Annotated in this window: 43 protein-coding genes (1 of these 43 only partly in view); 19 read left to right on the top strand and 24 right to left on the bottom strand. The window is 51.1% G+C overall.

Translation table 11 applies throughout. The features are described from left to right. Positions 1-722: 722 nt before the first annotated feature. The 5 genes from H8L47_RS22435 to H8L47_RS22415 form a co-directional block, all read right to left on the bottom strand. Positions 723-923 (bottom strand): hypothetical protein, encoded by a 201-nt coding sequence (locus H8L47_RS22435; protein ID WP_186955829.1) that lies wholly within the window; start codon positions 921-923, stop codon positions 723-725. Positions 924-1037: 114 nt separating this feature from the next. After that, positions 1038-5798 carry an NAD-glutamate dehydrogenase gene (locus H8L47_RS22430; protein WP_186955828.1) on the bottom strand — a complete coding sequence of 1587 codons (4761 nt, stop codon included), beginning with the start codon at positions 5796-5798 and terminating at the stop codon, positions 1038-1040. Between the two features lie 328 nt (positions 5799-6126). Then, positions 6127-6867 (bottom strand): hypothetical protein, encoded by a 741-nt coding sequence (locus H8L47_RS22425; RefSeq protein ID WP_186955827.1) that lies wholly within the window; start codon positions 6865-6867, stop codon positions 6127-6129. 24 nt (positions 6868-6891) lie between these two features. Then, positions 6892-7446: a hypothetical protein gene (locus H8L47_RS22420; protein WP_186955826.1), complete on the bottom strand. Its 555-nt coding sequence runs from the start codon at positions 7444-7446 to the stop codon at positions 6892-6894. Between the two features lie 114 nt (positions 7447-7560). Beyond that, positions 7561-9222: a M20/M25/M40 family metallo-hydrolase gene (locus tag H8L47_RS22415; RefSeq protein WP_222616649.1), complete on the bottom strand. Its 1662-nt coding sequence runs from the start codon at positions 9220-9222 to the stop codon at positions 7561-7563. 268 nt (positions 9223-9490) lie between these two features. Between H8L47_RS22415 and H8L47_RS22410 the strand changes: the two genes are divergently transcribed. The 7 genes from H8L47_RS22410 to H8L47_RS22380 all read left to right on the top strand — a co-directional run bounded on the left by H8L47_RS22410 (position 9491) and on the right by H8L47_RS22380 (position 16976). Further along, positions 9491-9820: an ArsR/SmtB family transcription factor gene (locus H8L47_RS22410; protein ID WP_305260475.1), complete on the top strand. Its 330-nt coding sequence runs from the start codon at positions 9491-9493 to the stop codon at positions 9818-9820. Further along, the gene (locus H8L47_RS22405; protein WP_186955824.1) at positions 9813-10313 is read left to right on the top strand and encodes an SRPBCC family protein; all 501 of its coding nucleotides are present in this window, start codon (positions 9813-9815) and stop codon (positions 10311-10313) included. The genes H8L47_RS22410 and H8L47_RS22405 overlap by 8 nt, the downstream gene beginning before the upstream one ends. A 185-nt stretch (positions 10314-10498) precedes the next feature. Next, entirely contained in the window at positions 10499-11470 is a 972-nt protein-coding gene (locus H8L47_RS22400) for a peptidylprolyl isomerase (RefSeq protein ID WP_186955823.1), read from the top strand. 186 nt (positions 11471-11656) lie between these two features. Next, the gene (locus tag H8L47_RS22395; RefSeq protein ID WP_186955822.1) at positions 11657-13855 is read left to right on the top strand and encodes a C1 family peptidase; all 2199 of its coding nucleotides are present in this window, start codon (positions 11657-11659) and stop codon (positions 13853-13855) included. Positions 13856-14120: 265 nt separating this feature from the next. After that, a complete protein-coding gene (locus tag H8L47_RS22390; protein ID WP_186955821.1) occupies positions 14121-16232 on the top strand; it encodes a TonB-dependent receptor plug domain-containing protein in 2112 nt (703 codons plus the stop codon). Between the two features lie 15 nt (positions 16233-16247). Then, the gene (locus tag H8L47_RS22385) at positions 16248-16646 is read left to right on the top strand and encodes a glutaredoxin family protein (protein WP_186955820.1); all 399 of its coding nucleotides are present in this window, start codon (positions 16248-16250) and stop codon (positions 16644-16646) included. Positions 16647-16670: 24 nt separating this feature from the next. Continuing rightward, on the top strand, positions 16671-16976 hold the full coding sequence (locus H8L47_RS22380; protein WP_186955819.1) for a hypothetical protein: 306 nt from the start codon (positions 16671-16673) through the stop codon (positions 16974-16976). A 279-nt stretch (positions 16977-17255) separates the two neighbouring features. Here H8L47_RS22380 and H8L47_RS22375 read toward each other — a convergent pair whose 3' ends face one another. Continuing rightward, entirely contained in the window at positions 17256-19583 is a 2328-nt protein-coding gene (locus H8L47_RS22375; protein ID WP_186955818.1) for a DEAD/DEAH box helicase, read from the bottom strand. A 225-nt stretch (positions 19584-19808) separates the two neighbouring features. Here H8L47_RS22375 and H8L47_RS22370 point away from each other — a divergent pair, with 225 nt between their 5' ends. Next, complete coding sequence (locus H8L47_RS22370) at positions 19809-20201, top strand: hypothetical protein (RefSeq protein ID WP_186955817.1); 393 nt, start codon at positions 19809-19811, stop codon at positions 20199-20201. 10 nt (positions 20202-20211) lie between these two features. Here the strand turns inward: H8L47_RS22370 and H8L47_RS22365 are convergent, their stop codons facing one another. Then, positions 20212-21090 (bottom strand): LysR family transcriptional regulator, encoded by an 879-nt coding sequence (locus H8L47_RS22365; RefSeq protein ID WP_186955816.1) that lies wholly within the window; start codon positions 21088-21090, stop codon positions 20212-20214. A 213-nt stretch (positions 21091-21303) separates the two neighbouring features. Here H8L47_RS22365 and H8L47_RS22360 point away from each other — a divergent pair, with 213 nt between their 5' ends. The 6 genes from H8L47_RS22360 to H8L47_RS22335 all read left to right on the top strand — a co-directional run bounded on the left by H8L47_RS22360 (position 21304) and on the right by H8L47_RS22335 (position 26741). Beyond that, positions 21304-22533 (top strand): M48 family metallopeptidase, encoded by a 1230-nt coding sequence (locus H8L47_RS22360; RefSeq protein ID WP_186955815.1) that lies wholly within the window; start codon positions 21304-21306, stop codon positions 22531-22533. A gap of 93 nt (positions 22534-22626) precedes the next feature. Next, positions 22627-23286 carry a TIGR00266 family protein gene (locus H8L47_RS22355; RefSeq protein ID WP_186955814.1) on the top strand — a complete coding sequence of 220 codons (660 nt, stop codon included), beginning with the start codon at positions 22627-22629 and terminating at the stop codon, positions 23284-23286. 9 nt (positions 23287-23295) lie between these two features. Continuing rightward, a complete protein-coding gene (locus H8L47_RS22350) occupies positions 23296-23979 on the top strand; it encodes a TIGR00266 family protein (RefSeq protein ID WP_186955813.1) in 684 nt (227 codons plus the stop codon). An 8-nt stretch (positions 23980-23987) separates the two neighbouring features. Beyond that, positions 23988-25004 (top strand): TIGR00266 family protein, encoded by a 1017-nt coding sequence (locus tag H8L47_RS22345; protein ID WP_186955812.1) that lies wholly within the window; start codon positions 23988-23990, stop codon positions 25002-25004. Positions 25005-25624: 620 nt separating this feature from the next. Next, positions 25625-26392, top strand: coding sequence for an SDR family oxidoreductase (locus H8L47_RS22340; protein ID WP_186955811.1), 768 nt, complete (start codon positions 25625-25627; stop codon positions 26390-26392). A 43-nt stretch (positions 26393-26435) separates the two neighbouring features. Then, on the top strand, positions 26436-26741 hold the full coding sequence (locus H8L47_RS22335) for an NIPSNAP family protein (RefSeq protein WP_186955810.1): 306 nt from the start codon (positions 26436-26438) through the stop codon (positions 26739-26741). Positions 26742-26766: 25 nt separating this feature from the next. On the opposite strand, the gene H8L47_RS22330 is transcribed toward H8L47_RS22335, so the two are convergent. The 4 genes from H8L47_RS22330 to H8L47_RS22315 all read right to left on the bottom strand — a co-directional run bounded on the left by H8L47_RS22330 (position 26767) and on the right by H8L47_RS22315 (position 31126). Further along, positions 26767-27399 carry a Yip1 family protein gene (locus H8L47_RS22330; RefSeq protein ID WP_186955809.1) on the bottom strand — a complete coding sequence of 211 codons (633 nt, stop codon included), beginning with the start codon at positions 27397-27399 and terminating at the stop codon, positions 26767-26769. A 24-nt stretch (positions 27400-27423) separates the two neighbouring features. Further along, a complete protein-coding gene (locus H8L47_RS22325; RefSeq protein ID WP_186955808.1) occupies positions 27424-29193 on the bottom strand; it encodes an ABC transporter substrate-binding protein in 1770 nt (589 codons plus the stop codon). A gap of 211 nt (positions 29194-29404) precedes the next feature. Further along, a complete protein-coding gene (locus H8L47_RS22320) occupies positions 29405-30151 on the bottom strand; it encodes a substrate-binding periplasmic protein (RefSeq protein WP_186955807.1) in 747 nt (248 codons plus the stop codon). A gap of 81 nt (positions 30152-30232) precedes the next feature. Further along, positions 30233-31126, bottom strand: coding sequence for a 1-aminocyclopropane-1-carboxylate deaminase/D-cysteine desulfhydrase (locus H8L47_RS22315; RefSeq protein ID WP_186955806.1), 894 nt, complete (start codon positions 31124-31126; stop codon positions 30233-30235). A gap of 75 nt (positions 31127-31201) precedes the next feature. Here H8L47_RS22315 and H8L47_RS22310 point away from each other — a divergent pair, with 75 nt between their 5' ends. Together H8L47_RS22310 and H8L47_RS22305 are read left to right on the top strand one after the other, a co-directional pair. Continuing rightward, a complete protein-coding gene (locus H8L47_RS22310; RefSeq protein ID WP_186955805.1) occupies positions 31202-31864 on the top strand; it encodes a GGDEF domain-containing protein in 663 nt (220 codons plus the stop codon). 60 nt (positions 31865-31924) lie between these two features. Next, positions 31925-33880 (top strand): CocE/NonD family hydrolase, encoded by a 1956-nt coding sequence (locus H8L47_RS22305; protein ID WP_230413866.1) that lies wholly within the window; start codon positions 31925-31927, stop codon positions 33878-33880. Positions 33881-33931: 51 nt separating this feature from the next. On the opposite strand, the gene H8L47_RS22300 is transcribed toward H8L47_RS22305, so the two are convergent. The 9 genes from H8L47_RS22300 to H8L47_RS22260 all read right to left on the bottom strand — a co-directional run bounded on the left by H8L47_RS22300 (position 33932) and on the right by H8L47_RS22260 (position 44592). After that, positions 33932-34804: a DMT family transporter gene (locus tag H8L47_RS22300; RefSeq protein ID WP_186955804.1), complete on the bottom strand. Its 873-nt coding sequence runs from the start codon at positions 34802-34804 to the stop codon at positions 33932-33934. A gap of 145 nt (positions 34805-34949) precedes the next feature. Further along, a complete protein-coding gene (locus H8L47_RS22295) occupies positions 34950-35333 on the bottom strand; it encodes a hypothetical protein (protein WP_186955803.1) in 384 nt (127 codons plus the stop codon). Between the two features lie 92 nt (positions 35334-35425). Then, positions 35426-36235, bottom strand: coding sequence for a TatD family hydrolase (locus H8L47_RS22290; protein WP_186955802.1), 810 nt, complete (start codon positions 36233-36235; stop codon positions 35426-35428). A 218-nt stretch (positions 36236-36453) separates the two neighbouring features. Then, positions 36454-37209, bottom strand: coding sequence for a LytR/AlgR family response regulator transcription factor (locus H8L47_RS22285; RefSeq protein ID WP_186955801.1), 756 nt, complete (start codon positions 37207-37209; stop codon positions 36454-36456). A 19-nt stretch (positions 37210-37228) separates the two neighbouring features. After that, positions 37229-38572, bottom strand: a complete 1344-nt coding sequence (locus H8L47_RS22280) for a sensor histidine kinase (RefSeq protein WP_186955800.1) — start codon at positions 38570-38572, stop codon at positions 37229-37231. A 108-nt stretch (positions 38573-38680) separates the two neighbouring features. After that, positions 38681-39112: an ANTAR domain-containing response regulator gene (locus H8L47_RS22275; protein WP_186955799.1), complete on the bottom strand. Its 432-nt coding sequence runs from the start codon at positions 39110-39112 to the stop codon at positions 38681-38683. A 133-nt stretch (positions 39113-39245) separates the two neighbouring features. Continuing rightward, the gene (locus H8L47_RS22270) at positions 39246-41708 is read right to left on the bottom strand and encodes a S9 family peptidase (protein ID WP_186955798.1); all 2463 of its coding nucleotides are present in this window, start codon (positions 41706-41708) and stop codon (positions 39246-39248) included. Between the two features lie 147 nt (positions 41709-41855). Continuing rightward, complete coding sequence (locus tag H8L47_RS22265) at positions 41856-43259, bottom strand: M16 family metallopeptidase (protein ID WP_186955797.1); 1404 nt, start codon at positions 43257-43259, stop codon at positions 41856-41858. Positions 43260-43263: 4 nt separating this feature from the next. Then, the gene (locus H8L47_RS22260; protein WP_186955796.1) at positions 43264-44592 is read right to left on the bottom strand and encodes a M16 family metallopeptidase; all 1329 of its coding nucleotides are present in this window, start codon (positions 44590-44592) and stop codon (positions 43264-43266) included. Between the two features lie 308 nt (positions 44593-44900). Between H8L47_RS22260 and H8L47_RS22255 the strand changes: the two genes are divergently transcribed. Beyond that, positions 44901-46859: a methyl-accepting chemotaxis protein gene (locus H8L47_RS22255; RefSeq protein ID WP_186955795.1), complete on the top strand. Its 1959-nt coding sequence runs from the start codon at positions 44901-44903 to the stop codon at positions 46857-46859. A 97-nt stretch (positions 46860-46956) separates the two neighbouring features. Here H8L47_RS22255 and H8L47_RS22250 read toward each other — a convergent pair whose 3' ends face one another. After that, positions 46957-47355 (bottom strand): glutaredoxin family protein, encoded by a 399-nt coding sequence (locus tag H8L47_RS22250; protein ID WP_329605481.1) that lies wholly within the window; start codon positions 47353-47355, stop codon positions 46957-46959. 141 nt (positions 47356-47496) lie between these two features. Continuing rightward, a complete protein-coding gene (locus tag H8L47_RS22245) occupies positions 47497-47676 on the bottom strand; it encodes a hypothetical protein (protein WP_186955794.1) in 180 nt (59 codons plus the stop codon). A gap of 494 nt (positions 47677-48170) precedes the next feature. Between H8L47_RS22245 and H8L47_RS22240 the strand changes: the two genes are divergently transcribed. Continuing rightward, positions 48171-49700, top strand: a complete 1530-nt coding sequence (locus H8L47_RS22240) for a peptide MFS transporter (RefSeq protein ID WP_222616648.1) — start codon at positions 48171-48173, stop codon at positions 49698-49700. Positions 49701-49769: 69 nt separating this feature from the next. Here H8L47_RS22240 and H8L47_RS22235 read toward each other — a convergent pair whose 3' ends face one another. Together H8L47_RS22235 and H8L47_RS22230 are read right to left on the bottom strand one after the other, a co-directional pair. Then, positions 49770-51161 (bottom strand): RtcB family protein, encoded by a 1392-nt coding sequence (locus tag H8L47_RS22235; RefSeq protein WP_186955793.1) that lies wholly within the window; start codon positions 51159-51161, stop codon positions 49770-49772. Positions 51162-51166: 5 nt separating this feature from the next. Beyond that, entirely contained in the window at positions 51167-51484 is a 318-nt protein-coding gene (locus tag H8L47_RS22230) for a hypothetical protein (RefSeq protein ID WP_186955792.1), read from the bottom strand. Here H8L47_RS22230 and H8L47_RS22225 point away from each other — a divergent pair. Beyond that, positions 51483-51605, top strand: the 5' portion of a protein-coding gene (locus H8L47_RS22225; RefSeq protein WP_186955791.1) for a DUF4331 domain-containing protein. 1380 nt of this gene lie beyond the right edge of the window; only the first 123 of its 1503 coding nucleotides appear in the window; the start codon lies at positions 51483-51485; the stop codon falls past the right edge of the window. The genes H8L47_RS22230 and H8L47_RS22225 overlap by 2 nt on opposite strands.

Below are 51605 nucleotides of genomic sequence, written 5' to 3'. Positions count from 1 at the left end.
CTTTTATAACCGCCAGCGACGTCACTCGCGTCTTGGCAATATATCGCCAGCCTTGTTTGCTGAAAATTTTAATCGGCAGTCACAGGCAGCTTAGAACATGAGTGTCCGCTATTGACAGTACACCTCATATGTCTCTGGTAAGTGAGTGACATTTTGTGCTTGGCACATTTCATTTAGATCAGGCTCCGCTATACCTTTGATCTGCGTTTCAAAATCTAAGCCAGCTTCTGTTAATACTCTAATGTAGTTCATCGTAATTCTGTTTTTTTAGACTGCCGCGAAATTGAATCAATTGAAAAATATTGCACATGTACAACGCATCTCTGCCATCACTTAAACGGTGCGGAACAAGACACGAAGTCACACAAACTGTTGTCAGGGCCTAATATGAAAACGGCATTATGAAAAAATTTCGGATTACTTATATTTGGCCTTGCCCAAACAAAATTTCCAACTTGGTATAGATGTCCGGATGAAACGACAGGTTTCAAATCTTCGCTGGAATTTCCATACTCAAACGTAGACTTGAAGCTTCCATCTTTGGCAAATACATAATCTGTCCCAGAATCGCAGCTTGCCAGGCAATATACCAACATATCCTGACCATTCCACCTAGATACTCTTCGAAATTTTTTTGCTCTCATCAGTTTGCTACTTGCAATCCAAACAGCTTGTTTCAAAAGTTCGTTTTCACGACTAGAGAACACTTCAAACTTGGGATGCTAAAAACTTCGTTTTACCAAGCTGAGGTCACCCTTTTCCTGCATAAGCACCAACACTTCCAATGGGTAAAAATTTCTATCTTGTCCTTCATCTACGCGAAATTCAACAACAACATGCTCTTTCAAAAGCACAGATTCTGAAGTAGAAGCAAAAAGCTTGGTATTGGGCAGCAATAAAAGACAGCAAAGGATTTTTTGCAAGTTTCTCTTGATCATTTTTTTGCAACACAAGAATAAAATTTTAAAAAAAACATAGGGCAAACACGTCAAAGTGATTGCCCTATATTGTCCTTCGAAAAAACTAAATGCTAATAATTAAGCCAGGTGACGCAATTCCCGCAACGCCACTGACACGGGTGCCAGGTCCGGTCCCTGTGCGCTGATGGTGGTCAGCAAGGCAGTCAGTCTGTCTATGGCAGGTGCATGCTGGGCACGCCAGTTGGCAATCTCTTCCTGGCGTGACAATATGCCACGGGTGATCTGGCTGGCGATGGAATACACGTCATCTCGGGCACTGCCACGCGCCTGGGTCTGCCACAGGGTATCGGTAGGCAGACGGTTGATCTGATTGCGCCAGCCTGTGAGGCCGAGTTCATCATCAATACCAAAGTAGGCACGCGCTACTTGCTCCAACCCACTGCTGGTGCTTTGCGCCAGGTCAACCAGATCAAGCGCCGGGAAGATGTATTCCAGCGCCGTCAGGTTTTGCGCCAGCGTGGCTTCTACACCGGCTTGCGTCAGTGCCTCGGCCTCTTTTTGCCAGTTGGCATGGGCATTGACTGGCAGCCAGTCATCAAGTTGCCAGCGTAATTCACGTGCTGCTGGTTGATAACGCTGTATCAGGGTTGGCAGATCGGTGCTTTGCGCACGTATGCGCAGCATCCAGCGTGAAGCTCTTTGGGCAATCGCGATCAACTTGGACAACAGATCAAGTTGCAATTTTGAATCAACCTTATAGTCAAGCGCATCGATCTGATCCCAAAGCACTTCCAGGTCAAAAATCTCGCGAGCCAGGGTGAAGGCACGGATCACGTCCGCCGCTGTCGCCCCTGCTTCTGATGCAATGAAGTTGACGAAGGTAGCACCGGCACGGTTCACCACGGTATTGGTGATGAAGGTGGCGATGATTTCGCGCTTCAACGGGTGATGAGCGATCGCTTCTGTAAAGCGCTCGGACAGCACTTGCGGGAAGTAAGCCTTCAAAGCGCGGCTGAAGAAAGGATCATCCGGCAAATTGCTGGCCACCAGTTCATCAAACACCGACATCTTGGCATAGGCCAGCACTACTGCACCTTCTGGCGCAGTCAGCCCCTGCTTCAAGGCCTTACGATGGAAGATTTCATCATCGCTGGGCAGGTACTCAATGGCGCGGTTCAAGCGTCCCTGTTTTTCCAGGGATTGCATCAGCCTTTGCTGGCCATCGAGTACATACAACGGCCTGTGGGCAGCAATATCCAGCGCCTGGCTTTGATAATAGTTATCGGTCAGCACCAAATGGCCAACTTCGTCGGTCATCGAAGCCAGCAAGTCATTACGCTGCTTGAGTGTCAGGTCACCTGCTTCAACGATGCTACCCAACAAAATCTTGATATTGACTTCGTGATCAGAGCAATCAACACCGGCAGAATTGTCAATCGCATCAGTGTAGATACGGCCACCTTTTTGTGCGAATTCTATACGGCCATTTTGTGTGCAACCGAGGTTACCGCCTTCTGCCAGGACCTTGCAGCGCAAGTCATTGCCATTGACGCGGAAGGCATCACCTGCCTTGTCGCCGACCTGGGCATGGGTCTCATACTTGGCTTTGACATAGGTGCCTATGCCGCCGTTGTAGAGCAGATCGACAGGTGCCTGCAAAATAGCACGAAGCAATTCTACCGGTGCCAGTTCGGCAGTTTCTATACCCAGTACGGCACGGGCTTCCGGACTCAGGCTGATGGATTTTGCTGTGCGTGGGAAAACGCCGCCACCAGCAGAAATCAGGCTCTTGTCGTAATCATCCCAGCTGGAGCGCGGCAGGTTGAACAGGCGCTGGCGCTCGGCAAATGAAGTTGCCACATCTGGTGCAGGATCGATGAAGATATGACGGTGATCAAATGCCGCCACCAGTTTGATGTGCTCTGAAAGCAGCATGCCATTGCCAAATACGTCGCCTGACATATCACCAATACCTGCCACGGTGAATGCCGTATCTTGCGTATTCACACCCATTGAGCGGAAATGGCGCTTGACCGATTCCCAGGCACCACGGGCTGTGATACCCATTTTCTTGTGGTCATAGCCGACTGAGCCGCCAGATGCAAATGCATCACCAAGCCAGAAGCCATAATCTGCCGATACGCCATTGGCGATATCAGAGAAAGTTGCCGTACCCTTGTCGGCGGCAACCACCAGGTAAGGATCATCCACATCATGGCGGATGACCAGTTTGGGCGGTACTACTGCACCTTTGACGATGTTGTCGGTCAAGTCCAGCAAGCCTGACAGGAAGATTTTGTAGCACGCCACACCTTCGGCCTGATAAGCTTCACGGTCAGTGGCAGGAGGCGCATTCTTGAGGACAAAGCCGCCTTTGGAACCAACAGGCACGATGACCGTGTTCTTGACTTGCTGGGCTTTCACCAGGCCCAGGATTTCTGTACGGAAGTCTTCACGCCTGTCGGACCAGCGCAAACCACCACGCGCCACTTTGCCGCCGCGCAGATGCACACCTTCAACACGTGGGGAATACACCCAGATTTCAAACAGCGGCTTGGGTTCGGGCACGCCCGGCACTTCGCGCGGATTGAGCTTGAAGCTCATGTAAGGCTTGAATGCCCCACTGTCTGTGGTTTGCCACAGATTGGTGCGCAGGGTGGCGACTATAGTGGCGATAAACTGCCGCAAGATACGGTCTTCATCCAGGCTGGCGACATTGCCCATCTGGGTTTCCAATTGCTCGCGTATATGTTTTTGCGCCTGTTCACGGTCACCGACATAATCGGGCTTGAAGCGAGCACCGAACAATTCGGCAATCAATTGTGTAATTGGCGCATTCTTGTTGAGTGCCGCTTCGATATAGTTCTGGCTGTAGGCAAAACCCAGTTGCTTGAAATAACGTGAACAGGCGCGCAAGACAGCGATAGAGCGTGCATCCAGCGTGGTATTGAGTACCAGGCGATTCAGGTCATCGCTTTCAACCTCACCACTCCATGCTTGCGAAAACAGGTTTTCAAAACGAAGTTTGACAGCAGACAAATCCGTATTGACTGGTAATTGCAGGCCCAGATCATGTATCCATAAAGTCCCGCTGCCGCTACCTATGTGATAGGGATGCTCATCCAGCACCCTGGCGCCCATATGTTCCAGCACTGGCAGCGAATCAGACAGCGCCACCTTGCTTGTGTTGTATATCTTGAAGCGCAACATGCCAGGCCCGGCATCGAGTGGCCGATACAGCTTGACCACCATGGGTGCATTCTGATTCAGGCTGGCCAGCATGTCTGCATCTTCTGCACCGACCAGGGCAGAAAAATCTTCCCGGTAAGCTGTCGGGAAGGCATGGGCAAAACGGTTTGCCAGGCTGAGGCCATTACCTTCACCATGCGAGCGCAACAACTCTGCCGTGCAATCATCTTCCCAGCGCTGGGCAAGTTTGGCGATACGTGCTTCGAGCATGGACAGGTTGACATTTTGCGGTGCAAGCTCCTTGGCCCTGACCAGGTAATGAATCCGCGCCAATGGGCTGTCGGTCAGCATGGGCGTGAATTCTATGGATAGCCCATTCAAGGCTATCATTAATTCACTGCCTATCTTGACGCGCAACTCCGTGTTGTACCGATCACGCGGCACAAATACCTGGGCCGAAGTAAAACGGCCAAAGGGATCTCGGCGCAGGAACAAACGGGTGCGCTGGCGTTCTTGCAGCCGCAAGATGCCTATCGCATGATCAGCCAGGGTAGCAGCATCGATCTGGAACAACTCGTCACGCGGATAATCATCAAGGATAGCTTGCAAGGATTTGGCAGCATGGCTCTCAGGTACGACGCCAGAAGTATTCATGACATTCGTCACACGCTGGCGCACCAGCGGGATATTGCCTACTGGTTCAGAATACGCCGTGGAGGTGTACAGACCCAGGAAACGTGACTCACCTATCACATTGCCTGCATCATCGAAACGCTTGACGGCGATATAATCAAGCCAGGCTGGCCTGTGTACGGTTGCTCGGGTCATGGCCTTGGTGACCATGACCATTTCTGTGGAGTCCATCAAGGCCACGACTTCTGGCGGCAAACGGGTTTCTGCTGTTTTGACAGAGCCACGTAAGATACCCAGGCCAGATTCAGCGATTGCCACCAGGCTGACACTGCCACCCTCGCGCTTCAAATCGTAGTCCCGTACACCAAGGAAGGTGAAATGGCGGTCTTCCAGCCAGGCCAGGAAAGCGATCGCTTCATCGCGTTTTTCCGGTGCCTGGGTATATTTTTCACAAGCGGTGCGCACTTCGCGCACACGGGCCAGCATGGGTTGCCAGTCAACCACGGCACCACGGACATCGGACAAGACACTTTTCAGATCTTCCACCAGGGCTTGCTGTGCAGCCTGATCAACGATGCGGTCGCACTCCACCAGAATCAGGGATTCTACCGGATCATCACGTCCAGCCGCCTTCGCCGCTGCCACCGTGCTCACTGCAGACACGCTGCCATTCGCATCACGCGCCACGCTCATCAGCGGGTGCACTATCCAGTGCGCAGTACGGCCACTGCGATTGATTGCCATGGTCACTGAATCCACCAAGAAAGGCATATTGTCATTGACGATTTGCACGACAGTATGGTCGCTGACAAAGCCATCTTCTGCCAGGGTGGGGTTGAATACCCTGATTTTTGGTGTCTGAGCAGTACGCGGTGCATCCAGCAAACGCCAGTGGGCATTGGCCTGGGCAAACAGGGTAGCCGGACCACGGCTGATGATTTCATCCGGGTCAGTGTTTTCAAAATAGGCAGTGATGAAAGAGCCCTGGCGTTCAGACGCCGGGCCAGTGTGCGCTTGCGCATAAGCGATCAGCTCAGCGAAGTGGGAAGAGGTCATACGTTCTCCTTCTATTGGAAGATAACGAGAGATAAAGATGCAAGTCTGTCTTTGCACCATATTGTGCAAGTATCCTCCATTATGCAGATGGAAACAAACGGGATTTCCCTTACGAGCGTACGGAAAAATACTACTTAGACAGGAGTATGAGCACGGTTTAAGACCAGTTCACGTCAAGTGTTGCTTACTTACACAAAAATGCTGGCAAAATGCAACATTGCATCAAGGACCTTAAATGCTGTTTTTTTGCTTTTTCTCAAATGTCCCAGTTCAGGACATGACAGCTTTTGCACATGAAAAGCAGTGTGCAGTGCAGCATCAACTTGGCTCAATCATTAAACCGCACTGGCTGTATAAACCATCCCACGATACTGGCAATCAGCATAGTGGCCGCCAGCCACATCAGCTTGCGCCAGGGCTGGCTGCCGCTTTTGATGATCTCAAAGCTGTCGACAAAGATGGTTTCGCAAGCGCCATTGCCTGTATCCGTGCGGACTATGCTGGTGCCGCGCTTAAAGGGAAAACCATGGTCATGTGCATATTCCGAGAGGCGGCCACGAAGACGTATCTGGTCGCCAATCTCGACTTTTTGTATGAGTTTTACCAGTGCGGGCTGGTCGGTCAGCAAATGATTATTCGAGAGGGCCGTCTGATCAAAGGCAGCAAACGCCTCGGCTGAATTGGCGCGGATATTGCAAGTAAACTGACCACTGGAAAAACTGAGATCGTTGTACACCCCATTGCTAATATTTTTACCCCAGACCACGCAGATATCCATGATATTCAGATGGTCATTCCAGTCACGGTGCAGGTGATCCCACCAGGTTTTGGCATCATGCTTGCTGACAACCAGGCCAACAAGGTCGTAGTCGTAGAGCGGCTGCACTTTATAAGTAACACCACCTTTGCTGGCTGTAAACGCTGTTTGCGTGATTTGTGTTTGCCGTGGTTCATTGAGCAGCACACTATCCACCTCTGCCACAGGCGGCAAAACCTTGCCTTTCCACAAGGCCAGCAGCAAGAGGCAAAAGCTGGATAAGACCATCCACTTCAACAGGGTGCGCAGCATAGGGGGCGATTAATTTGGCTAGGACTAGTCGAGCTTCAACAAGCTGGCATCATGCAGAGAACAAGCCTGCACTTTTGCCCCGAAAAAATCAGCTTGTAAATGAAAGGCGCGCAATATTCTTTGCCGCCCCAACTCATCGTCCGGCAGCGTGAATAACACTTTGAGCACGGTGGCATCGGCAGAAGTCGCGCTGCTGGCAGTTGCGGTTTGCGCTGTGCTCTGACTCGCTGGCCTTGCGGGGTCGGGTATGGTTTGTGGCAATAGCAGGTGCATTTCAGCCAGGATTTCAGCCTCACTGATGACGACCGTATCATGGTTGCCATGAAATTTTCGCCCACTGGAGCTGGCATCGGCAATGCCCCCTGTGATTTCAAATTCTGTCACTGAAATACGCTCGTAATGAAAGGCTTGCCAATCACTGTATTGCTGCTCAACTGGTTGACTTGACAGAAATTTGCGATTTGCCACTATAGCCATGGCTGCGGCTGCCATGCCTCCACCAGCAATCATGCCAACAGGCAACATCTCTGCCAAACTATCCGGCACGCTTTCCATGCCCGTCATGCTCACTTCGCTCATTTGCTATCTCTGTCAAAAAGGACCTTTGTGCATTGTATTCCTATGTATGCACAAACGGCCCTTTCCTTTGAGAATGCAGACGGATTACCGAAAAACTATCTCAGAAAGCCGGATTTACTTTGCAGTTTCTTCGGCTACCTTGGCTTCGTCTTTTTTCTCGTCCTGCGGTGGGTCCTTAGGCATGGGCTTGCGCGGCAACATGTCATTGCGGTTAGCCGCATGCGCGACGAAGCTGGCCAATACCATGGAAGCCTGGGTCAGGTCACTCTTTTGTACCTTGTCATACACATCCACACTGGAATGATGGGTGCGGCTGAAGTAATCCATATCATCCTGGATGAATTGAAAACCGGGCACGCCGACGCGGTCGAAACTGACATGGTCGGTGCTGCCAGTGCTACGCAAGGTTGTTGTAGTTGCCCCCACATCATGGAAAGGAGCCAGCCAGGCATCGAAGATCGGTTTCAGGGCGGCATTATTTTCTGCGTAAATACCACGAATTTTTCCGCCGCCATTGTCCAGGTTGAAGTAGGCAGAAATCTTGCCGTGCATGGGTTTGATGCTCAGAGGCCCGGTAGGCTTGCGGGCAAAGCTGGGCAATTCCAGTTCCTTGGGATCAGTGGGTTCTGGTCGTGAAGCGACCCATTTATTGACATAGGCACGTGAACCCAACAAACCCTGCTCTTCACCGCCCCACAGGGCGATGCGTATGGTGCGGCGCGGCTTGAAGCCGCTGGCTTTTAACAGACGCATGGCTTCCATGGCCATGGCGACACCGGCAGCGTTATCTGTAGCACCCGTACCGCCATGCCAGGAATCCAGATGCGCACCCAGCATGACGATTTCATCTTTTTTATCTGTGCCCGTAATTTCTGCCAGTACATTGATGGCGGCTTCCGGGTCTTCATCATTGAAAGTTGCCTTGACGTCGATCTCCAGTTCCACGGTTTTCTTCTTTTCCACCAGGCGATACAGACGGTTATAAGTTTCCGTGGCAACAACCAGGTTAGGTGGTCCGGTCAACTCCCCTTTCTTGTACGAGCCACCGTCCTGTACAAAGATGGTGCCGTCTTCGCCACGAGTCACATTCAGTGTCGCCAGGACTTTTTCTTCCATCAGGAATGCGCGCAGTTTTTTAGCAAACATGAATCGCTTGACATAGGTCTGCATATCGCCACGGCGTGAAGGAGCAGGGTCAAAATCAATCTTGCTGAGCTCACCCAACTCATCATGGGAATAGCGGTGGGCATCTGCCTTCACACGTGGTTTGATGGGCAGGGGATCATCCAGCATCACAATGGCACCAGCCAATTTGCCCTTCCATTTGGCGAGATCTTCCTCAGCCGCTATTTTTGCGATGACCAGCTTACCGCGTTGCAATCCATCTGTGCCAGGCGTCCAGGCTTTGGGGATGGCATACAGATCGACTTGTGAAGGGACGACCATGCGCAGTGTGGTTTTTTCCAGTGTCCAGCCACGGCCAAACGGAGCAAAACTCTCGCTGTGGATGTTTTGCAGGCCCCATTCACTCATTTTACTGCGGGTCCAGTCTCCCGCCTTGCGCAAGGCGGGCGAACCTGTCAGCCGGGGGCCGATTTCATCGGTCAGTACGCCCATTATTTCTTGCGCCTTGGAGCGGTTCATGGCCTCATCACGCAATTTGGTGATCAGGTCGAGATCAATTTTTTCTTCATTGACGGTCGCAGCAAATGCAAACTGACCGGAAAAACTGCTGGCGATGAGGGCGGTACTACATAAAACCTGAAGCATGCGCATTAATGTCTCCTGTTGGAATATTTTTCTGAAATGCCGGTAGGGGTCTTAATTATCATTCTTATACCGGACTTGCTGTCTGGGGTTTGAGCAGGCAAACCGGGAATTGTTCCTTGATTTCCGTGCATTTAGGAAATATTCCTTATATTTAACAGGAATACCTGAAAAAAATTTGCTGACATCCAGTTTGACAAGGCAATAAAATTATCATATTTTACCAATTAGTTAAATAAAGAAATACCGCCATCCTATGCAACAAGATGCCCTCAGCATGACATTTTCGGCACTGGCCGACCCCACCCGCCGCGCCATCCTGGCCCGACTGTCCACGGGCGAATCTTCAGTCAGTGAACTGGCGCAACCATTTGAGATGAGCATGTCCGCCATTACCAAGCATTTGAAAGTGCTGGAGCGCGCTGGCCTTATCACGCGCAGCCGCAGTGCCCAGTGGCGCCCTTGCCAGTTACAGGCTGCACCACTCAAAGAAGCATCAGGCTGGGTTGATCAATACCGCCAGCACTGGGAGCAGAGCCTCGACAGGCTTGAAATTTATCTGCAAGACCTGCAGCAATTACCGTCACCGGAGAACAAACATGAATGAAAACAAACCAGATTTTGTCATTACCCGCGTCCTGAAAGCGCCGCGTGAACTGATATTTACTGCCTTTAGTGAAGCAGATCACCTGGCGAAATGGTGGGGGCCGACAGGCTTTAGCGTAGTACAGTCCAGCATGGATTTGCGCGTCGGTGGCAGCTATCACTTTGGCATGCGCGGCCCGGATGACAGCATGATGTGGGCTAAATTTGTTTACAAGGAAATAATTCGTCCTGAAAAACTGGTTTATCACCATAGTTTTTCTGACGAAGAAGGCAATCTGTCCCATCACCCCATGAGCCCGACCTGGCCGCTGGAGATTTTATCGACGGTCAGTTTTGATGAACATGCTGACGGCACCCTGCTGACGATACGCTGGAGCCTGCTCGACAATGCCACTGATGAAGAAAGACGCATATTCCACGCGACCTTTGGCAGCATGGATCAGGGTTTTGGTGCCACCCTGAATCAGTTGCAGGCTTACCTCGCCAGACTCTAATATTTTCGGGGCTTCAGTCTCACAGGGGCACACACAGACATTTTTACTGAATTTTAGTAAGTAAAAGTGAATAACTAGCATGACAAGTAAAATCGCGAGTAGAATTCAGCGTCATTTTTTAAATCGTCGTATGCCGACAGGCATGATATCTGCTGCAAAGTCAGCTCAATATTGAAGGAATGTGTATGTCAATTAAATCCCGTGTAGTCCTGGGTAGCGCGCTTGCCTTGTTGGTACTCAGCGCCTGTAATGATAAAAATGCAGATAAAGCTGCATCAGCTTCTGCTTCAGCCTCAGCCTCGGCATCTGCCAGCAGCAACGAAGTTGCTGCCACTGTTGATGGCACAGCGATCAGCAAGAAGCAACTCGACCAGATCATGCAACAGCAAGCCGGCCAAGGCATGCCTGATACGCCTGAAACACGCAAAATGATCATCGACAACCTGGCCATGCAACTCCTGGTTGCCAAAGAAGCCGTCAAAAAAGGTTTGGAAAAAACCCCTGACGTTGCCGACCAACTGGAAATGACACGTCAATCCATCCTGGCCAATGCCTTTGTCAAGGATTACATCAAGACAGCAGCTGTCACTGATGAAGGCCTGAAAGCAGAATACGAAGACTTCAAGACCAAGAATGGCGGCAATGAATTCAAGGCACGCCATATCCTGGTTAAAACAGAAGACGAAGCCAAAGACATCATCGTCAAGATCAAAAAAGACATCAAAGCTTTTGAAGGTCTGGCAAAATCCAAATCCCTGGACCCAGGTTCCAAAGTCAGCGGCGGCGACCTCGGCTGGTTCAATCCACGCGGCATGGTGCCAGAATTTGGCGCAGCAGTTGCCAAACTGGAAAAAGGTAAATTCACAGAAGAGCCAGTCAAATCGCAATACGGTTACCACGTCATCGTTCTTGACGATTCCCGTCCTGTCGCCGTCCCGCCACTGGAAGAAGTCAAAGCAGGCCTGACTCAGCAATTGCAACAAAAAAATCTGAAGAAAATGCTGGATGACATGAAGGCAAAAGCCAAGATAGAAATCAAGGAAGCACCAGCCGCAGCTTCTGCTCCGGCAGCAACAGCACCGCTGACTGTGACACCAACTGTTGTACCAGCAGCATCTGCATCCGCTTCAGCTTCTGCTGACGCAGCCAAAAAATAAGTCCTGGTCCTGCAGAGTAACAAGGCCATCAAGCCAGGCTTGATGGCCTTTTTCTTTACCCGCAACGTCTATTTGGCACCACAAAATAATTAAATTATTGCCAATAATTGCAATTCTTGAGACACTATTATTATCAATAGTACAAGCAAGCAATTTCCCCTACCTTGCCCAGCTCAGGAGGCTCTCATGCCAACCCAGACCATCCCCTTCAACGGCAGTGAACTGGCACTGGATGCCCGCCCTGATAGACTGGATATACGTGACCGCATGTACACCCCCAGGGTGCGGAATTTGCCGATTGCCTATCCCGAACCGGATTTCGTCAAAAAACAGCTGGCCAATTACATCAAGTCAAATATGGTCTTGAATCAGGGCAAGGATGGTGCCTGTACCGGCTTTGGGCTGGCTGCCGTCATCAATTATCTGTTTTGGCTACGCGACTCCAGCAGCAAGGAAAGCAGCCCTCGCATGATTTATCACCTGGCGCAATTGTATGATGAGTGGGCAGGAGAAGATTATGTCGGTTCCAGTTGCCGTGGCGCGCTCAAGGGCTGGCACAAGCATGGTGTTTGCAGCCGCGAACTCTGGCCTTACACGGTAGACAAGAATGACAAAGTGCCCGATTTCGAAGCACCCAAACCAGGCTGGGAGAAAGATGCACTTAGTCGCGCCCTCGGTGTGTATTACCGCATAGACAAAGAATCCATCACCGACATGCAGGCTGCCATCGTTGAGATAGGTGCCATCTATGTCTCTTGCAAAGTTCACCGGGGCTGGGGTGAAGTAAGTCCAGCCAAAACTGCCAGCTTTAGCAAGCTGGATCAACTGCCCATCGTCAACTTCAGTGAAATCAAGGCCGGTGGCCATGCCTTTGCCTTGCTGGGCTATACCGATCAGGGTTTTGTCGTGCAGAATTCCTGGGGCAGGGATTGGGGCTTGCATGGTTTTGCCATCCTCACTTATGACGACTGGCTGGTGAATGGCAGCGATGCCTGGACTGTGTCCCTGGGCGTACCCGTGCGCCAGGTAGATGCCGTGAATCGCACCCGCGCTGAAAAATTATTGGCACCGCAAGCCGATATCCCACCCTCTGCCGCCTTCAAAGCCAGTGGTTCAGCCCTGATACCAAATAGTGCCAGCGCATCCAGCAAGGCCGGACAGCCAGCATTAAGCATGGACCAGGCGTATAGCCTGACTGTGGTCATGGGAAATGATGGTGGCCTGATACAAAGATTGCTGGAAGTTGCCAATGCTGCGGCAACAGTGGACAAAGTCTTGCTGCAGGCACCGCAAGAATGGTTCAAACAGCAAGGCAACACCAAGGTATTAAAACTGGCCCTGTATGCCCATGGTGGCTTGAACAGTGAAGACGATTCACTGAAGCGCATTGCAGCCATGGCCCCCTACTTTCTGGCGAATGGCATTTACCCTGTTTTCATCACCTGGAAGACCGGGCTCAGTGAAACTTTGGGCGATATCCTGACAGACAAGCTGAAAGACCATTTGCCAGCATTTGTTTTGTCTCGTGGCTGGTTGCAGCAACTCAAAAATGCCACTGTCGATGTCATGGACCGCACGGTAGAAAGCATGGCTGCCAGTCTGGGTGGCAAAGCGCAATGGATGCAGATGAAGCAAAATGCTGCACTGGCTATCGAAGATGACAACCCACCACGCGGCTTGCTGGCGATTGCCGACCGGCTCAAGGACTTGAACAAGGCATTGGGCAAGGGCAAACTGGAAATCCATCTGATTGGACATTCGGCTGGCTCTATCGTGCATGGCCATTTGCTGAACCTGCTGACAACGCGCAAGCTGACTGTCAGCACTTGCAGCCTGTATGCACCGGCTTGCAGCCTGGAATTTGCAGAAAACACGTATCGCCCGGCCATGGAAAACGATATCCTGGCGCGCGAAAATTTCCATATCCATCTGTTGTCGGATGCGCGTGAACGGGATGACAATGTCGCTGGCATCTACCGCAAGTCCTTGCTATACCTGGTCGCACGCGCCTTTGAAACTCGTCACAAAACACCGTTGCTGGGCATGGCTGCCAGCCTGGATGCAGCCTATTTCATTGGCAAGAAAACCAGAGATGGCCAATGGAACGAAGCCACCATCGCCACGCTGAAGAGCTGGAATAATTTCTATTGGGGCAAGGACCTGCCCAGCGATTTTGCAGAGAATGGCGCAGGACTGACGGCGGATCAAAAAGCCAATCTGCACATCATCAACGACACTCACATCAGTAACGGCAAAGAATTGATACGGGTTGCCCACGGCACTTTTGATAATGATGTAGCTGTCATCTCGCAAACCCTGGCACGCGTCCTGGGCATGGAATCAGCAGATGCTTTGCCAGTGACGGTGGAGAATTTGGAATATTGAGCATATCTGACATTCAAGAGTGTTGTACTGCTCAGTCAAAAGGCGCCCAGCCTATCCATGCTTTGTGCCGAAGAGAGAAGATAGAGTCTGAAGTTTCGATGAAGGGTTTTACCAACAATGCAATTAGGATGTTGCATTATTGGTAAATTGTTGTATGATGCCCAACGATTAGAATTGCATCATTCGCAACATATACATGCCGTTTAATCTGATCCTTCTTTGCAGCCTGCTATTGCTTGCCAGGCTTGCTTACGCACAAGAGAGCTTGCAAAATAATTCCGCTGAGTCGCAGGTAATCATCAATGGGCAAAAAGGGGACTTGCAGCAAAATCGTGATTTCGTCGCTGGTAAGCTAATTATCGGAAGAAAAACGCTCACTGAAAGCGGCCTGAAAAATGTCAATGAAATTTTACGACGTGAACCTGCCATCACTATTGCAAAGGATGGTCGCATAGGTTTGATGGGGCTGCCTGGCTATACACAAATCCTGATTGATGGCGTTGCGCCAAGTGGCAAAGATCCCCTGGATCTTGATTTAATCCAGGTTGAAAAAATTGAGATCATCAAATCGGCAACAGCTGCTACCGGTCCCTTTGGCATTGCAGGAACCATCAATATAATAAGCCGCAAAGTCGTCTCAACACAGTCTTCACAGCTTAGTCTGGGTAGCTCTGTGAAAGCTGGTCATTATGGCGCGAATCTGTCCTGGTCGACGAATCAGGTATCCGCAAATAGCCCTTTTCGCTTTAATGCCTCTTTGACTGCCAGCACTGATGCAAAAATTACGGCAGATCACTATCGTATCTATCAGGCTACGACGACACCACTGTTGAATTCTGTACTTAATGGGAATAAGCAAGCAGATACCCGCTCTGACTTTACAAGTGCTACTTCAGAAGTAATCTGGAAACCAAGCCCTGGTCATAACTTCAGTTTTTCACCCGATATCGGTGAGTTTACTATCCGGACACATAGTACAGAACAAAGATTAAACAGTGCCAATTTGCTTTTCCTGAACCAAGAAAATGCACAGGATAGATTATCTAATTACGCATTGCCTCTACGCTGGAATTATACAACGCAGGATGATAGCCAGCTTGAAGTCAAGTTTAATGTCAATCATCTGCAAATAGCCAATACCAACACTCAATCAATCAGGGAAGAGGGCACGGCAAGCTATGACTTTTATCGCCAACAAACTCAGGTTAAAAATACGAATTACTTTTTAATTGCCAACTACAAGACAGAATGGCAAGCCGATCATGAGATTGAAGCGGGTGTACATTTATCTCGACATGATAATCAGTCACAATTCGATAACACCATCAACAATGTGCTTGATTCCAGACTAGCTATAGTCGGTTCCGGGTATCAGATCAAGAAAAACATCTACCGCCTCTTTATCCAGGATGACTGGCGTATCAATAAATCGTGGGCTTTGAATATAGGCCTGACGACAGAACAACAAGATTATCAACTTGATGAAAAACTGGCACAGCAACAACGCCATTATCAAATCTGGGCACCCTCGTTTCATTTATTGAAAAAAATCGATGGCGATAGTAAACGTCAATTACGTGCATCTGTTGCCAGAACATTTCAAGCACCCAGTCAAAGCCAGCTCTTGCTGCGTCCACAAATCAATCCACTGGCGCCTTGTAGCAAGACATGTCAGGCCAACACGCCAGATACCCCAGACAGTGCAGGAAATTCTCATTTGCGCATGGAAAGCGCCTGGGGTTTGAATCTGTCCTATACCCAAAGTATAGGTAGCAATAGCGAAATCAGTACTGAGTATTACATGCGCGCCCTGCAAAACAAGCTGGGCACTCAAATCAATCTGGAAAATACCTTGTGGTCGGAACAGCCGCGCTATGTCTGGCGGCCAGCAAATCTGGGGCAAGCAAACATCCAGGGGCTTAACCTGACATTCCGCTTGAATATGCGTGATTTGTGGCCACAGGCACCCAAGCTGGAACTCAATGGCAGTACAGGCTATGCCAGATCCGTAGTCAGCGACATACCCGGCCCTGATAATCGTATTCAAGACCAGTCCCCCTGGCACCTCAAATTAAATGGCAGCTACACGATGGCTGATTTACCTTTGAAACTTCAAGTTGACGCTAATTACTTGCCAGCAGATTGGTTACGCAGCAATTTTGCACTGCGTCGTTACCAATCACATCAATTGACTGTGAATACTCAAGCTTTGTGGACAATCAATAATAAACTGCGTTTGAGTTTGAACCTGGATAATTTATTCCCGGCTGAGAGCCTGCGCATCGATGAATACACGCAAGCAGTTGGCAGTTTGCAAAGGGTGACTTACACCGGGAATTACCGCAAGCTGGGCTTGCGCATGGAAATTAAACTATAGGAGACCAGGAGATAAATGAAACAGCAAATCAAGAAATGGGGAATCAATATTTTCCTTATCACTGCTACAGCCGCACTGGCATTGGCCATTGGTAGTCAAGTGCCCGCATTAATGAAAAATATGCGTGGGCCCTATAAAAATGGTGACTTCAGCGAGCACCTTGCTAATTTACCTCATAAGCTGACACTATACGGCACGACAAGTTGCCCTCACTGTGAAAATGCAAGGCTATACCTGAAGCGTGCAGGAATACCCTTTAATGATCAAATTATTGATCGGTCATCAATCGCGAGCACTGCTTATAAACAACTTGGTGAAGTTCATGTCCCGGTACTTGTCTCCAAACAAAAGCTCATTGTCGGTTTTGACGAAAAATATTACGCAAATTTAAGTCAGCAGGTTTATGCAAAGTAAATTGACCAAACTCAAACGATAGATATGAAAATTAAAACCTGGATAAAAGCCGCCACAATCATTGCTTGTTTGAGCAATTTACATGCACTGGCACAAACTGCGACCACTCCACAAGTATGCTATAGCCGTTGCATTAAACCAGACTTTGATGATTCTGAAAATTTCAACGAAGAGTTCATCGCCAAGCTCAGAAAAATTCAGGCAAAGAGAAAAGAAGAAACAGATCCTGGTAAAATTTCTGAATTGGCTAAAGAAGAAGAAACTGAACTGGACCGTTTAAAAAGATCCTTGCTAAGATCTTGCAAAAAAGCATGTAGCTATTCTGAATAATGAACGAGCCAGGTGGTTGTTTGTTTGCGTGGTTTTTATAAATGCTGAATCTATTGATAGGCTTATGGTGAGTGTTGCCGTGCAGGCTCTTTGAATTGAATCCGGCCATATTTACCATCCCGAAGGTAGATGGCGCAATGCAGATATGCTGAGGGGGCGTGCTTAACGACGCTTTCGAAACTTACAAACACGGCATCCCTCACTGACACCTCAATAAAAAACCCCGCATGAAAGCGGGGTTTGGCTTGCGAGTTAACTCAATGAGAACTCACTCAGGCCTTATTTAGGGCCCTTGCGATGTGGCTTGGCTGCTGCTGGTTTGCCAGCTCCATAGCCCTTGGCTTTTTCTGTCACGCGGCGATCACCACCAGCTTTCTTAGGGCCGAAAGGTGACGGCTGGTTGACTGGCAGGGGCTTGCGCACGTGGTCTTCACCGACCGGGCTGATCTGGATTTGTTTGCCTGCGACCCAGACGCCTTTCAACTGCTTCAACAATTCCTTGGGCATGCCATCTGGCAGGTCCAGTGTGCTGTAGTCGTCGAAAATATCGATACGGCCTATGTGCTTGGCTTCCAGACCGGCTTCATTGGCAATTGCACCGACGATATTGCTAGGCGTAACAGCATCAGCCTTGCCAACTTCGATACGGTAAGTCAGCATGGGGATGCTGACCTTGCCTTTGCCGTCAGCCTTGTCTTTCTTGGGCTTGGCCGGACGTTCTTCATCGAGGGGTGCACGGGCGGCGCGGTCTACTACCTGGTTCAGTTTGCTGCCTGGTGCTGCTTCGGCAACACTAGGGGCACGTGGGGCGCGTTCACGAGGCGCTTCTTCACGCGCACGTGGTGCCGGGCGGGATGCTGAAGCACTGCTGCCCTGGCCTTTTTCTGGACTGATGCGCAGGGCCTGACCAGCAACACGTACTGAACTCAGATGTTCCATCATGTCGCCAGGCAAATTGTCTGGCAGATCAAGGATGGTGTAGTCATCATAGATATCGATACGACCGATGAACTTGGATTCTATATTGGCTTCATTGGCAATTGCGCCTACGATATTGCCTGGCTTGACGCCATGATCATGTCCAACCGCAATGCGGAAGGTCTGCATGCCTGGCTCTGGTGTGCGCGGGCTGTGTTCACGGCGTGCGCCACGGTCTTCACGCGGTGCACGTTCAAACCTGTCACCCCTGTCGCCACGATCACCGCGGTCATTCCTGTCACCACGTTCTGCACGGGCCGGGCGCTCATCGCGCCAGCTATCGTCAGTCTTGGTTTCCTTGCGGTTTTTATCGAGCAACAAAGGTTCATCGCCACGCGCCATTTTGGCCAGCGCAGCAGCGATTTCCACTGCCGGGATATTTTGTTCGCGTTCAAAATCTTCGATCAGGGATGTGAATTGTTCCAGGCCACCTAGCGCCAGGGTCGCTGTAATCTGATCCTTGAAGCGGGCGATACGGACATCATTGACCGTCTGGATAGTCGGCAATTCCAAAGGAGATACTGGCTGGCGCGTCGCTCTTTCTATCGCTTTCAACAAGTTCTTTTCACGCGGCGTAATGAACAGGATAGCTTCACCACTGCGACCGGCACGGCCAGTACGGCCTATGCGGTGGGTATAGCTCTCAGGATCATACGGTACGTCATAGTTGATGACATGGCTGATACGTTCTACGTCCAGACCACGGGCAGCAACGTCAGTGGCAACCAGAATGTCGATCTTGCCGTCTTTCAGTTGCTGGATGGTGCGTTCACGCTGTTGCTGGTTGATGTCGCCATTGATGGCGGCTACCGAGAAGCCTCTTGCACCCAACCTGGCTGCCAGTTCTTCTGTACCCAGTTTGGTACGGGCAAAAATAATCATGCCGTCGAAAGTCTCGGCTTCCAGTATGCGTGTCAGTGCATCCAGCTTGTGCATGCCGCTGACCAGCCAGTAGCGCTGGCGTATATTGTCGGCAGTGCCAGTCTTGGCAGCGACTGTTACTTCTGCCGGTTTGTTCAGGTAAGTCTGGGCAATGCGTTTGATGGCAGGAGGCATGGTGGCCGAGAACAAGGCGGTCTGGCGGCCTTCTGGCGTTTCTTGCAAGATGCGCTCTACGTCATCGATAAAGCCCATGCGCAGCATTTCATCGGCTTCATCCAGCACCAGGGTTTTCAGGGCGGACAAATCCAGCGTGCCCTTGTCCAGATGATCAATGACGCGGCCAGGAGTGCCCACTACTACATGCACACCGCGGCGCAGTGCCGACAGTTGCGGGCCATAGCTCTGGCCACCGTAGATAGGCAAGACGTGGAAACCGGGGATATGGCGCGCATAGGTCTGGAAGGCTTCAGCGACCTGTATTGCCAGTTCGCGTGTTGGTGCCAGCACCAGCGCCTGTGGCGTAGTCTGGCGAATATCGATGCGCGACAGAACAGGCAGGGCAAAAGCAGCGGTTTTGCCAGTACCTGTCTGGGCCTGACCCAGGACGTCACGGTTAGACAGCAAAATCGGGATGGTTGCTGCCTGTATCGGCGACGGTGTTTCATAGCCTACATCCTGCAAGGCGCGCAGAATAGGCGCACTCAGTTGCAGGTCTTCAAAGGTAATCGGAGGTGTGTTTTCTGACATGGCGATGCTCGCTCGTTCTCTCGTATCGCAGGATGCGACAAGATGGTTATCCCTATAGTTTACTCTTCTACGCCAATCTCAGGGGATTTTCCTGCCAGCGACACTTGACAAAAAATACAAATTTTGCTTACTTATAAATTATATTTTTGATATTATTCATTATGTATTTAGTACTTTATCTAATGCGTAGTCCCGAATAAACCAGACTCAAGAATCCTCTACACCATGAAAAAATACCTGTTATTGGCATCTGCTTTTATTTGCTCGATGAACTCACTGCCAATTGCCAGCGCCGCAGATTTACCTTCTGACGCCGTCCGTCTGTATGCCAAAAACGCCAAGGTCGATGTACTACTAAATATTTCATATGAATCTGAAGACCTGGCAACCATAGACGCATTTCGTAAGGCTCTTGCCGATCTGGGACTTGCCTACAAGATGGAATTCAGCGTTACTACAGCGAGCAATAAAGTCACATCAAAAAAGTGGAAACTAAAAACCAGCAACAAAGTCGACCTTAAGGACAATAATGTAGATAATCAGGTCAGTACCCTGTACGAAACTGTCAAATCAAAAAGTGGCAGTTTTTCCTGGGACGTAGCGACAACCCCAAAGTAAATGCATCAGCTCATTTCATGAATTCGATAAAAGCCCGCAAAGCCGCGGATTGATGGCGGCGGCTGGGATAGTACAGATAAGTGCGCTCGGCCGCTGGCCACCAGTCTTCCAGCACATACTGCAATTGCCCCTGCTGCACCAGTTCATCGGCATAGCCACGGTAGGTATAGCATATCCCGGCACCATCGCTGGCAGCACGGGTGGCCACATAAAAATCATCAAACACCAACGCACCGGTGGTGGCGACTTCCATTTTTTCTTGCCCACGCTGGAATTCCCAACGATACCTTTGTCCGCTGGGAAAACGAAATTGTATGCATTGATGTTGCAACAAATCATGCGGCGTTGCAGGAATGCCATGCTCTGCCAAATAGGCAGGTGAAGCGCAGACGACGAAACGGACTTCCGGCCCCACCGGGATCGCCACCATGTCTTGCTGCAGGCTTTCACCAAAACGCAGGCCGGCATCGAAGCCCTGCTCAACGATATCAATGAGGGCATCGCTGCTGACGACTTCCAGTTCCACTTCAGGATAAGCGGCATGCCAGGCCGCCATCAACGGTGCCAGCGTGAGCTGTGCAGCCGGACGCGGCACGTTCAGGCGCAGGCGTCCTACCGGTTTATCCCTGAGTTCATTCAGACTTTCCAGTGCGCCCTGGATTTCTTGCAGCGCTGGTTGCAAACTCTGCAGTAAACGTTCGCCTGCCGGGGTCAGGCTGACACTGCGGGTCGTGCGTTGCAATAAACGCATGCCCAGTTTTTTTTCCATCCTGGTCAGCGTGTGACTAAGGGCAGAAGCCGTGATTTGCAATTCCTGAGCGGCCTGGCGAAAGCTGCGGCATTCGGCAACACGGGCAAAAGCCAATAAATCATTCAAGTCTGGTGACATACTGCTATTCGCTCATTATTTGCTGACATTATAAGGTTTCCTTGAATGCAAGTATTGTCTGCCATTTCCTCACCATGCCGATACCAAGGTATGTTCTGCAAAAAACTTAATCAAAAAGTATGGGTCACTGATTTATAATTCTGTCGCCCTGTTTGCAATTTCTCACACTCTGACAAACTGCGGCCAATTTTTAATATCACCCCCAGGACCTTCATGGACTTAGCTTCCAGTAAATATGCTTGCCACGCTTTTCATGCATCCCTGCCAGGTGGCCGTGATGTCGGTGAACTGAGTTTGTCGCAATCTGGCCTCAGTTATCATGTGGCATCCTTGCTGGGAACGCTGTCATTTGCCCACATGGAGCTGACCATGGGTGGCTCCAACAATACTCTGGTCTTCATCAAGCATGTCCATAAACCTGACCTGGTGCTCTACACCAGTGATCTTAGCATCCTGAAAAACCCTGCATTACTGGCCCATCCGGAGTGCTCGCGCCAGATTGCAGCACTGAGCCGCAAACGTATGCTCGGCTGGGGTCTGCTTGTTGGCTTTAGCCTGCTGCTGCTGGCATTGCCTGCAGGTTTAATATGGCAAATGGATGGTTTGTCTGCTTATGTAGCCAAGCAAGTGCCAGTGGAATGGGAAGAAAAACTCGGTGCCAGTGTCGCGGCCCAGGATGACCTGAAAAACAAGCGCATGCCCAAGGCCGAAGCTGACGCGGTCTTGAAGCCGCTAACCGCACCTCTGCTGCAAGCCTTGCCGGATTCACCGTATCGCTATTCCATCAACATCGTCAACGATAGCACCACCAATGCCTATGCCCTGCCCGGCGGTTATGTCGCGATTCATTCTGGCCTGATACTAAAAGCGGGTAGTGCCGAAGAATTGCTGGGTGTGTTAGCCCATGAAATCAGTCATGTCGAAGAACGTCATGGCACGCGCAGCATTATAGGCAATGCCGGGATTTACCTGGTTGCCAGCGCAGTGTTTGGCGATGTCAGCGGTTTGCTGGCGGTATTTGGCAATGCGGCTCCTATGCTGCTGAGTCAACAATATTCGCGTCGTTTCGAAACCGATGCCGATGAAAAAGGGGTATTGCTATTAATCCGGGCCCGCATCAATCCTGCAGGTTTGCCGGTCTTCTTTGAGCGCATGATTGCTGAAGAAAAAGCCGCGCTGGAAAAAATCGATAATAAACAGGCGCGCGAAGCCTACAAACAAGCCATGGGTTTGCTCAGTACCCATCCTGCCAGCGATAAACGCATGGCCCATTTGCGCACACTGATAGTCAAATCCCAGGGACCCTACATTAATCAGGACGCTGCATTCAAGGATTTGCAGGAAGCAGTCAAAAAATTTGTTGCCAAGTCTACGACCAACGAAATAAAAAAACCTGCGCCGACAACACCGTCACCAGCACCAGCACCAGCAACGCAATCCTGAAGCGCAAATAAGAAGTCCGCAGAATTGCCCCGGCAATTAGCTGCTAGGCAGCCTGGGTAACTGTTTGGAATTCAAAACCAAGAGGAGTTAGTAGTGAAAACCAATATCAAAGGAGGCCATGCCTTCTCCTATGTCGAAGTAGAACTCGAGCCTGGTGAAAGCATCATGACGGAACCTGATGCCATGTCCAGCATGGATGCCAGCCTGGATTTGACTGCGCATTTCAATGGCGGCGTGATCAAGGGCTTGCTGCGTAAGTATCTGGGGGATGAGTCTCTGTTCATCAGCCGCTTCAAGAATGCCACCTCTGCACCACGCCGCCTCACGATTGTGCAACCCACACCAGGTGAAATCCTGTGCCGGGAACTCAAAGATGAAGAGTATTTCCTGGTGCCCGGTGCCTTCCTGGCCTGCGAAGAAGGCGTCAATATAGGCCTGAGCTTTGCCGGCTTTGCTTCCTGGATTGCCCGTGAAGGCTTATTCCGTATCAAGGTCAGCGGTAATGGCAAGGTCTGGTTTGGTGCTTATGGTGCGCTGCTGGAAAAAGAAGTGAACGGTGAATACATCGTCGATACCAGCCATTTGGTGGCCTACGACCCATCGCTGCGCCTCAACCTGCAACTGGCTGGTGGCATTTTTTCCAGCTTCTTTGGCGGCGAAGGCCTGGTAACGCGCGTCAGTGGTCAGGGCAAGATCATCATCCAGACGCGCAGCATTTCCAGCCTGGCTGGCTGGCTCAATCCAAAACTGTAAGGACGCATCATGCATGTAGAATTAGTCAATCAGCCAGGCAATACCGCAGCCAAAGTCAGCCTGCGTCCTGGTGAAGTCTGCACCGCTGAATCAGGTGCCATGCTGGCCATGAGCAGCAATATGCAAATCACCACGACCACCCATAAAAAGCAGCGCGGCTCCCTGTTGAAAGCAGCCAAGCGTTTGCTCGGTGGAGAATCACTGTTCCTGAATCATTTTGAACCACAAAATACGCCGGGAGAAGTCTGGCTGGGTACAGACCTGGCAGGCGACATGCTGGTAATGCCGCTGGATAACGATAACCTGATCGTTCAGGGCGGCTCTTTCCTGGCCTGCGACGAAGGCATAGAAGTTGATCTGGGCTGGCAGGGTTTCAAATCCATACTGTCTGGCGAAAGCATTTTCTGGCTTAAATTAAAGGGCAAGGGCACTGCCGTGCTGTCTTCATTTGGTGCCATTTATCCAGTAGAAGTGGATGGTGATTACATCGTCGATACCGGCCATATAGTCGCTTTCAGCGAAACCCTGCAATTCTCCATCACCAAGGCAGGCAAGAGCTGGCTGCAATCCATACTCGGCGGTGAAGGCATGGTCTGTAAATTTTCTGGCCGTGGCACAGTATGGTGCCAGTCGCATAATGAAAGCAGCTTTGGCAGCCTGCTCGGCCCCAATCTCAAAGCTGGCAAACGCTAAGGACAGCCATGAATAACACTATGATAGATATCGTCCTCACCGGTGAGCTGGCCGAAGGCGTCAGCTTTGAACAAGCATGCGCGGCTATAGAAAAACTGTTCAAGCTGCCAACTGAACAAGCCAGGCAATTGCTGGAAACCGCGCCACGCGTCATCAAGCGTGGCCTGGATAGCGAAACTGCCGAGAAATACCGCCAGACCATAGAAAAAAATGGCTTGAAGGTAGTCTTGCAAAATGAGGGCGATGCTGCCGTCAGCAAGCCAGCTCCTGACACAGCACCGCCTGCCATACTCAAACAAGAACCCGATGTCACCACGACGAGCACAAGCATGGCACCTCAGCCAGTCGCAGCGACAGATTTCGCAGGTTTGAAATTCAGGATAGACGGTAGCCCTGATTTTGGCTTTGTCACAGTCGATTTGCCACGCGGACAAATGTTGAAAGTGGAGGCTAGCGCCATGGCCACCATGGACACCAATCTGGTCATGAAGACCAAGATGAAAGGCGGCATCTCACGCATGCTGGCTGGTGAAAACCTGTTCCTCAATGAATTCACTGCGGAAAACGGCCCAGGTGAAATCGGCATCGCCCCCGCTACTCCCGGCGACCTGATCCACCGCTACATACGCGGCGAAACGCTGTACCTGCAGAGCGGTGCATTTCTTGCCAGTACACCTGGCATCAATATCGAAACCAAATGGCAGGGCCTGACCAAGGGCTTCTTCTCCGGCGAAAGCCTGTTCCTGATCCGCGCCTCTGGCGAAGGTGACCTGTGGCTCAACAGCTATGGTGCCATCATAGAAATCGACGTTAAGGACGGCTACGTCGTCGACACCGGCAACATCGTCGCCTTCACCGAAGGTCTGGAATACAGCATCAGCAAAGTCGGCGGCTACAAATCCCTGTTCTTCTCCGGCGAAGGCTTCGTCTGCCGCTTCAAGGGTGAAGGCAAGCTGTGGATACAGACACGTAGCGTGGGCGCGTTTGCTGGATGGGCAAAGCAATATCGTCCGGCCAAGGGGTAAGCTCAATTTCTGACCATCCAGGATCGAAGAAATTTGATAGATGGTGGTGATGACGTTGCAGTTGTTTTTGACTTTAGCAGTTCCCATGTGTAACCGCCGTTTGTGCAGTGCAGAAATGGATTAAGAAGAGCCGCTGTTTGAGGCGTAGCAGGGGTTTCGTGCCGCATGCTGCACGCCTGCGTAACGACATGCGCTTGCAAGCGCAAGTTCCTAAGGGCAAGGCCGCAGCGAGTTTCGGATCTGCCCATTTTTTGTACTGCACAAACGGGAACCCCCTTTAGGAGGCGGTGACGCCTGGGTCGCCTTTTTGGCGCACCTTTTTGGCGAAGCAAAGAGGTGGGTAGCTGCCGGACTACCACCGGCCAGCAATCTTAGAATACGGATACCGACACTTGCAAATCAAGTCATCCCAAACGCTGCGATTCAGAAGTTAATGCCTTCACGATATCCATGAAAGCCACAGGGCGCCAGCCCAGTGAAATGTTTGCATAACATTCACATAAAGAAAAAAGCATCAATTACTGAAATTTACTCACCAATATCATGAACAAAACATGGATTGTTTCACCAATCCCTATCCACGATACTGCCATTTCCAACCCCTTATCAAGGAAACTGAAATGTCAGCAACATCCAATGATTTTAGTGAACAAGTCATCCTCATCACTGGTGGCTCCTCAGGCATAGGCCTGGCCAGCGCCCAGGCCTTCATCAATGCCGGTGCCAAACGCGTCTACATCACAGGCCGCTCACAAGCCAGACTGACAAAAGCCAGAGAAATCCTCGGCGACAGGGCAATCCCTGTTGAGGCCGATGTCGCCAGCATCAGCGACCTGCAAACCCTGCATGCCAAAGTTGCAGCCAACGGCGACAAACTTGATGTCCTGTTCGCCAATGCTGGCATCGCCATCCACAATCAGTTTGGCAGCACCACAGACGTGGAATTTGCCACTACCTTCGATACCAACGTCAAAGGCCTGTTCTTCACGGTACAAAGCCTGCTGCCATTGATGAAACCAGCTTCTGCCATCGTCCTGAATGCTTCTATCGCAGCCAGCAAGGGCATGCCCAACCTGAGCCTCTACAATGCGTCGAAAGCGGCGGTGCGCTCGTTTGCGCGCAGTTGGGCAAATGATCTCAAGGACAGCCTGATACGTGTCAACACCATCAGCCCCGGCGTGACTCGCACACCTATTATGGAAAATGGCCTGGGCATGAAAGAAGAAGATATCGCTCATTTTTCAGCCTATCTGGCTGGCGCGGCACCGGCGGGGCGTATGGGCAGGCCGGAAGAAATTGCGGCTGCCGTGTTATTTCTGGCATCGAAAGCCGCCAGCTACGTCAATGGCGTGGAATTGTGTGCCGACGGGGGCTTGATACAGGTTTAGCCAGAACAGGTAAGATAGGTTTTTTCTCCTGACAGCCTATATCATGATTACCTGCTATATCCGTTACATCATTGACCCCGCCAAACTGCCAGAGTTTGAACATTACGGCAAACTCTGGATACCACTGGTGAACAAGTTTGGCGGCCAGCACCACGGTTATTTCCTGCCTTCTGAAGGCGCAAATAATGTGGCACTGGCACTGTTCAGCTTCCCCACCCTGGCAGCGTATGAACAATACCGCATACAGATGATGGACGACCCTGAATGCCAGGCAGCATTCAAATATGCAGAGGAACACAAGTGCATAGTCAGTTATGAAAGAAGCTTTTTCCGGCCCGTCATGGCATAGGGCCATAGCGACAACTTCATGGTACTCAATCCAAATAACCGATGGTATTCGCTACAACGATCGCCAGTATCACGGGCAGCCAGGTGAGCAACATGAGCAAGCTTGCGTTGACCAGAATGAACCAACTCATTTTTTTCTGCGGCACTTCAAGCAGGACTGGCGCGCCCAGACATAGCAAGTAAATGCTGTAGATACTAGCGACAAAGTTCATGGCGACCATGGCGCTTATGCTGTCTGTCACCTTTTCTATACGAAAAAAGGGGAGCAATTGCATCGACTTCACGACCAACAGTGGCACTATGCTATAGATACTTAGCTTTAAAGCCTGTGGCAGGCTATACAGGCCGCCTAGCCTGCGACTCATGCCCTGCATGATACGTGCAAGGATATAAATGAACAGCAAACCCATGCCATAGGCGCGCACGGAATTCACGACCAGCATACGCAGGTAATCCCCTTCCAGTGGTTCCGCACCGGTCGTCTGGCCATAGGTGCGCAGCAATATGGTCGCCAGCAACCCCATTACCAAAAAGAAGGCTGTCAAAGGCATGATCGTCATGACGAAAACATGCTGACTGGTCAGGTTCTCTAGCGAAATCTTTCGCCACTCTTGCCTGGGTGCGACAAGTACATTGAACACGCTGCGTGCCAAATTCATTTTTTTCCTGACATGCTATAGAGCTTATTTGCTTTTTTCTACATCCAGAAAACGCCAGTCACCCCGCATGATGGGGTGAGTTTTATAGCCCTTTACCCAGGGCTGTATCAGCCAGTTGCGAACACGCCACAGTTCCAGGCTGTGTACGGTATCGGCTTCCATGATGCGCTCTATGGTGTTGAATAATTTTTGACGCTCGGGTCCGTTTGGCATCAGGCGGGCTTTTTCAAAGGCTTCGTCAAAGGTTGCAGATTTATAGCAACCATTATTGCCACGGTAGGCATTGCTGCCTACATAGGACTCCAGGAAATCAATGCCGTCCGGGATGTCAGCGACATAGCCCATGCCAAACATCATGAGCTTGCACTGGTAGGCAGACTTGAGGTTGTCGGCAAAACCGGCGACCGGGAATTCTGCGCGTATGCCTATCTTGTCGAGCGAACGCTTCCAGATTTCCATGCGCGCATAATCTCTGGTCTTGGGGGCAGAATGGATGCGTAGCTTCAGGGGCGATCCATCTGGCATACTGCGGTAACCGTCTTCACCGCGCTTATAGCCAAACTTGTCGAGCAGCTTGTTTGCCAGCGCCGGATCATAGACATTACTATTGCGATAACTGGCGTCATGTCCCACCACATCCGGTGGCACCATGCCATGAGCCTTGATGGCTTGTCCGAACCAGACCTGGTCTATTTCTTCCTGGAGGTTGTAAGATAGGGCAATCGCACGGCGCAGGGCTATCTTGTCCTTGCTGTAACCTCCCACGGTGGGGTCCTGAAAATTGAAGTAAGTACGGGTGACGCCTGGATCAATAAAGCGGTACAGCCGCAAACCCTTGGCTATAAATTCAGGTTTGAGTTTGCCCTGATCGAGTAACTTGACCGATGCTGCCGGCACCAGCATTTCAAAATCCAGCTGGCCAGAATCAAAGGCCAGCCAGCGTGATTGTTCCTCTTCTATGATAGCAACTTCCACTCTGCCGACTTGCGGCATTTGTTTGCCTTTCATATCCTTGATGATTTGCTTATCCCATTCCGAACCTGTGCCTTTGAAGTCCCAGACGAAACCACGATATTCGGGATTGGCTTCGAGAATTATTTTACTGCGCGGCACGTATTGCTTGAGCATGTAAGCACCTGTACCTACAGGATGCTGGTTGACGGCTTCACCATAGAGTTCGACAACTTCACGCGCAACTGCACCGCCCAGTGGTTTGGCCAGGTAGTAAATCAGGCTGGGGTCAGGTGCCTTCAAACGCATGATCAGGGTGTAATTGTCGGGGGTCTCCAGACCGGCAATGGGTTTGTCGTAATCGAACTTGCTGGTCTTTTTGGCTTCAGCAGTCAGTTCATCAAGGCCAATGACCTTGCCTTCCAGCACCCGTGAATGCACTGAACGATTATTCGGATCTACCAGGCGTTTGAAAGTATAAGCATAGTCGCTGGCCAGCAACTCCCGGCGCTGGCCTTTGAAGGCCGGGTCGGGAGCAAAATAAATCCCCTTCTTCAGACGAAAGGTCATCGTCTTGCCGCCATCTGTGATTTCAGGCAGGCTTACGATGGTATTGGGTATCAGCTTGGCAGGACGTGCCAGATAATCGTACGTGACGAGGCCTTCAAAGATCGCATCCGCCAGCCAGTTCGAATAAGTGCTATTGGTGCGCATGGCATCAAAACCGTCATCGGCGGCTTCAAAGGACAGGTGCAAGACTTTATTCGGGTCAGCAGCCGCTATCGCAGGCAGGCTCAAGCTGCAGAGCAGTGCCGTCAGCACAGCCGTCAGGGTAGATTTCATCTGAAAAAAGGAAAAAGAATAAAGCCAGCAGAATAGCAGTTAACGCCCGCATCTAGCCACCAACATCTAAGAACCTGTTTACGATCTGTAGCGAGCGTGCGTCAGCGGGGTGAAGAGCAGTGCAAAAAGCGGAATGTACTTCTGGTAGATGAGCATTTTGAGCAGCACATGAGCCCCGATCACGCACGCGCAATAAGATCGTAAACAGGTTCTAACGCATGGATAAACCGTATTTGCGCATGATCCTTTCCATCTCGCCAGTTTCTTGCAAAAACTGTATCACGCTATTGATTTGCTCCAGTTTCCACGCTGACTTAAGCGACAGAGCGCACTGGGTCTGTACTACAGAAAACGGCGTTTTGGAGATTTTGTACAGAGCGCGTTTATCCGGGAAATTCTTGAAATAGCCTTCGATTTCACCGTCAGAACTGATCATGGCATCCGCCCCACCCCGTGCCAGCAAACGGAACATGCCTGGCACGTCGGTCAGGTCAATACGCTTGATTTTACCTTCTGCCAATTGGCTGGCGATTTGCGGATAGTGATAACCGAGTTGCAACACCAGTTTTTTACCTTCCAGTTGCTGCGGAATGATTTCTATACTGGCTTTGTCTGCCAGCACGACCACTCTTTCCACCTGCGGGAAAGTCGCCACCGTCCAGCCGACTTCCTTGGGCAAGTCAAACCAGGTCGGGCTGGAATAACACATGAGATCGGCATCGCCCTGGATCACAACGCTTTCTATACGCCTGCGCGAATAAGGCGCGTAGCTGACTTTCGCAGAGAGTTTTTTCGCCAACTGGTCTACAAAGTCTTTTTGCAAGCCACCAAGCAGTTGATGGTTCTTGTCAAAAATATTCAGGGGGTAGTCGAGGTTTTCATAGATAGCCACACGCAAAGGCTGCTCTGCCGCCAGTGCCGCTGATGTGCAGGCCCAGCATGAGAGCAGAGCTGCCATCCCGCTTAAAGCGGTAAGCCAACTTGCGCGCCATCTTTTCATATTTGCACCTGTCCGATAACGAGGGCTATAAAGGCATGACTATATACTGACAAATCCACGTGCACCCTGCAAGCCACCTGTATGTATAGCGATGACCCGCGCATCTGGTGCCAGATAAGCATGATGCCACAACTGGCGCAAAGCAAACAGCATTTTGGCAGTGTAGACCGGCTCCAGGGGAATCGACGTTTCATGCACGAACTGGCGAGAAAAATCCAGCAGCTCGGGTGCTACCTTACCATAGCCGCCATGATGAAATTCGGTTAACAATTCATAGTTTTGGTAATCAGGGTAACCCGCATCAACCAACAGGCGACTGATTTCAGTACGCAGATAATCCCCGCCACTGATGGCAGCGATACCCAGCACTTTCGAGCGTCCCTGCAGGCCAGCCAGCAAACCAGCCAGCGTTGCCCCGGTGCCACAGGCAACTGCCAGATAATCCGGGATGAATGGCAATTCGGCAATCAACTCTGCCACACCGCGCAAGGCAAGTGGCGCACTCCCCCCCTCAGGCAGCCAGAGTGCATTCGCCCCTGCATCTTCCAGATGCGTGCGCCAGGCAGACTCGCCCAACCGCAACTGGCGGTAAGTTTCACGATTGACAAAGCGGACTTGCATGCCGAGGGCACGCACATCTTCCAGCATGGCGCTATGCATGCCCTCGGCCCCGCGTATCAGTGCAGTAGCAGGCAGCCCCAGGGCATGGGCGGCATGGGCCAGCGCGTGGATATGATTGGACCAGATACCTCCCATCGAAACAACATGGCTGCGACGACCCTGCAGGCCTAGCAAGGGATATTTCAGTTTACGATACTTGTTGCCAGACACCTGAGGGTGCAACAAATCGTCGCGTTTCATCCACAAATCCATGCCCGCAAAAAGCTGGCTGTGGACTTGCTGGCAGGGGGAACCGGGGCTTGTGAGTAACATGCTTGGCAGAAATGTGGGTGACAATGGTAAAGTGCCATTGTAGCGCCTGGCGCTGCCCCTATAGCCGGAGAGGACATGCCCACAGATTTTAATCAGCCTTTGTTAAATGCCCGACAACAAATAGACCAGTTGATCAAGCAAATCAAGAACGAAGGTCAGCAAGACAACCTGTTACCCACACTGGAAACCGTGCTGACCCAGCTTGACAGCATGGCCAGGACCGACCATCTGACTGGCGCATTGAACCGCCGTACGCTGATGTCCATGCTGGATGGTGAACTGGCGCGCTCCTTTCGCACTGGCCATACCTTTACCCTGGCGGCGATCTCGGTTGATGGCCTTGAACAGATACTGGAACAGCATGGCCAGGCAGCAGCCCGCCAGGTCTTGCAACAAGTCGCCAAAGAAGCCCTGACCATGTTGCGTACCCTGGATTCATTCGGTCGCGTCGCCGCCAATGAATTTGCCATCGTCATGCCCACTACCTGGCTGGAAGCCAGCCGCAAGGCCATCGCCCGCCTTAAGTTGCGCATCGCCGAGGTAGACTGGAATACCATCTCGCCCGGCCTGACGGTGAGCTTTGCCACCGGACTGACCACCAACGCCCACAAGGACAATGCCGAAAGCATGCTGAAAAGAGTCGGTATCGCCCTGCAGGCTGCGCGCAGCCAGGGTGCAGACAAAATTGCAGAAATTGAGCCCCCCCTGCCTGACTATGACCCCACCGCAGAAGATTAGGGAACTTGTTGCCTGATCTGTACACCAAGCTAGTCCAAACAAAAAATAGACTGGGAAATCATGAGTACAAAACACTTGCGGCAGGTGCTTCCTGCAGTATCCATCATGCTAGGCGCAGTATTGAGCAACCTGTCCATGCCAGCGGTGGCCTTGAGCAGTACTATCGTCAGTGCCAGCATTAGCGATGACAAAACCGATGCGGTCAAACTACGGGCAGAATACATACGTAAGAATTATTCGAAATTTGAATACCGCATCCCCATGCGTGATGGCAAATTGTTGTTTACTGCCGTGTATATGCCAAATGATGCCAGTGCCAGTAAACGTTATCCCATCCTGATGAACCGCACTCCCTATTCCGTCGCGCCCTATGGCGCAGACCAGTACAGAACCATGCTGGGGCCAACCGCCGACTATGAGAAAGAAGGCTTCATTTTTGCCTTTCAGGATGTACGCGGCACCTTTATGTCCGAGGGTGAGTTCGTCAACATGCGCCCACACATGGCGCAAAAAAAATCCAGGACCGATATCGATGAAAGTAGTGACACCTATGACAGCATAGAGTGGATGCTCAGGCATTTGCCCAACAACAATGGCAAGTTTGGCCAATGGGGCAGTTCATATCCAGGCTTTTATGCGTCGGCAGGTGCGATCGATGGCCACCCGGCACTGAAAGCCATTTCTCCGCAAGCCCCGATTGCTGACTGGTTCCGTGGCGATGACATGCACAGGAATGGCGCTTTCAACCTGCAAATGGCTTTTAATTTTTTCTATAGCTTTGGTCAGCCACGCCCGCAACCAACAGTAAGTAAAGGCTGGAAAAATTTCAACTTTGGCACACCAGATGGTTATCAGTTTTTTCTTGATCTGGGCTCAGTCGCGAATGCGAATGCACGGCACTTTAAAAATGGTATCCCTTTCTGGAACGAGATCACCGCTCACCCGAACTACGATGAATTCTGGCAAAGCCGAAATATCCTGCCACACCTGAAAAACATCAAGGCTGCCGTCCTCACAGTAGGCGGCTGGTATGACACAGAGGATTTATATGGCCCGCTAAATACTTACAAGTCCATAGAAAAACAAAACCCCGGCATACAAAACACTCTGGTCATAGGCCCATGGACACATGGCGGCTGGTACCGCACGGATGGCGACAAAGTTGGTGACACAAATTTTGGCTACAAGACGGTGCAAACATATCAACCAGTGGAACTGGCCTTCTTCAAACATTATCTGAAAACGGGTGACAAGCCAACACTGGCCGAAGCCTGGATGTTTGAAACTGGTGCCAACCGCTGGCGTGGTTTTGACAGTTGGCCTCCAAAGGAAAGCAAGGACAAGGCCCTGTATTTTCAGGCCAATGGCAAACTGAGCTTCAGCGCACCGACCAATCAGGAAGCACTGTTTGAAGAATATGTCAGCGACCCGGCCAAACCTGTTCCTTACACTACCGAGATAGGCACACGCTGGAGCAACCAATATATCGCTGCTGACCAGCGCTTTGCCAGCAGCCGCCCTGATGTCTTGACCTGGCAAAGTGAAGTGCTGGAAAAAGATGTGACACTGGCTGGCCCACTGAATGCTGATTTGTTTGTCAGCGTCACAGGTAGCGATGCAGACTTTGTTGTCAAGCTGATTGATGTCAATCCACCCAATCTGGAAATTGATGCACAAACCAATCGTGGCAACCAGCAAACCCTGGTACGTGGCGAACCTTTCCGCGCCCGCTATCGTGATGGTTTCGAAACGGCCAAAGCGATGCAGCCTAACCAGATGACCAAGGTGAAATTTGCTATCAACGATGTGCTCCATACTTTCAAGCGTGGACACCGCATCATGGTACAGGTGCAGTCGAGCTGGTTCCCTTTTATAGACCGCAACCCACAATCCTTTGTGCCGAATATCTATGAAGCCAGGGACAGTGACTTCATCAAGGCTACGCATAAAGTGTATTTCGGTAGCCAGCAACCCAGCGCCCTGCATGTGAAAGTGTTACCAGCACTCGACGAATAAAAAAATGCCGCTTACCCCATATGGAGTAAGCGGCATTTTTTTTGATCAATTCTATGTCGTTTTTGGAGCTGGCTGGAACACCACCAGCCAGGTCGCCAGCACCACGCCAGCACAGCCTATGGCCGTGTTCATTGTAATATGCTCATTCAGGAACAGATAGCCCCATAGCAAAGCAAACAGCGGGATCAGGAAAGTCACGGTCAAAGCCTTGGTCGGCCCCAGGTCTGCCATCAGACGGAAGTAAATCAGGTAAGCGACGGCACTGCACAATAAAGCCAGGGCGATGCCCACCATCGCGATGGTAGCCGTGATTTCGCCTTGTACTGGTGCCAGCGGCAAGAAGGGCAATAGCACAAACGCCGCGCCCACCTGCGAACCTGTCGCCATTTGCATGGACGTGAGACCTGTCAGTTTTTTCTTGGTGTAAATACCGACAATGGCATAACACAAGGTTGCGCCCACGCAGGCCAGCACTGCCAGCACCAGAGTGCTGTTAAATTCCACTGGTCCCAGACGCACCAGGAAGGCAACGCCGAGCACACCCGTCGCCATGCCTGCCATCTTGCGCAAAGTTAATTGCTCGCCCAGAAAAGCCGCGCCCATGACAGCCCCCCACAGCGGGCTGGTGGCATTCACGATTGCTGAATAACCGGCCGGGATGCTAAGTGCGGCATACGAATACAGGGCAAATGGCAGGGCAGAATTAATCGTGCCCAGTATCAGGAAAGACTTCCAGTTTTCACGAAAATTCATGGCCCTGCCAGTGATGAGCATCATGGCCAACAGAGCGATGCCAGCTAGGCCCACCCGGACCTCGGCACTCCACAAGACGCCGACCACCGGAGCCAGCACCCGCATGAACAAGAAAGACGCTCCCCAGATCGCGGCCAGGGAAATCAAACGTAATAAGTCAGCACTGCGCATATGCACTCCATCAAGATCAGGAGTGCAGCTTAACAAACTACCGAAAAAGCTGCTGGCAGCTTTCGGACATGAGGGAAATGAACAATAAAAAGGGAACAGCAGGCCAAATCAAATAATGGAGCAAAGCCAATTCATGAATTTTTTCTTACTTCTTGAAATCTGGATCGCGACGAGGGTCGCTGCCGGGATCACAAGCCAGTGATTCAAGGCTGGCACACTCCCGCTTCCTGTTCGCCGGATGATCGCCCAGACTATTCTTTCCTTGGGTATAGGCTTTCAGGTATTGCTCCCGGTGCGGTGGCTGATTACGCAACTTATTGCGCCACTGTTGAAACTCCGGTTCACTGAGATGACACTTTACCGAACGATACAGTGTGTCATTGTAAATCGCAGCCTTTTGAGGAAATGCCTCAGTACATGCCTGCACCGCCCCTTCCAAAGAGCCGACGTATCCTGCCGTGGATAATTCCTGCGCACTTGAGCTATTCAGAAGCAGGTAGCCCGCACACAATAAGATGAGGTGTTTCATTTTTTAGACTCCAAAATTGAGCAAAAGCTGATTTCTCCGTAAGGCACAAGGTATCCGGGCTGGCATAGATTACTGTCAGCTAAGAGCAGATATTATTCTGTCGTGAGCAAGTCAAAAAACTGTTCTGTGTTTTTTCGTATCTGCTGTGCCAGTGTTACTGGCGAGATCCGTAGAATAGCAGCAACTGCTTCCAGTACCACCGGCAGGTACATCGGTTCATTGCGGCCATCATCCGGGCGCACGGGTAAATTGCGCGGCAATAGAAACGGTGCATCTGTTTCTATCATCAGTTTGTCTTTGGGTAAAAATTTAACGGCCTTGCGCAAGTCATCACCGCGTCTTTCATCGCAGATCCAGCCTGTGATACCAATGTGACAGTCAAGATCCAGATAGGCGCGCAATTCGTCTGTGTTGCCTGTGAAACAGTGCACCACTGCGCCCGTCAGTTGCGGACGGTATTGTCTGAGCAAGGCAAAGAAATCATCATGCGCATCACGCTCATGCAGGAACACCGGTTTTTGCAAGCGCACCGCCAGCTGTAATTGCGCTTCAAAGCAGGCGCGCTGTTGTACTTCAGTCGAGAACATGCGGTTATAGTCGAGACCACATTCACCAACTGCAAGCACCGTCTTACTGGCGGCAAGTTTTTCTATACTCCTGGCAGCTTGCGCATTCCAGTTCTTGGCTTCATGCGGATGCACCCCTGCAGTGCTGCTCAGATAACCAGGATATGTTTGTGTCAGCGCATGGGCATCATGGCTGGCACGCTCGGAGGTGCCTGTGACGATGATATGTGCTACACCTGCCTCCTTGGCTCGTGAGATGACAGCATCAAGGTCGGCATGAAAACGACGGTTGCTCAGATTCGCACCGATATCTATCAGTGCAGGTTTTTGTAGCATGGTATAAATTTCCTGTTGTTTTTATTATTTGGACTACCGGCCGCACAACAATTCAGTTGTGGGTATACAGAAGCAAAAACTGCAAGGGATAGTCTGGATAGATCCAAATCTTATTATTAAAAAAAGGCGCTGTTTTTTTAAACGCCAGCGCCATCTTAATGCGAGATGATGAAAAATATCAAGTGTTTCAGTCAGGGCGTGTTGCAAATTCAAACTACTTACATCGGCTTGAAACGCCATGCATAGGCCTGACTCACCTTGAGCTTTTCTTGCAGGCCGCGCAGCTCCACCGTGTACTTGCCCAGCTCATCCCTGTGCGCGCGGGTAATAGCATCAGCGCGTACCACAATGCCGCGATGGACTTGCCAGAAAATATCGGGATCAAGTCCATCCATGATTTCTTTCAGTGGCTTGCGCACATGGGCTTCATCGTCGACGCACACCACCCGTGTGTATTTTTCGTCTGAACTGAAGAACAGGATTTTTTCAACCGGAAACATCTTGATGGTGTCGCCGACGCTGGCACTGATCCAGCGTATCCGTTCTGCTGTCGTATTCTTCAGGCGCTTGTCGAGTTCAGACATGAGCTGGCTGACATCGGTCACCGGCTGCTTGCTGGCGATGCGCTCCTTCAACCTGGCAACTGCTTCTTGCAGCCTGATTTCAGAAATGGGTTTAAGCAAATAATCAATCGCACCAGCGGCAAAGGCATCGAGTGCATGGCTGTCATAGGCAGTAGTGAAGACGGCGTGGCAACGCCCTTTTACGGCATGCGCCACGTCCAACCCTGTCATGCCTGGCATGCGTATATCCAGGAAAGCAATGTCTGGTTCTTCCTGGTGTATTGCTTCCAGCGCTTCGGCACCATGTTCGCATTCGGCCAGTATGACCAGTTCTGGCCAGACTTTATTGAGCATGCGGCGCAATTCCTTGCGGGGCAAATCTTCGTCATCGGCGATGATGGCTGTGGTCATGATTTCACTCTTCGTCTGATTATGGTTCAAGAGGCAGGAGTATAGTCGCTGCTACGCCGCCCTCTGGCAAGGCTTTCAATACCAGGCTGGCGCGCTTGCCATACATGGATGCCAGTCTTTCATGGATATTCGCCAGGCCTATGCCAGAACCAGAACTGCTGCCGGCAAAGCCTACACCATTGTCAGCGACTGTCAGTTCCAGCATGGTCAGCCCATCCTGCTGTAATTGTTTCGCAAACACTGCCACATGGACCGGACCTATCTTGGGCTCTACCCCATGTTTGACGGCATTTTCTACCAGTGAAATCAGCATCAGTGGTGGTAGTGCGGCATCGGCCACTTCGCTGTCCACGCTGTAACTGAGACGTGGTATGCGGGCATGCATGAGACCGAGATAGGCACTGGCAGCCTCCAGTTGCTGCTTGAGTCTTGCCTGCCCAGAACTGCCATCATTGCGCATCTGCGGTATGGTAGCACGCAGATAATCAACCAGATGATCAACGATGGCGGTCGCCCTTTCAGGTTCAGTCAATATGGCGGAGCGCACACCCGCCAGGGTATTGAACAGGAAATGCGGCTCTACCTGGGCGGCCAGGATTGACAGGCGCAGTTCGGCTTCTCGGCGGGCATCCTGTGCTGCACTGAGTTCTTGTTGACGCAAGAGTTCTTGCAAGCGTTTTTTCTGACGGAAGAAATACCACAGATCAATTGCGCCCGCAGTGTAGGTGATAAGACCAGCAAAAACCAGGAATGAAAATGTCTGCACCGCCATTTCCAGGGCAGGTGATCGCTCAATTTTGCTGAGTTCTTTTTTATCGTCGGCTTCAGTGTTGTTGCTGGTTTTACCTGTTGCAGCAGAAGTAGAGGATGCGCTATCTGGGACTTTACTGGTCGCCCCCAGAGAACCAACAACTGAAATCTCAATATTGCTGGTGCCATAAGCGACATACTTGGTGGCATATTTCACCGCAACCAACACACCATAGCTGCATGCAGCACCCAGCAACAGGGCCAGGCATAGGGATATCACTTCCTTTTTCCCGGTGTAAGCCCGGTTCCTGACCCACACGGCCATTGCTGGCCCCAATAAATGCAGAGCCGTCCCCCCTATTGTCAAAGGGACAAAGGCTGAAGCCATTTTGCGCATGTCGGCATCTGCCAGCAAACCAGCCACCAGAGCCAGCAAGTCGACAATGATAAACAAGCCTATCCATGCTTGCGCCCGGTAGCGAAACCAGGTGCGCGAAAACACTGGATAATTACGGGCGCGAGTCAGCCAGGTTTCGCTCTTTGCCGTCACCTCGGCTGGCAGTAGTTGTTCTGAATGATGCAAAGCTGAACGCACGGGATTGATGGCTGACATGGCAATTCCTTATGAAGTTTGATTCAGTGTAGGGATTGCATGAATGGTGTAGGAAAAATGTGATAAAGCTCGCTGCCGTTGGATGAAATGCGTTTTTTCCTTGACGAGTTAATCTGCCCCGGCTTCGCCTGCGTCTTCCGGAGTACTATCAGTGGTAGCGGCTCTTTGCTGTTTGGCAATACGGATGATGGTATTGCGTATAGAGCTCAGCACCGCCACAGAATTGAAGGGTTTGACGATGAAACCATGTACGCCGCGTTGCTGGGCTGCTTGCAGTACGGTCGCATCTATTTTTGAAGACACCAGAAATAACAGTGCCTTGGGCATTTCGGACTTGATCTTGTCGAGCAGGGCCAGACCCTCTTCATCCGTTTCACCGATGTCTACACAGACAACCTGGGGTTTGAGCTTGATAATACGGGCCAGGCTGGCAGGCGTGAGATTGGCATCTCCCACCACTTCATGGCCGCCATTCACCAGAACAGAAGTCAGCAAATTACGGGCAACGGCATTCGCATCCAGGATGACGGTTTTTAGCATGGCTAGGTGTGGAAAAGGGTTCAATTTGCATATTAATGCAAAACTTTAAGTTCATGTAGAAAAGGCGGCAGATCTGTCGTATCTGCCGCCTTTCCAACTGAATCACTCGCTTACATACTACGGTTACAGCCCACTAGTCCCGGTTGCCATCTGGTTTGGCATTTTTGACGTACATCTCCAGCCAGCGGTCTTGCTCCCACAGCATATGCAGGATGGATTCGCGGGCGCGGTAGCTATGGCTTTCATTTGGCAGCATGGACAGCCTGGTGGCCCCGCCCAGGCCCTGTATGGCCTGGTACATGCGCTCGCTTTGCATGGGGAAGGTACCAGAATTATTGTCTTGCTCGCCGTGAATGAACAGGATGGGGTCCTTGAACTGGTGGGCAAAATTGAAGGGGGACATTTCCTGATAGACCTTGTTGGCCTTCCAGAAATTCCTGTCTTCAGACTGGAAGCCGAAAGGTGTCAGGCTACGGTTGTAGGCCCCCGAACGGGCGATGCCGGCACGGAAGAAACGGGTATGCGCCAGTAGATTTGCGGTCATGAAAGCACCATAGCTATGCCCCCCGATGGCGATGCGGTTACGGTCTGCCACCCCGAGACGCACCACTTCATCCACGGCAGCCTCTGCATTCATCTTCAGTTGCTCCAGAAAAGTGTCGTTCGGTTCTTTCTTGCCTTCCCCTATGATGGGCATGGTGGGACCATCCAGCACGACATATCCACGCGCCAGCATGGGCAGTGGGCCGTTATAGGAAATGCGGTTGAACTTGTAGGTTGAGCCTATCACTTGCCCGGCTGCTTCTGCCGATTTGAATTCACGCGGATACGCCCACATCAGCATAGGGCGGGGGCCATCGCGTTTGGGATCGTAGCCCGGTGGCAAATACAGTGTGGCGGTCAGGTCCACTCCGTCTTCACGCTCATAGCGGATTTGCTGTTTCTTGATGCCCTTGAACTGCGGCATGGGGTGCGGGAATTGCGTCAGGGCCCGTGGCGCAGTATTGGCCAGCAAATCATGCAGATAGAAGTTGGGCCTTTCTTCGACTGACTCGCGGCTGGTAATAAAGCTGCTGCCTTTATCATTCAGCAAGGCTTGCACCTCTTCATAATAGGGTGCCTGTGAGCGCCACAAACGTGTCGTCTGTTTATTCGTCAAATCGAATTTATCAAGGAAGGGGCGGTCCCCCTCAGGGCTGGCACCGTTGCCAGTAAAGAAAATCGCTCGGCCATCCGGGCTGATGCGCAAGACCATGCGGCCCTGGGCATTTTGCATCATCACCGGCGTGCCAGGATTACTGTACTGGTCTTCTGACTTACGGGAAAACATCAGTTCTGGCTTGCTGTCCGGCACACCTGGTTGTATGCGCCAGGTACGGGTGTCGCGTGTCTTCAGCCAGTTTTCAGTGACCACGGCGAGGTAATCATTGCCCCATTGCACATTACCAAAGCGCCAGGGGATATCCATCAGCTTTTGTGCTGGCGTATCAAACGGAGCGGCCTGCTGGAACAGGGCATCATGAATTTTGCTATTCACATCAGGGTCGCCACCAGCCTGCGCCTCCAGCCAGTACAGGGTGGCTGGTTTATCCGTGCGCCAGCCAAAATCGCGCGGCCCGGCTTGCACGGCGTCATTACCTGTGGGTATGCGCTCGCGCAAAGGGCGCTCGGCCACGGTCTTGATCTTCTTGCCCTGATTGTCCCAGAGTTCTATCAGCTGGGCAAAACGGTCAACTGGCAACATGGTTGAATACGGGCGGCGCAATTGCGTGGTCAAAATCAGCTTGCCGTCAGGCGATGCCAGAGACTTGATCAGCGTCATGGGGCGAGTAATACGACGCACTTCACCATTCAAGGTGACGATGCCCAGTTGGGTCTGCAGATACCAGTCCAGGGTATCGCTATCTCGCGCTGTCCTCAGCATATCGGGATAAATGCGGTTTTGCAGCGTTTTGCCACCCTTGGTTTCTTGCATGTTCGGGCCTGCAGGCACAGCAGGTGGTGGTGGCAATTCCTTCTGACGCAATGGGGCCAACCTGACCAACAGTTTTTCTGACCCTTCTATCCAGGAAAAACCAGGGCCTGTCACTGCATTCAGTTTGTCACCCATCAAACGACGGGCTGTGCCTTTTTTTACATCCAGCAACCATAGTTCGACACCGCCCTCTACCCATAAACTGAAGGCCAGCCATTGCTCATCGGGTGACCAGGCCGTTTCTGCTATCTTGAGTCTGGCCGGCAAGCCTTTGACTTCACGCGCCTTGCCAGTAGCAATATCGAGCAGACTCATGCCATTGCCAAAGTCAAAATGGCTGGCGGCACGGGTACGTGGATTGATGCGCAAACCCGCCAGCCGCAATTCTGGCTGCGAGACATCGGCAATACTGGCCAGGCCCGGGAGGGTCAGCAACAATGCCGTCTTGCGCTGAGGCCCCAGGCGAAACAGCGGGCCTCTGGGCGCATCGACCACGGCTTGCAATTCTGCCGGTGGCAACTGGTAGCCGGATTCCGCTACATTACCGGCATGGATGTAGCTACTGGCCGACGCTAACAGAGCGAGTGTTGCGGCGACGAACAAGGGTTTGATACGTATCATTAAAAGAGCATCCTGATATACATCTTGACAATAAATTTCAGGGCTAATTTGATAATTTTTTGCGCCCTACAAACAATTACCGCCCCAGTTTGGGGCGGTGTTTATCAAGTATTGTAACCAGTTTACATCAACATCTCGTTTTATTAGCTACTTTGCGCCCGGTGCAAAACCGTTTGCAGTAATGTCCAGTTCAGTGACTTCACCATAGCTGGCAGCAATACTGCGTATGCTCTCTGCCTTGCCTATCAATAGCATTTGCAGTTTATCGCGGGGGAAATGCTTGTCCACCAATTGTTTGGCTTTGTCGACATTGAGGCCATCGACATCACGCATGAAATGATCAATTTGTTCGCGTCCGACTTTGGCGACAAACATGTCACCCAATAAGCCTGCCAGTTGCTGATTGGTTTCAAAACGCGGTGGGAATTGGCCTTTGACATAGGCTTTGGCCGATTCCAGAGTTGCCGCATCTATGCCCTTATCCCACAGTCGCTGATAAGTCTTGGTGGCCAATGCCAGCGCAGCCTCGGTCTTGGGTGTGGCCGTGAAACTGGAAACGGCAAAGCTGCCGGTATCTGCCAAAGGGGAGAAACCGCTGTTGGCACCATAAGTCAGACCAGAATTAACCCGCAACTCATCGTTCAGCCAGGAAGTAAAACGACCACCCAAAATGGTGTTGATGACTTGCAGCGGAACATAGTCAGGGTCATTGCGGGCAATGCCCTTGCCACCAAACAGGAAAGTGGTTTCTACTGCATCTGATTTGTTGACCAGCCAGACGCGTGCCTTGTCTGCTTCTACCTTGCCATTGGCAGCAGTTGCGGGCATGGCAGTAGTGGCTTTCCATGAGCCGAACAAGCTGGCCAACTGGGCGCGCATGACGCTGGGCTTGAAGTCGCCAACCACCACCAGGGCTGCGTTTTCTGGCCGGTAATAACTTTGGTGGAATTTTTTGGCATCCTGGGGTTGCAGTGCCGTCACGCTATTGACTGTACCTCCTACCGGATTGGCATAGGCACCGTTACCAAACAACATGCTGCGGTAATAGGTTTGCACGACATTGCGCGGGCTTTCCTTGGCTTGCTTTAATCCGTCAACTGTCCGTGAACGCAGCTTGCCAAATTCTTCTGCTTCAAATACCGGGTGCAGCATGGCGTCAGCAAAGATAGGCAAGAGTACACCCACATCGGCGCTGGCAAAATCGGCATTCAGGGATGTCGATTCTGTGGTCGTGGTACTTGAGATACGGCCACCACGAAAATCAAATGTCTGGTCCAGGGTCTTTTTATCGTACTTGCTGCTGCCTAACAGCAAGGCGTCACCAGTCAGGTTGGCCAGACCGGCATTACTGGCATCACTGACGGCCCCCGCCTTGACGACGGCGCGCACAGCAATCAAGGGCACGTCATGGCGTTCCATCAGATACACGGTCAGGCCATTTGGCAATTTGGCAGTTTCAAAGGCAGGCAGGCGGAATTCGGCAGCATGGCTGTTTGCAGCCAGCAAACTCAGGCTGGCGAGGCTATAGGCGAGAATTTTTTTACTGATCATTTTCTTATTCCTCTACAGCAGCAAGCACGCCTACTGTTCTTTGTGATTTTTTAAAGTATTTGGCTGCGACACTCTGGATATCGGCAGGTGTCAGTTTGCGGTAGGCATCTGGCGCATCAAACAGCTTTTTATAATCGCCAAAATACATTTCATATTCACCGAGCTGGGCTGCCTTGCCATTGATGGTTTCCTGGGCGCGGTAGAAATTCAAGAGTTTCTGGTTTTTGATTTTTTGCAATTCATCTGCAGTGACGCCATCCTTGACCAACCTGTCTATCTCAGCCAGCAAAGCTGATTCGACTTTGGCAGCCGGCACCTTGTTGGCAGCAACAGCAAAGAAGTTGAACAGGCCAGGGTCAAACGCCTTGCCATGATCGGCCCCTACCTGTGTTGCCAGACGCTGGTCCACCAGGGCCTGGTACATGCGTGAAGTCTTGCCATCGGTGAGTATGCTGGCGATGACATTCAGGGCATAGTAATCAGGATGGCTGGTTGCTGGCATCTTGTACGACACCATGAGATTGGCAGCAGTGGCAGACTCCTTGCGCACGAATACCCGGCGCTCGCCTTTTTGTTCAGGCTCTACTGTACGCACGACTGGCGGCAACGCACGTTGCGGGACATTGGCAAAATACTGTTCAGCCAGGCGTTTTACTTCGGGTGCCTTGACATCACCAACGATGACAGCCACAGCATTATTCGGCGAATAATAGACATTGAAGTAACGTTGCAAGTCATCCAGTGTCCAGGCCTTGATGTCAGACTCATGGCCTATCGTAGGGATGGAATAGGGATGAGCGCGAAAGGCAGATGCATACACTTCGCCCCACAGGGCGCGCAGATTGGAGTTTTCCAGCCCGGTACTGCGCTCGGACAAGACCACGCCGCGCTCGCTCTCCACCATCTTTGGGTCTATGCTGAGGTTGGCGATACGGTCGCTCTCCAGGTCAAAAATGAGAGGCAGGGCAGTGGCCGGAAACCAGTCCTGGTACACAGTCAGATCATTGCTGGTATAGGCATTATTGGCACCGCCATTGGCTTCCATGGTGCGGTCAAATTGTTTGGGGCCGAATTTCTTGGAGCCATTGAACATCATATGTTCAAAAAAATGCGAGAGACCAGTAATGCCAGGCACTTCATTGCGCGAACCGACTTTCCAGTAGGTGTACATATTCGCATTTGGTATGGTGCTGTTTTCCAATACCAGGAATTTCATGCCATTGGGCAGGGTGAATGTCTTCACCTGCTCGACGCTCACGGCCTGGGCCGTTGCTGCCAGCCCCATAATACCTATACAAAAGCCGCTTGCAGCGACCAGATTTTTCCACTTCATTGCTTGTCTCCCTGTTTTACCTATCGATTGCAAATATTTAGACCATATCAGGCTGCCATCACTCTCCATGCTACGACCACAAAAACAGTGTGTGGTTCAGCATGCGGACAGAAAAGAGTAAGGCTATTTGTTTGCCATCAAAATTGCTGAATCTATACCTGATTTTGACATACTGGCAAGTTAAATCGTTGCAAATTGTCACGACAGAGACGCGAATAAGCTGGCAGGCGGCAAGAATGCCTCAATCCGTCATATCATGCATATTCAGCAGACAATTCTGCACGGAAAAATAAGCAAGGCTCAGAATCATGACTTTAACCACCTCCCCCGCGCGCTTTGGTTTGCGCGCCAAAATGCTTTTTGCCGTCATCGCCATGGTATTGGCTGGTTTCACCGTGACCATTAGCTTGTTGACCAAGCAGGCTGGCAGCATGCAGCAGGAATCAGCCCAGCAATATGCCAGGCAACTGGCCATCAACAATGCAGGCAAAGTGGCAGACCGTATTAACCTCGCCCTGCACGCAGGCCGCAGCCTGGCATTTGAGCTTGCAGCCATGCAGGCCAGTGGCAAGGCTGACCGTGCCCAGGCTGATCTGCTATTGAAAAGCGTGCTGGAAGGTCACCCGGAATTTACCGGCATAGGTACGATCTGGGAAGCCAATGCCTTTGATGGCAAGGATAGCGAGTACGCAGGCAAGGAAGGCCATGATGCCACTGGCCGCTACCTGCCCTATTGGAATCGTGGCAGCGGCAAGACCCAGGTAGAAGCCCTGACTGATTATGAGAAAGAGAGTGCGGGTGATTACTATTTGCTGGCCAAAAAAAGCGGCAATGAAGTCTTGCTGGAACCGTATATGTACAAGATTGCAGGCAAAGATGTCTTCATGACTACGGTCACCATCCCGGTCAAGGCCAAGGGCCAGTTTGTCGGTGCAATCACGGTAGATTTACCTGTCGCCAGCTTTCAGGAAGATGTCAGCAAGATACACCCCTATGAAACCGGCTATGCCAGCCTGATTTCCAACAATGGTATCTACATCGGTGATGCCGATGCCAAAAATGTAGGACAAAACATAGGCGACAGTGCTGAGGCTCAGGCTGCCAAAGCCGCCATCAAGGCAGGCCAGACATATAGTGACACCATACAGCACATTGTCATGCAGACCACGGTGAAACGCATGTATGTGCCTATACAGATAGGTGCCACCACGACTCCCTGGTCTTTTGTCATCAGCGTGCCGGAAGACAAGATACTCGCAGACGTCAATTATCTGCGCAATACCGCCATCCTTATCGGTATCTTCAGTGTCCTGGTGGTATCAGCCATCCTGACTTTTGTCATCAACAAGCTGGTCATTGCGCCGCTGGGTGGTGAGCCTGATGTGGCGGTAGGCATCGCCAAAAGTGTGGCCGAAGGCGACCTGACCACGATGGTGACACTCAAGCCAGGTGATAATAGCAGCATGTTGTATGCCTTGCATGGCATGCAGCAGCAACTCAAAACCATGGTCACGCATATACGTGACAGTAGCGAGTTTGTCTCGAATGCTTCTGGCGAGATCGCCATGGGTAATATCGATCTGTCGGAAAGAACCGAGAACCAGGCATCATCGCTGGCAGAAACCGCCAATAGTGTGGAAAGCCTGAACCAGACTGTCAGGCAAAATGCAGGCAACGCAGAACAGGCCAGGCAACTGGCTGTCTCTGCTGCCCAGACAGCGCAGCGCGGCAGCACCCAGGTCGACAAAGTGGTTAATACCATGGCTGACATTTCTGGTGAATCCAGGAAGATGTTTGACATCATCGCAGCGATAGAAGGCATCGCCTTCCAGACCAATATCCTCGCCCTGAATGCAGCGGTTGAGGCAGCGCGGGCTGGAGAACAGGGCCGCGGCTTTGCGGTTGTGGCTTCCGAAGTGCGCAACCTGGCACAACGCAGCGCCATCGCTTCGAAAGAAATCAAGTCATTGATAGAAACCTCGATCGCCAAAGTCGATGTAGGTTCTGAAGTGGTTAGTCATGCAGGCAAGACCATGACCGAGATCCTGGTCTCGGTAGAAGGCCTGTCAACCATTCTTAATGAAATCTCCAGTGCTTCTGCCGAGCAAAGCCACGGCATCGCCCAGATTACCAATGAGATAGGTTTGATGGACCAGACTACCCAGCAAAATGCCGCACTGGTGGAAGAATCTGCCGCCGCCGCAGCTTCGTTAAAAGAAGAAGCCCAGAAGTTGTGGCAAGCCCTGCTGGCGTTTAAAGTGAACTGATTTCCAATATGCCAGGCAGTAAAAAGAAATGGACATCAACACTTGTGTTTGATGTCCATATTTTTTATGTAGGGCGAGACAGTTGCCTGGTGGCGTATCATTTTGCCGCCGTCTGCATCTTGGCCATGGCCTGCAAAGCCTGTTGAAATACTTCCGGCTGATAACCACGTATCATGCGCTTGCCTATGATGACGACCGGTACTCCTTCACCGCCCAGTTCCGCATGTCTGGCGGCAGCAGCAGGTGACTTTTCTACATCCAGTTCCACAAATTCGATCTTTTTTTCATCAAAATAAGCCCGTGTTTTTTGACAAAAACTGCAACTGACTGTGCCATACAGGAGAACCTTGCTTTTGGTATTCTGGAAGTGAGTTGAATAATCGCCTTCCTGATAAGCAGGTTTCAACCACATGGGAAGACGCGGCGCGACATAGCCTATCAATAAGCCTACGGCGATTATCCCAGCATAGCTCAGTATCGTTCTTGCTATTTTCACACTGCATCCCGGATCAAAAAGTTGAATGGAAAAGATAGTGATCACCAGCCTGAAGCTGATGATCACTATTTTTGACGAGTCACACGGAATGGCCTGCCCAAGAGCAGGCCTTACTCATCGCGCCTCAGTCTTTGAAACAGATTATTGAGGATAATCAGACAGGCAATCGGTCATGCATTGCTGGTATTCAGCAGAGCCGCGTGGGGCTTGCTTGATGCATTCCTTATTGCAGAAAAAATAGGGAGGCGGGTAAGCAAATGCAGCACTGCAGCCAATTGCCAAAGCCAGAGCAATTAATTTTTTTGTTGTTGATTTAAACATCTAAAGTCTCCTGATTGATTGATGAGGGAATAACACAACACCAGAGCATTCGCCCCCAAGTCAAATGCCTGGAATTCATTAAACCATTACGCTCTCGCCTGCCAAGCTCTATCAGCTCTATAAGCTATTGCTCTCCAGAGTTTGCTTACATGTTTTTTTGAAAATATTAATTCGACAAAATAATACCATCAAATATATTTCGATTAACACTATTTAACTATTGCACTTGCACAGAAACTTTGCTTTTTTATTATTTATTTTGTTAGCAAAAGCCAGCTCTTCAGAGGGAGGATGGCTGCATCCTGAATAAAGCTGCTTGTGGAAATCAGCACAGCATTTTTTGCTGCAGCGCAGCATATGTCTTTTTATATGAGAATTTTGTCGTGGTAAGCTACGCGCCGAATTGACGCAATTCACATCATTTCAAGGCACGCATTGAAAAAAATTTTGCGGCCGGCTGCGACTTTTATACTAAAAAACTATTGGAGAGCACTTTGAACCAAATTCAAACGCCAGGTGCACACACTATTCTGGGACACCCGGATAGCTTGTTCGTCCTGTTCTTTACAGAAATGTGGGAACGGTTTTCTTACTACGGCATGCGCGCGCTGATCGTGCTGTTCCTGACCAGCAAGCTGGTTGATGGCGGTTGGGGATGGAGTGACGAGCAAGCTCTTTCCCTATATGGCTGGTATACCGGCCTGGTATATCTGACCCCTATCCTGGGTGGTTATATTGCAGACAAGATATTAGGTAGCAGACGTTCTGTTGTACTTGGAGGATTCATCATCGCAGCCGGACACGCCTGTCTGTTGTTTGAAACTCCGGCGATGTTCTACACCGGCCTGGGCCTGGTGGTTGCAGGTACTGGTTTGTTCAAACCAAATATCTCTGCCATCGTTGGTCAGTTGTATACCAAGGAAAATGAAGGTGGCCGTGATGGTGGTTATACTTTGTTCTACATGGGCGTGAACTCTGGCGCTTTCTTCGGTATCCTGTTATGCGGCTACATAGGTGAAAAAATCTCCTGGCCCATGGGCTTTGGCCTGGCCGGTGCATTCATGTTATTGGGTGCAATCCAGTTCTATTTTGGCCAGGGTATATTTGGTGACATTGGTCTGGCAAAGTCCCAGCAAACGACTCAAGTGGTAGCAGTTGAAGAAGCTGCGCCACATATAGTAGCCGACCGTCTGTTGGCGATTTGCGTATTTTCTTTCTTCACCATCTTTTTCTGGTTCGCATTTGAACAGGCTGGTGGCTCCATGACAATTTTTGCGGATAAATTTACTGACCGCACTCTGGTCGGGACCAGCGGCATGGTGTTCAAAATCATCAATAGCCTGATGACTGTCATACCTACCGTCATTCTGTCATGGCTGTTAATCAAATTATTCGCTGGCACTGCCAAACGCTACCTGCTGTCGAATGTACTGCTGGTCACCTGCATAGGAGCAATCTGGGCGCTGGTCGTCTGGATGTTGCAACGCGAGTTTGCGCTTGAGCAGTCTGATGTTCCCGCAAGTTGGTTCGGTGTATTGAACTCTTTCTTCCTGGTGATCCTGGCACCGATGTTTTCCAAGTTGTGGGAAAAACACTGGAATCCTAGTGGGCCGATCAAGTTTGGTGTTGGCCTGATACTGCTGGGCCTAGGTTTTGCTGCTTTGTCGTATGGTGCTGCGAGCATCCCCGCAGGCGCAAAAACTGCAGGCGTCAGTATGATTTTCCTGATTGCAGCTTACTTCTTCCATACCATGGGCGAGCTGTGCATCTCCCCGGTTGGCCTGTCATACATCAGTAAGCTGGCTCCACAACGTTTGCTGGGCCTGATGTTTGGCGTGTGGTTTCTGAACACAGCGATCGCGAATAAACTGGCTGGTTACAGCGGCAGTTATATCGGAGCAATCTCGAAAGAATATTCATTGTCCGTGTTCTTCCTGATATTCACGATTATCCCTATCACGGCTGGCTGCGTCCTGATGCTGTTGAATAAATGGATGGCAAAAAAAATGCACGGCATCCACTAAGCTGCGCGCTGCATAAAAAAATCCCCGCCAAATGATGATTGCGCGGGGATTTTTTATTGCACATTGCGTTTAAGCCTTGAATGTCACCCAGGGCTTGAGCCTGACTGCAGCCTTGATCAAGCCCGCGGTTTCTTGTGCTTCTATCACCGGGCCTATGGGTTTATAGGCTTGCGGCGCTTCTTCCACCCTGCGCTCTTCCCGCAATGTCACGCATTGCCAACTGGCGTCGGCATTGTCATGGCGCATACGCCTTACATCCTGTCTGCGAACGCGCCGCCCCGCACCATGGCTGCAAGACCATAACCATTCAGAGTTGCCCAGTCCCTCTACCAGGTAGCTGGCATCACCCATGGAGCCAGGTATCAGGGCCAGATCACCATTACGTGCCGGGGTTGCACCCTTCCTGTGGATATTCATGCCATGCTCGCGCAAGATGACATTGTGAGGCACGTCCACAATCAGGGAAGATTTGGCATGACCCAGCACGAGCTGCAGCTGTTGCCTGACCAGTTCTGCCAGCACCATGCGATTAGCCCAGGCATAGCGCGCTGCCACGCCCATTGCTTGCAGGTATTCTTCGGCCAGTTCACCGCTAAGTCCATACAAGGCAGTGTCAGGATGTTTGAGACCAACAGGCCATTCTGCCCTGGCCCTGTCCATCCAGCGTTGCCCTACATAGAAACCCACATCGCGAGAACCGCTATGTATCATAACCACGATATCGTCCTTGGCCAGGCCAGCGCGATAAGCCAGGTGGCGATCAAAGACCTCTTCGACGATCTGCAACTCGACAAAGTGATTACCACCACCCGGCGTACCCAGGCCAGGGTCGCGCACGATGCCGTCGCGATTGAACCATGCCTCGGGTGCATAGCGGCGGGCGCCGCCAAATTCTTGCAAGCCTATGCAGGCGGTAAGTTCTTGTTGCAGGCGGTCGCGGTCCGCCGTCGACCAGATGCCACTGTCCGGCAAACTGTCCAGAAAAGCCGAAGGACCGGCATCACTGAGCGCAGCAAAGGCCTTGGCATGAGCGGGCACATCCCTGCCATTTTCCAGCAAGACGCGTTGTAACTGGCGTATCAACGCAGGTTTGCGCTGGCTGACCTGGGATAAATTAAAGCCTGTCGTCAGCAAACGCATGCCGCAATTGATATCCGTGCCTATGGCAGCGGGAATGACAAAACCAGCATCTGTCGCAACGATGGAACCTACCGGCGCAATACTACCGGGATGAAAGTCAGGCGTAGCGCAAGCCTTGCACACTGCATGATGGCCATCGGCGGATTTGACGGCGGCAAAAGCCATCAATTGTTTTACTGCTTTTTCTTCCAGCGGAAGAGTGTCAGGCAACAACACTGTCGCCTGCGCATGTTCATTGTGAAGTTTAAATATGCCATTGGCATGTTCAACCTGGATGCCCTGTCTTTGCAGGGCAGATTGTAAACGGGATATAGAAGTCATAGCTGCTACCAAAATTTGAAGTACAGGTGCGCCTCCGGCGATTCGGGGGCATTTGTACCTCTAGCAGCAGCGCCAAGAGGGGAACATGGAGTATAGCGATATTTGCAAAATGTGCAAATTCCTTGTTTATGGTTTGTTTGCGTCTTGTCTGTATTTTGTTTCAGCGTCTTAACAGGCGCCTGACCAGGAATCACGTGAAAAAAATTGTGTAATTTCTTTAAAAAAACCTGAATCCAAACTTCAGCAGCCTGCGTATCAAGAATGCCCTCGCGATTATTTTCAATAACATGAGGCATTTTTCCTACACTTAAGGAGTTGGTCATGAGACAAGTAACATCGGGATTCCCTCAAAAAATTCTGCTCGCCGTTGTCACCGCAGGAAGTTTAAGCGGCATTGCATCCCTGCCTGCACAAGCTTCCAGCCACCGCGAAGCACCGTTTATT

Origin of the sequence: Undibacterium umbellatum, from assembly GCF_014284125.1 — a bacterium.
In the GTDB taxonomy this organism is placed as follows: domain Bacteria; phylum Pseudomonadota; class Gammaproteobacteria; order Burkholderiales; family Burkholderiaceae_D; genus Undibacterium; species Undibacterium umbellatum.
The sequence above is the reverse complement of the archived record's forward strand: the minus strand, read 5'-3'. Positions and strand labels throughout refer to the sequence as shown.

Excerpts from the sequence above, each read along its gene's own strand:
- H8L47_RS22230 (WP_186955792.1), bottom strand. The coding sequence starts at position 51,484 with ATGACCAACTCCTTAAGTGTAGGAAAAATGCCTCATGTTATTGAAAAT.
- H8L47_RS22330 (WP_186955809.1), bottom strand. The coding sequence starts at position 27,399 with ATGAATTTGGCACGCAGCGTGTTCAATGTACTTGTCGCACCCAGGCAA.
- H8L47_RS22285 (WP_186955801.1), bottom strand. The coding sequence starts at position 37,209 with ATGACCACAGCCATCATCGCCGATGACGAAGATTTGCCCCGCAAGGAA.
- H8L47_RS22305 (WP_230413866.1), top strand. The coding sequence starts at position 31,925 with ATGAGTACAAAACACTTGCGGCAGGTGCTTCCTGCAGTATCCATCATG.
- H8L47_RS22415 (WP_222616649.1), bottom strand. The coding sequence starts at position 9,222 with ATGCGCATGCTTCAGGTTTTATGTAGTACCGCCCTCATCGCCAGCAGT.
- H8L47_RS22310 (WP_186955805.1), top strand. The coding sequence starts at position 31,202 with ATGCCCACAGATTTTAATCAGCCTTTGTTAAATGCCCGACAACAAATA.
- H8L47_RS22380 (WP_186955819.1), top strand. The coding sequence starts at position 16,671 with ATGAAAATTAAAACCTGGATAAAAGCCGCCACAATCATTGCTTGTTTG.
- H8L47_RS22245 (WP_186955794.1), bottom strand. The coding sequence starts at position 47,676 with ATGTTTAAATCAACAACAAAAAAATTAATTGCTCTGGCTTTGGCAATT.
- H8L47_RS22430 (WP_186955828.1), bottom strand. The coding sequence starts at position 5,798 with ATGACCTCTTCCCACTTCGCTGAGCTGATCGCTTATGCGCAAGCGCAC.
- H8L47_RS22365 (WP_186955816.1), bottom strand. The coding sequence starts at position 21,090 with ATGTCACCAGACTTGAATGATTTATTGGCTTTTGCCCGTGTTGCCGAA.
- H8L47_RS22375 (WP_186955818.1), bottom strand. The coding sequence starts at position 19,583 with ATGTCAGAAAACACACCTCCGATTACCTTTGAAGACCTGCAACTGAGT.
- H8L47_RS22345 (WP_186955812.1), top strand. The coding sequence starts at position 23,988 with ATGAATAACACTATGATAGATATCGTCCTCACCGGTGAGCTGGCCGAA.
- H8L47_RS22385 (WP_186955820.1), top strand. The coding sequence starts at position 16,248 with ATGAAACAGCAAATCAAGAAATGGGGAATCAATATTTTCCTTATCACT.
- H8L47_RS22425 (WP_186955827.1), bottom strand. The coding sequence starts at position 6,867 with ATGCTGCGCACCCTGTTGAAGTGGATGGTCTTATCCAGCTTTTGCCTC.
- H8L47_RS22295 (WP_186955803.1), bottom strand. The coding sequence starts at position 35,333 with ATGAAACACCTCATCTTATTGTGTGCGGGCTACCTGCTTCTGAATAGC.
- H8L47_RS22235 (WP_186955793.1), bottom strand. The coding sequence starts at position 51,161 with ATGACTTCTATATCCCGTTTACAATCTGCCCTGCAAAGACAGGGCATC.
- H8L47_RS22335 (WP_186955810.1), top strand. The coding sequence starts at position 26,436 with ATGATTACCTGCTATATCCGTTACATCATTGACCCCGCCAAACTGCCA.
- H8L47_RS22300 (WP_186955804.1), bottom strand. The coding sequence starts at position 34,804 with ATGCGCAGTGCTGACTTATTACGTTTGATTTCCCTGGCCGCGATCTGG.
- H8L47_RS22265 (WP_186955797.1), bottom strand. The coding sequence starts at position 43,259 with ATGATCAGTAAAAAAATTCTCGCCTATAGCCTCGCCAGCCTGAGTTTG.
- H8L47_RS22410 (WP_305260475.1), top strand. The coding sequence starts at position 9,491 with ATGACATTTTCGGCACTGGCCGACCCCACCCGCCGCGCCATCCTGGCC.
- H8L47_RS22370 (WP_186955817.1), top strand. The coding sequence starts at position 19,809 with ATGAAAAAATACCTGTTATTGGCATCTGCTTTTATTTGCTCGATGAAC.
- H8L47_RS22275 (WP_186955799.1), bottom strand. The coding sequence starts at position 39,112 with ATGCTAAAAACCGTCATCCTGGATGCGAATGCCGTTGCCCGTAATTTG.
- H8L47_RS22360 (WP_186955815.1), top strand. The coding sequence starts at position 21,304 with ATGGACTTAGCTTCCAGTAAATATGCTTGCCACGCTTTTCATGCATCC.
- H8L47_RS22340 (WP_186955811.1), top strand. The coding sequence starts at position 25,625 with ATGTCAGCAACATCCAATGATTTTAGTGAACAAGTCATCCTCATCACT.
- H8L47_RS22420 (WP_186955826.1), bottom strand. The coding sequence starts at position 7,446 with ATGAGCGAAGTGAGCATGACGGGCATGGAAAGCGTGCCGGATAGTTTG.
- H8L47_RS22270 (WP_186955798.1), bottom strand. The coding sequence starts at position 41,708 with ATGATACGTATCAAACCCTTGTTCGTCGCCGCAACACTCGCTCTGTTA.
- H8L47_RS22400 (WP_186955823.1), top strand. The coding sequence starts at position 10,499 with ATGTCAATTAAATCCCGTGTAGTCCTGGGTAGCGCGCTTGCCTTGTTG.
- H8L47_RS22260 (WP_186955796.1), bottom strand. The coding sequence starts at position 44,592 with ATGAAGTGGAAAAATCTGGTCGCTGCAAGCGGCTTTTGTATAGGTATT.
- H8L47_RS22350 (WP_186955813.1), top strand. The coding sequence starts at position 23,296 with ATGCATGTAGAATTAGTCAATCAGCCAGGCAATACCGCAGCCAAAGTC.
- H8L47_RS22255 (WP_186955795.1), top strand. The coding sequence starts at position 44,901 with ATGACTTTAACCACCTCCCCCGCGCGCTTTGGTTTGCGCGCCAAAATG.
- H8L47_RS22395 (WP_186955822.1), top strand. The coding sequence starts at position 11,657 with ATGCCAACCCAGACCATCCCCTTCAACGGCAGTGAACTGGCACTGGAT.
- H8L47_RS22405 (WP_186955824.1), top strand. The coding sequence starts at position 9,813 with ATGAATGAAAACAAACCAGATTTTGTCATTACCCGCGTCCTGAAAGCG.
- H8L47_RS22280 (WP_186955800.1), bottom strand. The coding sequence starts at position 38,572 with ATGTCAGCCATCAATCCCGTGCGTTCAGCTTTGCATCATTCAGAACAA.
- H8L47_RS22315 (WP_186955806.1), bottom strand. The coding sequence starts at position 31,126 with ATGTTACTCACAAGCCCCGGTTCCCCCTGCCAGCAAGTCCACAGCCAG.
- H8L47_RS22320 (WP_186955807.1), bottom strand. The coding sequence starts at position 30,151 with ATGGCAGCTCTGCTCTCATGCTGGGCCTGCACATCAGCGGCACTGGCG.
- H8L47_RS22325 (WP_186955808.1), bottom strand. The coding sequence starts at position 29,193 with ATGAAATCTACCCTGACGGCTGTGCTGACGGCACTGCTCTGCAGCTTG.
- H8L47_RS22290 (WP_186955802.1), bottom strand. The coding sequence starts at position 36,235 with ATGCTACAAAAACCTGCACTGATAGATATCGGTGCGAATCTGAGCAAC.